The organism is Bacillus sp. EKM202B (genome assembly GCF_011066025.1).
GTDB lineage: Bacteria > Bacillota > Bacilli > Bacillales > Bacillaceae_G > Bacillus_A > Bacillus_A toyonensis.
This window is the reverse complement of the sequence record NZ_JAAMNK010000008.1, coordinates 1-57,671: the sequence shown is the minus strand read 5'-3', so window position 1 is coordinate 57,671 and position 57,671 is coordinate 1. Positions and strand designations below refer to the sequence as shown.

61 protein-coding genes and 4 pseudogenes (1 of these 65 running past the window's edge) are annotated in these 57,671 nt (G+C 31.9%); 34 read left to right on the top strand and 31 right to left on the bottom strand.

Annotation, left to right across the window (positions count from 1 at the left end; genetic code table 11):
- The 8 genes from G9F74_RS12445 to G9F74_RS12410 all read left to right on the top strand — a co-directional run.
- On the top strand, positions 1 to 320 hold the 3' portion of the coding sequence (locus tag G9F74_RS12445; protein ID WP_016108527.1) for a DUF3189 family protein. Its footprint begins 187 nt before the window's first position; the window shows 320 of its 507 coding nt (coding positions 188-507); its start codon lies off the left edge, out of view; the stop codon is at positions 318 to 320.
- Positions 321 to 519: 199 nt separating this feature from the next.
- Complete coding sequence (locus tag G9F74_RS12440) at positions 520 to 1,326, top strand: DegV family protein (RefSeq protein ID WP_016108528.1); 807 nt, start codon at positions 520 to 522, stop codon at positions 1,324 to 1,326.
- A 242-nt stretch (positions 1,327 to 1,568) separates the two neighbouring features.
- Positions 1,569 to 2,042: a helix-turn-helix transcriptional regulator gene (locus G9F74_RS12435; RefSeq protein ID WP_001030625.1), complete on the top strand. Its 474-nt coding sequence runs from the start codon at positions 1,569 to 1,571 to the stop codon at positions 2,040 to 2,042.
- A gap of 38 nt (positions 2,043 to 2,080) precedes the next feature.
- Positions 2,081 to 2,461, top strand: coding sequence for a hypothetical protein (locus G9F74_RS12430; RefSeq protein WP_000584988.1), 381 nt, complete (start codon positions 2,081 to 2,083; stop codon positions 2,459 to 2,461).
- 567 nt (positions 2,462 to 3,028) lie between these two features.
- Complete coding sequence (locus tag G9F74_RS12425; RefSeq protein ID WP_000801762.1) at positions 3,029 to 3,454, top strand: ester cyclase; 426 nt, start codon at positions 3,029 to 3,031, stop codon at positions 3,452 to 3,454.
- A gap of 651 nt (positions 3,455 to 4,105) precedes the next feature.
- Positions 4,106 to 4,531, top strand: coding sequence for a DUF4879 domain-containing protein (locus G9F74_RS12420; protein ID WP_016108529.1), 426 nt, complete (start codon positions 4,106 to 4,108; stop codon positions 4,529 to 4,531).
- Between the two features lie 430 nt (positions 4,532 to 4,961).
- Entirely contained in the window at positions 4,962 to 6,185 is a 1,224-nt protein-coding gene (locus G9F74_RS12415) for a methyltransferase domain-containing protein (RefSeq protein WP_016108530.1), read from the top strand.
- Positions 6,186 to 6,298: 113 nt separating this feature from the next.
- Complete coding sequence (locus G9F74_RS12410) at positions 6,299 to 7,594, top strand: MFS transporter (RefSeq protein ID WP_000533145.1); 1,296 nt, start codon at positions 6,299 to 6,301, stop codon at positions 7,592 to 7,594.
- Positions 7,595 to 7,652: 58 nt separating this feature from the next.
- Here G9F74_RS12410 and G9F74_RS12405 read toward each other — a convergent pair whose 3' ends face one another.
- The gene (locus G9F74_RS12405) at positions 7,653 to 8,363 is read right to left on the bottom strand and encodes a hypothetical protein (protein ID WP_002038924.1); all 711 of its coding nucleotides are present in this window, start codon (positions 8,361 to 8,363) and stop codon (positions 7,653 to 7,655) included.
- 495 nt (positions 8,364 to 8,858) lie between these two features.
- Between G9F74_RS12405 and G9F74_RS12400 the strand changes: the two genes are divergently transcribed.
- Complete coding sequence (locus G9F74_RS12400; protein ID WP_016108531.1) at positions 8,859 to 9,659, top strand: GNAT family N-acetyltransferase; 801 nt, start codon at positions 8,859 to 8,861, stop codon at positions 9,657 to 9,659.
- A gap of 46 nt (positions 9,660 to 9,705) precedes the next feature.
- Positions 9,706 to 10,581: a glycerophosphodiester phosphodiesterase gene (locus tag G9F74_RS12395; RefSeq protein WP_000724034.1), complete on the top strand. Its 876-nt coding sequence runs from the start codon at positions 9,706 to 9,708 to the stop codon at positions 10,579 to 10,581.
- Positions 10,582 to 10,714: 133 nt separating this feature from the next.
- On the opposite strand, the gene G9F74_RS12390 is transcribed toward G9F74_RS12395, so the two are convergent.
- Entirely contained in the window at positions 10,715 to 11,128 is a 414-nt protein-coding gene (locus tag G9F74_RS12390) for a magnetosome magnetite crystal formation protein family (RefSeq protein ID WP_016108532.1), read from the bottom strand.
- A 108-nt stretch (positions 11,129 to 11,236) separates the two neighbouring features.
- The gene (locus tag G9F74_RS12385) at positions 11,237 to 11,698 is read right to left on the bottom strand and encodes a DUF2306 domain-containing protein (RefSeq protein ID WP_000021723.1); all 462 of its coding nucleotides are present in this window, start codon (positions 11,696 to 11,698) and stop codon (positions 11,237 to 11,239) included.
- A gap of 172 nt (positions 11,699 to 11,870) precedes the next feature.
- Here G9F74_RS12385 and G9F74_RS12380 point away from each other — a divergent pair, with 172 nt between their 5' ends.
- Positions 11,871 to 12,401, top strand: a complete 531-nt coding sequence (locus G9F74_RS12380; protein WP_000495195.1) for a DUF4269 domain-containing protein — start codon at positions 11,871 to 11,873, stop codon at positions 12,399 to 12,401.
- A gap of 45 nt (positions 12,402 to 12,446) precedes the next feature.
- Here G9F74_RS12380 and pdxR read toward each other — a convergent pair whose 3' ends face one another.
- Entirely contained in the window at positions 12,447 to 13,880 is a 1,434-nt protein-coding gene (gene pdxR / locus G9F74_RS12375; RefSeq protein ID WP_016108533.1) for a MocR-like pyridoxine biosynthesis transcription factor PdxR, read from the bottom strand.
- Between the two features lie 150 nt (positions 13,881 to 14,030).
- Between pdxR and G9F74_RS12370 the strand changes: the two genes are divergently transcribed.
- From G9F74_RS12370 to G9F74_RS12310, 13 genes and pseudogenes are all read left to right on the top strand, one after another.
- A complete protein-coding gene (locus G9F74_RS12370; protein WP_016108534.1) occupies positions 14,031 to 14,945 on the top strand; it encodes a DMT family transporter in 915 nt (304 codons plus the stop codon).
- Positions 14,946 to 15,083: 138 nt separating this feature from the next.
- The gene (locus G9F74_RS12365; protein WP_016108535.1) at positions 15,084 to 16,445 is read left to right on the top strand and encodes a family 8 glycosyl hydrolase; all 1,362 of its coding nucleotides are present in this window, start codon (positions 15,084 to 15,086) and stop codon (positions 16,443 to 16,445) included.
- Between the two features lie 163 nt (positions 16,446 to 16,608).
- Positions 16,609 to 17,532 (top strand): nucleoside hydrolase, encoded by a 924-nt coding sequence (locus G9F74_RS12360; RefSeq protein WP_000416770.1) that lies wholly within the window; start codon positions 16,609 to 16,611, stop codon positions 17,530 to 17,532.
- A gap of 76 nt (positions 17,533 to 17,608) precedes the next feature.
- The gene (locus tag G9F74_RS12355; protein ID WP_001102693.1) at positions 17,609 to 18,067 is read left to right on the top strand and encodes a GNAT family N-acetyltransferase; all 459 of its coding nucleotides are present in this window, start codon (positions 17,609 to 17,611) and stop codon (positions 18,065 to 18,067) included.
- An 80-nt stretch (positions 18,068 to 18,147) separates the two neighbouring features.
- Positions 18,148 to 18,538, top strand: a pseudogene (locus G9F74_RS12350) (NUDIX domain-containing protein).
- Between the two features lie 197 nt (positions 18,539 to 18,735).
- The gene (locus tag G9F74_RS12345) at positions 18,736 to 19,002 is read left to right on the top strand and encodes a heterocycloanthracin/sonorensin family bacteriocin (protein ID WP_001071376.1); all 267 of its coding nucleotides are present in this window, start codon (positions 18,736 to 18,738) and stop codon (positions 19,000 to 19,002) included.
- Positions 19,003 to 19,100: 98 nt separating this feature from the next.
- A complete protein-coding gene (locus G9F74_RS12340; RefSeq protein WP_000288924.1) occupies positions 19,101 to 20,117 on the top strand; it encodes a serine hydrolase domain-containing protein in 1,017 nt (338 codons plus the stop codon).
- A gap of 31 nt (positions 20,118 to 20,148) precedes the next feature.
- Entirely contained in the window at positions 20,149 to 20,292 is a 144-nt protein-coding gene (locus G9F74_RS12335; protein ID WP_000653682.1) for a hypothetical protein, read from the top strand.
- A 280-nt stretch (positions 20,293 to 20,572) separates the two neighbouring features.
- Entirely contained in the window at positions 20,573 to 21,781 is a 1,209-nt protein-coding gene (locus G9F74_RS12330) for an L-lactate MFS transporter (protein ID WP_000815141.1), read from the top strand.
- 133 nt (positions 21,782 to 21,914) lie between these two features.
- Positions 21,915 to 22,331, top strand: coding sequence for a GNAT family N-acetyltransferase (locus G9F74_RS12325; RefSeq protein ID WP_000706728.1), 417 nt, complete (start codon positions 21,915 to 21,917; stop codon positions 22,329 to 22,331).
- Positions 22,332 to 22,485: 154 nt separating this feature from the next.
- On the top strand, positions 22,486 to 22,929 hold the full coding sequence (locus tag G9F74_RS12320) for an NUDIX hydrolase (protein ID WP_000757645.1): 444 nt from the start codon (positions 22,486 to 22,488) through the stop codon (positions 22,927 to 22,929).
- A 31-nt stretch (positions 22,930 to 22,960) separates the two neighbouring features.
- A complete protein-coding gene (dnaN, locus tag G9F74_RS12315) occupies positions 22,961 to 24,091 on the top strand; it encodes a DNA polymerase III subunit beta (protein ID WP_016108536.1) in 1,131 nt (376 codons plus the stop codon).
- A 22-nt stretch (positions 24,092 to 24,113) separates the two neighbouring features.
- Positions 24,114 to 24,626: an NUDIX hydrolase gene (locus tag G9F74_RS12310; protein ID WP_016108537.1), complete on the top strand. Its 513-nt coding sequence runs from the start codon at positions 24,114 to 24,116 to the stop codon at positions 24,624 to 24,626.
- Between the two features lie 149 nt (positions 24,627 to 24,775).
- On the opposite strand, the gene G9F74_RS12305 is transcribed toward G9F74_RS12310, so the two are convergent.
- On the bottom strand, positions 24,776 to 25,738 hold the full coding sequence (locus tag G9F74_RS12305; protein WP_001037056.1) for an MBL fold metallo-hydrolase: 963 nt from the start codon (positions 25,736 to 25,738) through the stop codon (positions 24,776 to 24,778).
- A gap of 386 nt (positions 25,739 to 26,124) precedes the next feature.
- Here G9F74_RS12305 and G9F74_RS12300 point away from each other — a divergent pair, with 386 nt between their 5' ends.
- The 3 genes and pseudogenes from G9F74_RS12300 to G9F74_RS12285 all read left to right on the top strand — a co-directional run bounded on the left by G9F74_RS12300 (position 26,125) and on the right by G9F74_RS12285 (position 28,695).
- Positions 26,125 to 27,012, top strand: a complete 888-nt coding sequence (locus tag G9F74_RS12300) for an LAGLIDADG family homing endonuclease (RefSeq protein WP_229181212.1) — start codon at positions 26,125 to 26,127, stop codon at positions 27,010 to 27,012.
- 135 nt (positions 27,013 to 27,147) lie between these two features.
- Positions 27,148 to 28,163: pseudogene (locus G9F74_RS30060) on the top strand (hypothetical protein).
- 136 nt (positions 28,164 to 28,299) lie between these two features.
- Positions 28,300 to 28,695, top strand: a complete 396-nt coding sequence (locus G9F74_RS12285; RefSeq protein ID WP_016108540.1) for a RidA family protein — start codon at positions 28,300 to 28,302, stop codon at positions 28,693 to 28,695.
- A 679-nt stretch (positions 28,696 to 29,374) separates the two neighbouring features.
- On the opposite strand, the gene G9F74_RS12280 is transcribed toward G9F74_RS12285, so the two are convergent.
- The 6 genes and pseudogenes from G9F74_RS12280 to G9F74_RS12255 form a co-directional block, all read right to left on the bottom strand.
- Complete coding sequence (locus G9F74_RS12280; RefSeq protein ID WP_016108541.1) at positions 29,375 to 30,190, bottom strand: YwqG family protein; 816 nt, start codon at positions 30,188 to 30,190, stop codon at positions 29,375 to 29,377.
- A gap of 78 nt (positions 30,191 to 30,268) precedes the next feature.
- On the bottom strand, positions 30,269 to 30,676 hold the full coding sequence (locus G9F74_RS12275) for a DnaJ family domain-containing protein (protein WP_016108542.1): 408 nt from the start codon (positions 30,674 to 30,676) through the stop codon (positions 30,269 to 30,271).
- A 45-nt stretch (positions 30,677 to 30,721) separates the two neighbouring features.
- Complete coding sequence (locus tag G9F74_RS12270; RefSeq protein WP_016108543.1) at positions 30,722 to 31,894, bottom strand: alpha/beta hydrolase; 1,173 nt, start codon at positions 31,892 to 31,894, stop codon at positions 30,722 to 30,724.
- A 36-nt stretch (positions 31,895 to 31,930) separates the two neighbouring features.
- Positions 31,931 to 32,290 (bottom strand): hypothetical protein, encoded by a 360-nt coding sequence (locus G9F74_RS12265; protein WP_000432673.1) that lies wholly within the window; start codon positions 32,288 to 32,290, stop codon positions 31,931 to 31,933.
- A 269-nt stretch (positions 32,291 to 32,559) separates the two neighbouring features.
- Positions 32,560 to 32,942 (bottom strand): annotated as a pseudogene (locus G9F74_RS12260) (YxiJ-like family protein).
- Positions 32,943 to 32,954: 12 nt separating this feature from the next.
- Positions 32,955 to 33,806 carry a patatin-like phospholipase family protein gene (locus G9F74_RS12255; protein WP_016108545.1) on the bottom strand — a complete coding sequence of 284 codons (852 nt, stop codon included), beginning with the start codon at positions 33,804 to 33,806 and terminating at the stop codon, positions 32,955 to 32,957.
- A 179-nt stretch (positions 33,807 to 33,985) separates the two neighbouring features.
- Between G9F74_RS12255 and G9F74_RS12250 the strand changes: the two genes are divergently transcribed.
- On the top strand, positions 33,986 to 34,363 hold the full coding sequence (locus tag G9F74_RS12250) for a PH domain-containing protein (RefSeq protein ID WP_000522467.1): 378 nt from the start codon (positions 33,986 to 33,988) through the stop codon (positions 34,361 to 34,363).
- Positions 34,364 to 34,482: 119 nt separating this feature from the next.
- On the opposite strand, the pseudogene G9F74_RS12245 reads toward G9F74_RS12250, so the two are convergent.
- From G9F74_RS12245 to G9F74_RS12225, 5 genes and pseudogenes are all read right to left on the bottom strand, one after another.
- Positions 34,483 to 34,960: pseudogene (locus G9F74_RS12245) on the bottom strand (GNAT family N-acetyltransferase).
- A 1-nt stretch (position 34,961) separates the two neighbouring features.
- A complete protein-coding gene (locus tag G9F74_RS12240; RefSeq protein WP_000999060.1) occupies positions 34,962 to 35,483 on the bottom strand; it encodes a YfiT family bacillithiol transferase in 522 nt (173 codons plus the stop codon).
- Between the two features lie 16 nt (positions 35,484 to 35,499).
- A complete protein-coding gene (locus tag G9F74_RS12235) occupies positions 35,500 to 36,027 on the bottom strand; it encodes a GNAT family N-acetyltransferase (protein WP_000409229.1) in 528 nt (175 codons plus the stop codon).
- A gap of 63 nt (positions 36,028 to 36,090) precedes the next feature.
- Positions 36,091 to 37,413 (bottom strand): NAD(P)/FAD-dependent oxidoreductase, encoded by a 1,323-nt coding sequence (locus tag G9F74_RS12230; RefSeq protein ID WP_000482067.1) that lies wholly within the window; start codon positions 37,411 to 37,413, stop codon positions 36,091 to 36,093.
- 81 nt (positions 37,414 to 37,494) lie between these two features.
- On the bottom strand, positions 37,495 to 38,274 hold the full coding sequence (locus tag G9F74_RS12225) for an undecaprenyl-diphosphate phosphatase (protein WP_001104286.1): 780 nt from the start codon (positions 38,272 to 38,274) through the stop codon (positions 37,495 to 37,497).
- A gap of 132 nt (positions 38,275 to 38,406) precedes the next feature.
- On the opposite strand from G9F74_RS12225, the gene G9F74_RS12220 reads away from it, so the two are divergent.
- A complete protein-coding gene (locus tag G9F74_RS12220; protein WP_000269008.1) occupies positions 38,407 to 38,613 on the top strand; it encodes a hypothetical protein in 207 nt (68 codons plus the stop codon).
- Positions 38,614 to 38,672: 59 nt separating this feature from the next.
- On the opposite strand, the gene G9F74_RS12215 is transcribed toward G9F74_RS12220, so the two are convergent.
- The 4 genes from G9F74_RS12215 to G9F74_RS12200 all read right to left on the bottom strand — a co-directional run bounded on the left by G9F74_RS12215 (position 38,673) and on the right by G9F74_RS12200 (position 42,033).
- On the bottom strand, positions 38,673 to 39,053 hold the full coding sequence (locus G9F74_RS12215; protein ID WP_001048938.1) for a nucleotide excision repair endonuclease: 381 nt from the start codon (positions 39,051 to 39,053) through the stop codon (positions 38,673 to 38,675).
- A gap of 77 nt (positions 39,054 to 39,130) precedes the next feature.
- A complete protein-coding gene (locus G9F74_RS12210) occupies positions 39,131 to 39,694 on the bottom strand; it encodes a GNAT family N-acetyltransferase (protein ID WP_000185952.1) in 564 nt (187 codons plus the stop codon).
- A 153-nt stretch (positions 39,695 to 39,847) separates the two neighbouring features.
- Positions 39,848 to 40,420, bottom strand: coding sequence for a YybS family protein (locus tag G9F74_RS12205; protein WP_001079224.1), 573 nt, complete (start codon positions 40,418 to 40,420; stop codon positions 39,848 to 39,850).
- A gap of 182 nt (positions 40,421 to 40,602) precedes the next feature.
- A complete protein-coding gene (locus G9F74_RS12200) occupies positions 40,603 to 42,033 on the bottom strand; it encodes a PQQ-dependent sugar dehydrogenase (protein ID WP_016108547.1) in 1,431 nt (476 codons plus the stop codon).
- Between the two features lie 136 nt (positions 42,034 to 42,169).
- On the opposite strand from G9F74_RS12200, the gene G9F74_RS12195 reads away from it, so the two are divergent.
- Positions 42,170 to 42,427, top strand: coding sequence for a hypothetical protein (locus tag G9F74_RS12195; RefSeq protein WP_000158007.1), 258 nt, complete (start codon positions 42,170 to 42,172; stop codon positions 42,425 to 42,427).
- A 337-nt stretch (positions 42,428 to 42,764) separates the two neighbouring features.
- Here G9F74_RS12195 and G9F74_RS12190 read toward each other — a convergent pair whose 3' ends face one another.
- From G9F74_RS12190 to G9F74_RS12165, 6 genes are all read right to left on the bottom strand, one after another.
- A complete protein-coding gene (locus tag G9F74_RS12190) occupies positions 42,765 to 43,880 on the bottom strand; it encodes an NAD(P)/FAD-dependent oxidoreductase (RefSeq protein WP_016108549.1) in 1,116 nt (371 codons plus the stop codon).
- A gap of 125 nt (positions 43,881 to 44,005) precedes the next feature.
- Positions 44,006 to 44,659: a YdeI/OmpD-associated family protein gene (locus tag G9F74_RS12185; RefSeq protein WP_016108550.1), complete on the bottom strand. Its 654-nt coding sequence runs from the start codon at positions 44,657 to 44,659 to the stop codon at positions 44,006 to 44,008.
- Between the two features lie 282 nt (positions 44,660 to 44,941).
- Complete coding sequence (locus G9F74_RS12180; protein ID WP_016108551.1) at positions 44,942 to 45,709, bottom strand: arylamine N-acetyltransferase family protein; 768 nt, start codon at positions 45,707 to 45,709, stop codon at positions 44,942 to 44,944.
- Positions 45,710 to 45,895: 186 nt separating this feature from the next.
- A complete protein-coding gene (locus G9F74_RS12175) occupies positions 45,896 to 46,399 on the bottom strand; it encodes a MepB family protein (RefSeq protein WP_001058755.1) in 504 nt (167 codons plus the stop codon).
- A 134-nt stretch (positions 46,400 to 46,533) separates the two neighbouring features.
- Positions 46,534 to 46,902, bottom strand: coding sequence for a DUF4180 domain-containing protein (locus G9F74_RS12170; protein WP_000403457.1), 369 nt, complete (start codon positions 46,900 to 46,902; stop codon positions 46,534 to 46,536).
- A 178-nt stretch (positions 46,903 to 47,080) separates the two neighbouring features.
- Positions 47,081 to 47,773: an HAD family hydrolase gene (locus G9F74_RS12165; protein WP_000540725.1), complete on the bottom strand. Its 693-nt coding sequence runs from the start codon at positions 47,771 to 47,773 to the stop codon at positions 47,081 to 47,083.
- 441 nt (positions 47,774 to 48,214) lie between these two features.
- Here G9F74_RS12165 and G9F74_RS12160 point away from each other — a divergent pair, with 441 nt between their 5' ends.
- Complete coding sequence (locus G9F74_RS12160; protein ID WP_000800727.1) at positions 48,215 to 48,880, top strand: response regulator transcription factor; 666 nt, start codon at positions 48,215 to 48,217, stop codon at positions 48,878 to 48,880.
- Positions 48,873 to 50,345, top strand: a complete 1,473-nt coding sequence (locus tag G9F74_RS12155) for a sensor histidine kinase (protein ID WP_016108553.1) — start codon at positions 48,873 to 48,875, stop codon at positions 50,343 to 50,345. Before G9F74_RS12160 ends, G9F74_RS12155 begins: the two co-directional genes overlap by 8 nt.
- A gap of 329 nt (positions 50,346 to 50,674) precedes the next feature.
- Here G9F74_RS12155 and G9F74_RS12150 read toward each other — a convergent pair whose 3' ends face one another.
- From G9F74_RS12150 to G9F74_RS12135, 3 genes are all read right to left on the bottom strand, one after another.
- Positions 50,675 to 51,124, bottom strand: coding sequence for an NUDIX hydrolase (locus G9F74_RS12150; protein WP_001202617.1), 450 nt, complete (start codon positions 51,122 to 51,124; stop codon positions 50,675 to 50,677).
- Between the two features lie 852 nt (positions 51,125 to 51,976).
- Positions 51,977 to 52,210, bottom strand: a complete 234-nt coding sequence (locus tag G9F74_RS12140; RefSeq protein WP_000979111.1) for a hypothetical protein — start codon at positions 52,208 to 52,210, stop codon at positions 51,977 to 51,979.
- A 32-nt stretch (positions 52,211 to 52,242) separates the two neighbouring features.
- Positions 52,243 to 52,767, bottom strand: a complete 525-nt coding sequence (locus G9F74_RS12135) for a DUF6843 domain-containing protein (protein ID WP_001246652.1) — start codon at positions 52,765 to 52,767, stop codon at positions 52,243 to 52,245.
- Positions 52,768 to 53,384: 617 nt separating this feature from the next.
- Between G9F74_RS12135 and bla the strand changes: the two genes are divergently transcribed.
- A complete protein-coding gene (gene bla, locus G9F74_RS12130; RefSeq protein WP_000636873.1) occupies positions 53,385 to 54,317 on the top strand; it encodes a class A beta-lactamase in 933 nt (310 codons plus the stop codon).
- Between the two features lie 326 nt (positions 54,318 to 54,643).
- Positions 54,644 to 54,826: a hypothetical protein gene (locus G9F74_RS12125; protein WP_000273228.1), complete on the top strand. Its 183-nt coding sequence runs from the start codon at positions 54,644 to 54,646 to the stop codon at positions 54,824 to 54,826.
- Between the two features lie 293 nt (positions 54,827 to 55,119).
- Here the strand turns inward: G9F74_RS12125 and G9F74_RS12120 are convergent, their stop codons facing one another.
- Both G9F74_RS12120 and G9F74_RS12115 read right to left on the bottom strand, forming a co-directional pair.
- Positions 55,120 to 55,797: an ABC transporter ATP-binding protein gene (locus tag G9F74_RS12120; RefSeq protein ID WP_000447845.1), complete on the bottom strand. Its 678-nt coding sequence runs from the start codon at positions 55,795 to 55,797 to the stop codon at positions 55,120 to 55,122.
- An 11-nt stretch (positions 55,798 to 55,808) separates the two neighbouring features.
- Entirely contained in the window at positions 55,809 to 57,239 is a 1,431-nt protein-coding gene (locus G9F74_RS12115; RefSeq protein WP_001010237.1) for an ABC transporter permease, read from the bottom strand.
- Positions 57,240 to 57,671 lie beyond the last annotated feature (432 nt).

Genomic DNA, 57,671 nt, shown 5'->3' with positions numbered 1-57,671 from the left:
ATCCTGTATATACGATTGGATGCGGCGCATCAAAAGTCGTTGTACCTGCGATGAAGCATTTAGGAGAGATTCTACAAAAACATTATGAAAGCCATGAAAAGATTATTTTTTCTAATACATCACCAACAGTGCCTTTACCAATGACTTTTGGTGGTCTGTTTTCTAGGAGGTTTCATATCGATTTTATCGGCGTACCCTTACTCGTATGGGGAGCAAAAATTTGTTGTGATAACATACAAAGGCTTGTCAGTTATACGAAAGAAGCTGGGCGATTGACGAATGATTATGTTGTGATTTTAGATAACGAAACTTTTAAATAATGTATGAGAAAAAGAAAATCGAGCAAATTTCTTGATTTTCTTTTTAATTTGTGAAAAAGACAAGAAATATTCACATTTATCATCTATCTACTATAGCCAAAACAATAAAGTCCTGTTACTATTACAGGGATATTCTCTTTTCATAACATAAATATATAGAAAAATTAGAAAAGAGGAATTGAATTAAGGGAGGAACAACATGAAGCGTGTTGCTTGGATTACTGATAGTACAACTGCGAGTTTTAAAACAGAAGGAGATAACTTTGTTATCCCAATCGAAGTTATTATTGATGGTGTGTCGTACAAAGATTGTGAAGAAGGTGTACGTGAACGTGTTTATAATGCGTTAAACGAAGGTAAGACAGTCACTACATCACAACCTAACATTGGGGAAATGGTAGAGTTATTTACGAAATGCAAAGAAGAATATGAAGAAGGATTTGCAGTTGCTATTAGCGGAAAAGTAAGTGGAACTTATCAAAACATGAAATTAGCTGCAGAAATGGCAGGGTTCCCATTAACGGTATTAGACAGTGAAACGACAAGTTATCCAATGGATGAACTAATTAGAAAAGCGAAATCGTTATACAATGATGGTATGACTTTACAAGATATACACAAAACATTAGTAGATGAAAAAAGAAGACCTTTTCATGTATTTCCAAAGAGCTTAAAAGGTTTGTATGCAAGTGGACGTGTAAAGGGAGTTCAATTTTTACTTGGAAGTTTATTAAGTGTCAACTTAATATTAGAAGTAAAAGGCGGCGAACTTTTACTTGAAAAGAAAGTTCGTAAAATCCAAAAATGTCGAGAATATATTAAAAATGAGCTTGAAAAAGAATTGCCTAAAGTACTTCATATGTTCCATGCTAATGACAAAGATGGAGCTGAAGAATGGATTTCAGATATAAGACAAGCATTCCCTGAAATGGACTTCAAACTATATCCATTACCGATTTCATTTGCTGTTCATGCAGGTGAGGGAACAATAGCAATTAGTTATTAAAGTAAAACCCGTGAATGATTCACGGGTTTTTTATTTAATTAAAATGAAATGGACCCCTGCCAAATCTCCATCGAGCTTAGAAATCGATAATTCCTCAATACCTCATAGAAAACTGTGGAATGCTCTTTTATGGCTTATCCGATTATTTCTTACAAGATTTAGGGAGGATCGAGTTGAAAATGGGATTATTTTAGTGTAAAATTACACTAAATAAAACATTAGTTACTTTTGGAGGAGAGAAAGTGAATAAAGATCATACAATTGAACTCATTTCAACGAAAATAAAGTTAATACGTACTGAAAAAAGATATACGCAAGATAAAATGGCTGAAATTCTCGGGATATCCAAAAAAACGCTTGTTCAAATTGAGAAAGGGAGAACGAATGCAGGCTGGACCAACACCATTGCTATTTGTGCATTGTTTAGAGATAGTGAAGTTTTACAGAATGCTCTTGGGGATGATCCATTAGTAGTAATCGAAACAATGGCCCACAGTAGCACTAGCAATTTCAAAGAAAAAACATTGGGAGGAAAAGTCTGGTGGAAACAGATTCAAGAAAAAGGGAACTTTCGTTTACAACAAAATCTGATTAGTCAGCATTATCGTATTTTAGACAAGCAGGATTACCGTTGGTTTAATTCATTTGATTTAGAAGAAGCGCTAAATCAAATGAATCAATTAGCAACGGATTCAGACAGTCAAATAACCCCTTAAAATTATAGAGAATGCAGAAAAATTGGAGGGAATTACATATGATCATTTTGAGTTTACTTTGGATCTACTATATGCCTTATCTTGTGTTATGCGGATTTTTTGGTGGATTGTATTTAATTATTAATGGGATTAAACATCGTAACTTACTCGTAAGTATACTAGGATTACTTAGCCTTTCCTTTGTCGTACTGCCTTTTATTTTTTGGGGAATGGGGATTTCTGAGAATAAACTTCTTGATATTCCTACAGAATTATACTGGATTCTATTTTCTTTAACTGGGCTTTTAGCTGGAATCATTGGATTACGGTCAAAAATTAAAGGAATACGTAATATGGGATTTATTATTTTTACTAGTGGAATAGTAGGAGACCTTTTTTATGTTTTAATGTCTGTACCTGATTCCATGTATATCAACTAGTTTTTTAAACTTAGCTCATTTTTATTTACTACTACATGGTGACTTAATCCAAAAAAGATAGCACAATAAAGGTAGAGGAAGAATCGCTGTCTTTCTTTATGAATCAGTACATAAAAAGGAGATGCTATAGTACCTATAGCATCTCCTTTTTCACATGAATCATTTCCCTATTAGCTGGATTGCACATAAACGTTTGATTTCATCCAGTACGTAGTAGGTAGCATATCGATAGCTATCTGTAATTTCTACACCCTCTGACTTTAAATGATAAAGGTAATGTTATCACAGTTGTTCCTGCAAGGGAAAAAGAAAAAATAAATAGTGTAGTAAAAACATTCTAGAATAAAGAAGCTTAGGAATATGGGATATAAAATATGGTAAATACGAGTTGTTAGAAATTTTCAAGAATGAACGGAAGAATACAAAGCATAAGCGAGTTTACAATTTTCATGCCAACACTACAAACTTGACATGCTTATTGAGAAAGAGTGAGAATGAGTAATATAACACTTATCTAATACATTCAGGTGATATTAGTATTGGATTTATTTTTAAGGGGGATGTTTAATGAAACCAGAACTAATTGTTAGAAATTTCTTCAAAGAAGTGCGTTCAGGGAATAATCCAGACTTTTCAAATCGATATATGGCAGATAAAGTATTGGCACATCAAGTTATATCTGAAGAGGAACAAACAGTATACAGATCGCCAAAAGATTATGCTGAGCATGTAAGAGAGATGATAGAAGTATATGGAAATTTTTCTTTAGAAATTCAAGAATTATTAGTACAAGATAGTAAAGTATATGTACGCTGGAAGCAAGTAGGTACACACATAGGAGAAATAGATGGATACGAACCTACAGGCCTCCCTATAACTCAAATAGCAAGTGCGGTATATAGAATTGAAAATGGGAAAATTTCAGAGTATTGGATTCAAATTGATAGATCAGGAATTCAAAATCAATTAGAGTACAATAAGAACATTCAATAAATTATCTTTAAGAATAATAGTAAAAAGCACAAAAACAAGATTTTTAAAACGAGTATTTCTATTACATAAAGGATACAAATCAATGCACTTTTTTACTGAAAGATTCATTCAAATTAATAAAAAAAGAGCATGTTTTAATAAAGTGAAACTTTAATCAGTGGGGGTTTTGTTCATCCCCCACTGATTATTAGTTGAACCAATCGGGCTTTTACAGGCAGTTGATCCCCCACCTAACTTCTTTGCTTCCACTGAATTTTGAGGTTGGGGTCTTACTGCCCGTTAATGCGGGATAAATCTTTTAAAATATGCTCTTTTTTATTGTTTCTACGTGTACTGACATCAGCTTAGTGTAACTTTATTATATGGTAACAACAAACATAGACACCTGTTTATGAACCCAAAAAATAGCAATAATTGTTCATGCGCTTTAAATTCGGGATACACTAGCTAACAATGAAAATAATAGAATCAAGTTGTAATGTGTATTTCGTTTTACACTGTAAGTCATTCATATTAAGTAATAGAATTGTAGAAACATATAATAGAATATTCGCACTAATATTTATATAGTTACAATCTATTTACATATAAGATTATTAGGATTATATTGGCAATGAAAGAGAAAACAATAGATGGAAGGGGATGTTTTTTATGTTTAAAAAAGCAGCACTAGGGATTTCATCGTTAGCAATCACAGCGTTCGTCGGTTTAGGAATGGCAACAGAAGCTTCAGCTGGACCTGCAGCACCACTTACTTCACTAAACGTCGTACAAGTAGAGTCTGAGCTGGGCGGAGTAGAAACAATTAACTCAAACAGCTTTAGCACATCACGTAACCACGGGGGAAAATACTTATATATTACAACGAAAGAGATGGGATACGGTCAAAATCCATTTACTAAAATAAATGGTTCTAATGTAAAAAGTATTGGATCCACAATAATCGGCGGAAAACCAATCGTTGGCTGGTATTACAAATGGGATGCTTCTGGACATCAACAAGGAACATTTGAATACCAAAAAACATCTATAAACGCGCCATTTAATACAATGCGTACGTCAATTTATATCCAATAATTTTTGAAAACGTTCGCACATACAGAATAGTCAAAAAAGGTACTCCTAGGAGTACCTTTTTTGACTTGAACCACGTTCATCTATATTTACAATACCGATCCCACAGCAAGAACACTTCCCATAAAATAACATCCTACACGTCTATGAAATTGATAGGAACGGGTAGTACAAGTCCTCTATGGTTAAAGTACGTAACCTTACATATTCCAATTCAATGAAAACAGAAAAAGACTGTATTACTTACGCCAAAATTCAAGATTAAAAAAGAATAGCTAAACTTATATAAGCTTAGCTGGATGAGTATGTGACGGAACCCTAAAATGAATTACATCTTTTTCATACCATAAATAATTTTGTATAGGGAGATGAAAGGATTTTTTAAAATAATAAAGAAGTATGTATAAACAAATATATAAATGGTAGTGATAGTATGAAAATCAGTAAGTTTGCAGAAGTAAATACTGTAAGTGTAGATACGATTAGACATTATATAGACCTCGGTCTCATTATTCCTGAAAAGAAAGGTGGGCACTATTTTTTTGATGAGTATTGTCAAAAAGATATGGAACTTATTTTAGAGTACAAAAGGCTAGGATTTAGCTTAAATGAAATTAAAGATCTTTTTCTTTATAAAAATTTAGGGAAATCTATAGATTACGAAAAAAATACTTTTTATCAATCTTTATTTAAATTGAAATATGAAAAGATTGAACAGGAAATAAAAAATTTAGAGGAACAAAAAGATAAATTAAAGGAAGCGTTAAATAATTTATCTATAAAAACTAAAATTTCGAATTCAATTTTAGGGATAGATTTAAACGTACTTAATGTATTTAAGTGTTTTAAGTGTAACGGAAATTTGATTCTTGAAGATGGCATTATCAATAAGAATCAAATTGTTGAGGGAAAGTTAATTTGTAATTGTGGTGAAGAATACGCGATTATTTCAGGGGTTTTAACAGCTGGAAACTCATATAAAGCATATGAAAAGACATCACTTGAAGATTCTATTTCGGATTATATCCATGAAACTGATACTGCTTTTTTGGAAAATGTTCAAAGAGGAGGAGAATGGGCGAAAAAGAAACTAATGCAACTAGATTTAAATGAAAAAATACTACTTGATTTAGGATCTGGTATTGGGTTCTTTTTACGAAATATTTATGAGGAACTACCAGGAAATTGCCTATATATTGCTGTTGATCGAGATTTGAATAAACTTTTATTTTTAAAAGATGTAATTGAAAGAAGAAACCCGAAAAGAAACATTCTATTTATCTGTGCCGACTTTTTAAACATACCTATTCAGAATTATTCTGCTGATATTGTCATTGATCAGTCTGGTACAAGTAATTATAGTTTTGAGCATAAAAACTTTTTGTTGCATGAATTAAATCCACTTTTTAAGCCAGAGTGTTATATGCTAAGCTCATATATTTTATTTAAAAATTTCAGCATACATAGTCATATATCAATTAGATTACGAGAGAATTTTACCTCTTCAAAAGTTAAGGGAGAAATTCAAAAACTACAGTTTCAAACCATTGATGAAAGAACTTCTAATTATTTGGAAAGAGGCGGGAAATACGAAAATTTCTTCGTTCAAGGAGAAGAAATTTATACATATTCATTTTTCGGAAGAAGATGGGGTTAACCCCATCTTCTTTTATTTTTCTTTTAAAACTTTTTAATAATAGCATATTGATATTGGGTTGACCCGAGAACTTACACTGTATGTAATACAAAGTTAAACGGGAGGAAAGAGTTATGGGACGTTTACGAATACATTCACAAAATGAGCAAAGTACTCAAGAACTAAGAAATATTTATCTCTATTCATTTGGGAAAACAGTATCAATATTTGGTAGCTCTATTTATAGTTTCGCATTAGGATTGTATGTGTTACAAATAACCGGATCAGCATGGAATTTCGCAATTACGCTTATTTTAGGAACGATTCCAATGATTGTTATGAATCCATTTGCAGGTGTAATCGCAGATAAAGTTGATAAAAAGAAACTGGTCGTTTGTATGGATTTACTAAGTGGAGGCTTATTAATTACTGTTTATACATTGAGCAGTAATTATGGATTAAACTTATTCATCATTTATACTACTACTTTTCTTTTAACAGTATTTACAACGTTTTTTGGAATAGGATTAGAATCCGCAAAACCGAATATCGTCTCTAAAGAGAGGTTAATGAGTATTAATTCTATAAGTAAAATTATTGATTCTGTATCTTTAATTCTCGGTCCTATGTTAGGTGGTATCGTTTTTGCTGTTGTAGACATAAAACTTTTTATAATGATAAACGGTATTTCATTTATCCTTTCTGGCATATCCATACTGTTTATTCACTTTAAATTGTTCGGGCACGATATAAAGGAGGAATGTTCAATAAGAGAAATTAATTTTATTAAAGATATAAAAGAGGGATACTTTTACTTAATGGAGAGGGAAAGCTTAAAGAATACGTTTCATATTTTAATTTCGCTTAATTTCTTCTTAGGATTTGCTGTAACTGTTCCATTACCATACATTATTAACACAGTTCTCAATCTTAGTTCGAAGCAATTTGGTATCATTCAAGGAACTTTTCCAGTAGGGATGATAATTGGTGCAATTTTAGTGAAAAAGATAACTAATCGTTTTTCTTACTCTTATCTTTTGAAAAAGCTAAGTTCAATGTTGGCAGTTTTTATGATTATTTCAGGAATTCCAGTTTTATTCAAAAGTTTTGAAGCAAATGATTTTGTATGCGTTATTACGTATTGTGTTGTTATGTTCTCTTTCGGGCTAATAATAGCGTTAATTGATATTCCTTTAATTTATTTCATGCAAAAAGAAGTTCCTGATGAATATAGGGGAAGAGTGCTCAGTATTGGATTAAGTATAGGTAAAATGATGCAGCCGATAGCACTGGCATTATCAGGTCTATTATTAAATTATATTCCAGCCTACACGCTTCCAATTGCAGGAGGAATAGTATTTCTTATTTTGAATAAAGCTTATTCAAATAAGTTCAATTTAGAAATTCATTCCAAAGATTATAGTGTTTAACGTAACTATTTGATATTGTTACAGATAAAAAAGCGCAGGATCATCATCCTGCGCTTTTTTATCGTAATTCAGCTGTCTTTCTAATAACAATCTTATCAATATCATCTTCTTCATCACCAATAAATAATCCACGCTCTTTTAAATACATTTCAAAGTATAAATCTGCTTCTGCACGTTCATCATACGGTTTTACAGAAAGTACGAAACCTAATTTGTTTTGCTCATCTAAATGAGAAGTGGAGATATAAGCCGGTACATTATGGCGTAAAAAGAGTTCTTTAACGGGAATAATCATATCTTTCATTAACTTTGTTAACATACCCATTTCAAACTCAAAATTAAAGCGATCTATACTAGATAAATCGGCGAATACTACACCGATAAAACCTGTATTAAATACTTCTTGGTATTCTACATCTTCGTTACCATAAAAATTCTTTTCGATCAAATAATTTATAAAATAAGACACACCATCACTTTGTTCAAAAGGTTTTGTTGAAAGAACAAAGCCGATTTTCTTTTGGTTATGTAAATATACACATGACATATATGCAGTGATATTATGTTCTTTAAATAATGCGCTCATTGCTCCAGATAGACCATCAAGTACATGATGAACAATTTGAAGTTTTTTACGAGCGAAATAATAGGATTTCTTTTGTAACTCCAATGTATCAATAAAGACAGAGCCGATAAAGCCTGTATTTGAAATAATAGGTGTTTGCTTTTTTCTTCCTCTGCGCTTTGCTTGAGCCATTGTAAAAATCATCCCTTCATGTACAATTAAAGTAAAAGAACATTTGTTCGTATGTGTATATTTTACTATTAAAACACTCTAAAGTAAAGGGTTTTTGATGAAAAAAACAACAAAAAAGACACCTGTAAAAGGTGTCTTAAACGCTGTAGGGAATAGGGTTTATCCCGTATATTTATATTATGATACAGAAACAATCTCTTCTGTATCTTCTACATCTAAATGACAGTCCATAGTACGTACATCTTGATCTTCATGACTTCCGAAATAAATAGTAATTTTCATATGTATCGCTCCTTTATTCTAGGAATACCTAAAATAATTACTAGTAATGTTAATGTTTATTATATACCACTTTTTTCATTCCGACAACGTTATATCATTTTTAATTCTTTTAAGCTATCCCGCATAAATTAAAGAGATATTTTTATAGAAAAAGGTAAATAACTTATGTGTTATATTTAAAATCAAAGAGTTCGGATACTAATTTTTATGAAAGGAGCACAATTTATGAATTATAAACAGTTACTATTAGATAATTTTACATTTAAAATCTCATATATTGCTAGACTTGTGCAAGGAATGAATGTAAAAGAAACGAAGGATTACATTGCTGTCGACTGTGGTTTACCTGCAGATACATTTAATATCATTACTTTACTTAACAATAATGTAACAGATAGAGCTAAGCAATTAAATAAGGAGGTAGAATACTATAATCAAAAGCAGTTTCCAATGTGTGTTTGGCTTTGGGATGAAGAACAAGGGCAGACTATTAAGAGCGAGTTATTAAAATTTGGTTTAAAAGAAGCAGAACATAGTATTGCGATGGTTGCAGACTTAAAAACAATTTCTCCAACAATAGACACGCCAGTAGGCTTTACAATTCAACAAGCATCTTCGCTCGGACAAATACAAAGATTTGGAGAAACGCTAGCTGATCTATTCGGTACATCAGAGGAAGGTATACATGTACAATCATTCTATAATCAAATTTCTTCTTTCGATTTATGGAATAGTGAAAATATGAAGCTATACTTAGGTATGTATAAAGATGAAGTTGTAACTGTTGGTTCGTTGGTCTGTACAAAAGATAGTATTGGTATTTATGACATAGCAACTCAAGAAGAGATGAGAGGACGAGGATTTGGTTCTACTATGTTTAACTTCTTGCTGCAAGAAGCAAAGAAATTAAAAAATACTTATTGCGTTTTACAAGCTTCACCTGATGGAATCAATATTTATAAAAAGTCGGGCTTTCAAGCTGTTGGACGAATGACTGTTTTTGAAAATCGACATTTATTTGAGTAAATCATACAAGTCAAATTGTTTTAAATATAGGAGTTAACATAACGTTATGAAAAAAATATCTCTAATTACAATCATTTGTTTTTTCATAGTAATAAGTATCTTTGTTTTTCGGCAAATAAACGAACATAAATACACTAAAGCTATTAATCAATCAAATCATATAAAGAATATCGCACATAGAGGCGCTTCTGCGTATGCACCAGAACATACAATAGCAGCATATAAATTAGGCCAACAATTGAAGGGGGATTACATAGAAATTGATCTCCAAATGACAAAAGACGGACATTTAGTAGCTATGCATGATGAAACCGTAAACCGTACAACAAACGGTAAAGGGTTAGTAAAAGAACATACATTAGAAGAAATGAAGCAACTAAATGTAGGCTCTTTTTTCAATGAAAAATATCCGAATTTAGCAAAGAAAGAATTTGAAAATGCTAAAGTTCCAAAGTTAAAAGAAATTATAGAAATGTTTGGGCATAATGCTAATTATTATATAGAAACAAAGTCACCAGATGAATATCCGGGTATGGAAGAAAAGCTATTAGAAATTATAAAGTACTACCAAATAAGTGATAAAGTTATTATTCAATCCTTTAGTGAAGAAAGTCTGCAAAAGATTCATAGTTTACATGCTAATATCCCACTAGTACAATTATTATCATATCAAAAGTCAGTTCAATTAAATGAATTAGAGATAGAAAAGTATAAAACATACTGCATAGGTCTTGGTATGAATTACAAATATATTGATTCAGCTTACGTAAAGAAAATAAAGAAACACGGATTAGAAGTTCATCCATTTACAGTAGATAATGAAAAAGATATGAAAAAGTTACTTTCATGGGGAGTCGACGGGATGTTTACTAATTATCCGGATCGTTTACATTCAATATTGGATTTAAAAAATCATAAATAAAAAGAATTACCCGATAGGAAATGATATACGGCTGTTTTCATGATGGTAATATCATTGAATACATTGAGCCGAAGTTTAAATAACTATGCAAAAGAGAAAATAAAAAGAATCCAATAACTTTATTGGATTCTTTTTATTTAGTTCTATGCACCCATCGTGAAACAATAGGATAATGAAACTCTTTATTTTGTAATTCATATAAAATCCCTTTAATTGGTCCTAAAATTACAGCAGCTAAAAGTATTATATATAGTGGAATTGTTCCAAAAATAACAAACAAGGAATTTGTACTCAAGTCAATGTGTAATAAGGAAAACATGAGCGTACGGACTACTACGAAGTTCCAAAGAAATACAGCGAGCCATACTCCAAATTGAAAAAGGGCTGATTCTAGATTCATTTCTTTTATACTTTGTGATTTGAAAACGAAATAAAGTATGAGGGGTATAAAAAAAAGTGTATTACCAAAGAGGAAAAAGACCAAGAAAGATAATAAAGTAATTCCATGTATCGCTAGTTTAATGTTTTTATCTTGTGATAGTATCATCAAAATCCTCCTATATTTAATGTAGATGGTAAAAAACAATACAACCCATTATATCATAGGAAACATGGAATAAAAATGAACTAGAAAGTAATCAAAATGTAACTAATTTTAACTACGCTTTTTATATTTTTTTGATACACTGACTACGAGAGGAATGCCGATTAAAGTAGGTAAAAACCAAAACCAAATTGGCGGAAGTAAATTTATAATAGGAATATGGATGCCTATATTTACTAAAAGTGCGGTGACGGCACCAATATAAGAGCCTAACATACCTCTAATATGGTGGTGAAGCCAATTTTTCCAACGCTTTTTTCTTGCAAGGTAACCATAAATCGCAAATGAATAAGAGAAAATTGCTACATAAAATAAATATGCGATTTTATCCCAATTTATTATGGACAATATGATTGCAGTAAGGGTGATAACAACATAAGATGCATGATATATTTCGCCCCATTCTGTATGTTTGCCTTTCTTCTTTTGAGCAACCATCGCTACAATACCGGTAATTAAGCATATTGTTCCAAATAAAATGTGTATGGATAAAAGAATGTTGAAAATGCTCATAATAATTCCTCCTTTTTTATTTTATAGTATTGCAGTATAGGAGAAAAGTTGAAACATATTGTTTATTCGTCTTAATATATTGAAATAAAGGTACTCTTAGAATAAATTTCAACGGACAAATTTTCTTGAATTTAGTGAGTCACGTATTACGTGAAATGAAGGAGAGACTTCCATGTTTACATCTATTACATATTTACAATCAGGGAATGACAAGCAACAAAAAGTATATGATGTTTTGAATACATTAAACATAATGGAGGATTTAGCTTTGTATAGTCCTGTTCTTTGTGGGACAATACCTATAAGAATTGATACTCTTCAATCTGACTTAGATATTGTAATGGAAGTACATAACTTTGATGTTTTTGAACAGGAAATGAGATCTTTATATGGTTCTTATGAAGGATTCAAAATAAAAAAGAAAAAAATTAAAAATACTGAATCAATAAAGGTGAATTTTAAATTTGAAGGTTTTGAATTTGAATTATTTGCCCAACCTAAGCCAGTGCGTAGCCAAAATGCATATAAACATATGATTGTTGAGCACATGATATTAATGCAGAATCCACATATAAGGGAAGAAATTATTCGCTTAAAAGAACAAGGGATAAAAACAGAACTAGCTTTTGCTCAAGTATTAAAAATTGACGGAGATCCTTATGAAGAACTTATTTTATTGGGACAGGAAATGCGTTTGTGGTAAATAAGGTACACAAAAAATCCTCTTATAAATAAAAGAGGATTTTTGTTATATCATTAACTTACGGATTAATCCACTTAACAATTTTATCCCGGTAATTATTTGTTCTGGAGAAGCATATCCATACGATAAACGTATACATTGATCTGATTCTTCTTCATAAATACGTCCTGGGTTTAAAAGAATCCCTTTTGATAGTGCCTCTAAAAATAGTCTCTTCATCGGAATGTTAGGTACAACCTTTAGCCATATAAAAAATCCACCACTAGGAATATCCCAAGTTGCTATGTCTGCACAATACATATGTAAAGCTTGTACCATCATTTTTCTTCGTTCTTTTAAATGCGTTCTTACGTTCGCTACATGGTCTTCATAAAAACCTTTATTTATCCATTCAGCAGCAACTCTTTGAGATAAAGAACTAGACCCATAGTCTGTTTGCATTTTTATATCTGATAATCTATCAATAACAGGTTCTGGTCCGATAATCCATCCAATTCTAAGTCCTGGAGTTAGTGTTTTAGAGAGGCTACCAACATATAATACATGTCCATGTTTATCTATCGATTTTAAAGGAGCTGGAGGAGGTTCATCAATCCATAACTCACGGTAAATATCGTCTTCGATGATAGGTAACTGTTCCTTTTCACATACTTTTAATATTTCTTTCCGGCGCTTTTCAGACATTAATATCCCTGTTGGATTTTGAAAACAAGGAATAGAATATAAAATATTTTTCTTTTGACTATATTTAATACGTGTTAATAAATCGCTAGGTAAAATCCCGTAATGATCCATCGCTATACCAGATAGGTGTATATTTGCTGATTGAAAAACATGAAGTGAATATAAGTAAGAAGGTTGTTCGAGTAAAACGGTTGATTTTCTATGTAAAAGACCAATTGATATTAATTGTAATGCTTGTAATGCACCGGAGACGATTAATATAGAGTTAGGCGATACGTGTATTCCAAACGATTTTACGTAATTACTTATTGCTTCACGTAACGGAAAAAAACCTTTTTGTTCCTCATATCCGAAATAATCTAATTCTTCACTAACGTTTTTAATAATGGATTGCATCGTTTCTAGTGGGAAAAGATGCGGGGCAAGTTCGCCTTTACTAAGATGGATAAGTGTTTTATTTGATTCTGCTTCATTTATTTCACGTACCATTACCTTACTTGGTTTATGAATACCAGCCTTTACATATTCACTCCAATTAGGCGGGGGATTCGTTGCTAATAAGGACCACGTATTATTCATAACAATTGTTCCTGCCCCGATTTGCCCTTGAATTAAGCCGTCAGCCATAAGCTCTTCTAGCGCAGTTATTACAGTACTCCGATTTACATGAAATAACTTTGCTAACTGCCGCTGGCTAGGAATCTTACTTCCGATTGGCCATTCTCCGTTTTCAATTTTTTCTTTCATATAGTCTATTATCTGCCGATATTTGGGCACCTTTTTATCGATTGTCATATAAAAACTCCCTCGTTTATTTAAAAATGAAAAGTGGTTGGTTTTTTCGATAAATAACTGGTTGAAGACATTGTATCAACTATTAAATATGATGAAAAGAAATAATTGGCAATTTGAAAATGGTTGGTTTATTGGAGAGGAAGAGAAAACATGCTTAATAAAAAATGGGATTTACAAATCATATGTGCTCACGCTTTTACGATTCTAATATGGGGAACTGCATTTCCGACAATTCGTATGGGGCTTGAATCATACACACCTGAACATCTTACTTTACTACGCTTGTTAATCGCTTCATTCATACTTCTTGTGTTTTCCTTTATATACAAACTACGATTACCTGATTTGAAAGACATTCCAGCGATTTTTATATTCGGTGCTTTAGGGTTTACTATTTATCACATTGCATTAAACTACGGTGAAAAAACTGTAAATGCTGGATCGGCAAGTTTAATTGTTTCAGTTACTCCTATTGTAACAGCAATTCTTGCTTCTGTTTTTTTGAATGAAAAAATGAAATTAAATGGTTGGATCGGTGGTGTAATTAGTTTTATTGGAATTGCTCTCATATCATTTAGTCAAGGAGGTTCTATTCAATTTAATAGTGGAGGATTATTTATATTATTAGCAGCCGTTTCAGAAAGCCTATTTTTCGTTTTCCAAACTTCTTACTTGAAAAAGTACGGCTTTTTGCCATTTACCATATATACAATTTTATCTAGCACTGTATGTATGCTTATTTTCTTACCGAGAATTTATACAGAAATACTAGCAGCTCCTCTTGAAGTGAATGTGAGTGTTATATATTTAGGTTTATTTCCAACAGTACTCCCGTATCTTGCCTTAGAGTATATTATATCTCGTGCTGGTGCTTCCGAGGCAACAAGTTCTCTATATTTAACGCCAGTCACTGCGTGCTTTATAGCTTGGGTATGGTTAGGTGAAGTACCGAATTTTATTTCTGTAATTGGAGGTGGGATTACTATACTTGGGATATTGATTGCTCATATACGAGTAGTAAGAAAAGAAAAACATAGGAATCTAGTAAACAGTAAATCGATATAACTTAATTAAATAATGATTTTATGATACTTTTTGATATAGTTTCTTTCTTATGTTGATAAATATAATATTTTGTATTTCAGTTAAATATTGTATGTTACATTTTATGTAGTAAGCATTTTAAAAGGAGCTGACAACATAATGAATGGAAAAAGAAAAATTTTCATATGTATTTCTATTGTAGGAATCGGACTAGCTAGTTTTTCTAATTCTAGTTTCGCAGCAAGTGTAACGGACAATTCAATACAAAATTCTATTCCCGTAGTTAATCAACAAGTAGCTGCTGCAAAGGAAATGAAACCATTTCCCCAGCAAGTTAATTATGCAGGTGTTATAAAACCGAATCATGTTACACAGGAAAGTTTAAATGCTTCTGTAAGAAGTTACTACGATAATTGGAAAAAGAAATATTTGAAAAATGATTTATCTTCTTTACCTGGTGGTTATTACGTAAAAGGAGAGATTACAGGTGATGCGGATGGGTTTAAGCCACTTGGAACTTCAGAAGGTCAAGGGTATGGGATGATAATTACAGTATTAATGGCTGGTTATGATTCGAATGCTCAAAAAATCTATGACGGTTTATTTAAAACAGCAAGAACTTTTAAAAGCTCTCAAAATCCTAATTTAATGGGATGGGTTGTCGCAGATAGTAAAAAAGCACAAGGTCATTTTGATTCTGCTACTGATGGGGATTTAGATATTGCGTATTCTCTTCTTCTTGCTCATAAGCAGTGGGGATCTAATGGAACAGTTAATTATTTGAAAGAAGCACAAGACATGATTACAAAAGGTATTAAAGCTAGTAATGTTACGAATAATAACCGACTAAATTTAGGAGATTGGGATTCTAAAAGTTCACTTGATACGAGACCATCTGATTGGATAATGTCACATCTTAGAGCTTTTTATGAATTTACAGGTGATAAAACTTGGCTTACTGTTATTAATAATTTGTACGATGTATATACGCAATTTAGTAATAAGTACTCTCCAAATACAGGGCTTATTTCAGATTTTGTTGTAAAAACCCCACCACAACCCGCACCTAAAGATTTCTTAGATGAGTCAGAATATACAAATGCATATTATTACAATGCTAGTCGGGTACCATTAAGAATTGTAATGGACTATGCGATGTACGGCGAGAAAAGAAGTAAAGTCATTTCTGATAAAGTCTCTTCATGGATTCAAAATAAAACGAATGGAAATCCTTCAAAAATTGTGGATGGTTATCAATTAAACGGATCAAATATTGGTAGTTATCCAACTGCTGTATTTGTTTCACCGTTTATTGCTGCAAGTATAACGAGTAGCAATAATCAAAAGTGGGTAAATAGTGGTTGGGATTGGATGAAGAATAAGCGAGAAAGCTATTTTAGTGATAGTTATAATTTATTAACGATGCTATTTATTACGGGAAATTGGTGGAAGCCTGTACCTGATGATAAAGAAACACAAAATCTAATAAATGATGAAATGTATGAAGGATATGATAAATAATAGAATTTGATAATGGTTAGCTGGGAGAAGGAATTAGCATGCGCTAGTTCCTTTTTAATATCCCGTAACACATTATCCATTCTAAAATTTGCATAGATATACTTGCATTTTTCATATACATAACTATTGTTTGCTTTATTTTTTTATGGAAGGAGAGTATTTCTTGGAAAAAGTATTATTTTTTGGAGATCCAGGAATTGATGACTCATTTGCCATTATGTATGGTTTACTGCATCCCGAAATTGAAATTGTCGGTATTGTAACTGGATATGGAAATGTTGAGCATATACATGCTGCACATAATGCGGCGTATATTTTACAGTTAGCAAATAGGCAAGACATTCCTGTCATTAGCGGCGCAACAAAACCACTTACTGAAGAAATTTCAACGTACTATCCTGAAATTCATGGATTAGAAGGATTAGGGCCCATACATGTTCCAGAAAGCGTATTATCTATTCCGATATATAATTTTGGTAGTATTGCTGCAATTCTTGTAAAGTATGGAAAAGATTTAACAATTGTTGATGTAGGAAGATCTACTTCATTAGCGATTGCTTTTAATTTATGGAATGACTTAATACTAAATGTAAAAGGAATATATTTCATGGGTGGTGTCTTTTTAGAAGTAGGAAACGTTACTCCATTAGCAGAGGCAAATGTGTATGGAGATCCTATAGCAAGTAAAATTGTTTTTCAGCAAGCAAAGAATTTATTCATATTCCCTTTAAATGTAACAAATAAAGCTGTGTTAACTCCAAATGTATTTAATTATATCCAAGCTAATTCAAAGAATCCATTTCATACGATAATGAAACCGATGTATGATTACTATTTATCTGCATACCAAAAACTTAATCCATCTATCGAAGGGCCTTTGCTACATGATGTGGTTGCTATAAGTGGATTAGTTAACCCAAGTTTTTTTGAATTTGCGCATCGTACAGTGAATGTAGATACATACGGAGATACGAAAGGACAAACATTTGCTGATTTTCGCCCTAGCTCAATATCTAAAGGGGCCCGTATAGCATTAGAAATAGATGAACAAAAATTTATTCAAGATTTTATAAAAATCATGTTATAAGCTGTTGTCGAAAAAGGGAATTATTTCACTACGTTGAATATAAAAATATATCCTCTTTATAAAGGAGCTTACAATATTGAATGTCCAGTTAAAGGTTGTTACGAGAGAGAATTGGGAAGAGGCATTACAGTTACAAGTTAAAGAAGATCAAAGGAAATTTGTCCCCGCCGTAGCAGTTTCACTTGCTAAAGTATATATAAAGCCAGATGGTGACAATGTAGAGTACATACCATTTGCTATATACGTTAGTAATCTTATGGTTGGTTTTATTATGCATGCGGTTGTAAGAGAGACATCAAATATGTATTGGATAAACGGGTTTATTATTGATCAAAAGCAGCAAGGCAATGGTTATGGAAAATCAGCATTACAAGAAAGCATTTATTTAATAAAAAATAAATTTAAGGCGTGTAAAGAAATTAGATTAACAGTACATAAAGAGAATATCTCTGCAAAGAAACTATATGAACATTACGGTTTTCAACCATTAGGGCAAGATTATGACGGTGAGCAAGTATATCGTTTATTTGTTTAACTTTTATTAAGTATTAGCGTGAAATGAAAATAACTACTTTAATCAAGGTAATAGTGAATGACTAGAAAGATGAAAAATTATTGATTGCTGAATATATTGGGCATCACTATTTTTTACCTGGCGGCCATGTTGAAATTGGGGAATCAGCAGAGAATGCATTAATAAGAGAACTAAGAGAAGGAGCTTGAAGTAAACTGCAGTATAAAACGATTTTTAGGAGTTATAGAAAACCAATGGCAAGATAAAGAAATACTTCATCATGAAATCAACCACATTTTTGAAGTATCTTCAAAAGAGTTACAAATTGATTTACCACCAAATTCTAGAGAATCTCATTTAGCATTTCATTGGATAGATTATAGTAAAGAATCTTTAAAAACTTATAAAATCATGCCAATGCCCTCCGTTAAAGAATTACTAGAAAGAAAATTAAATGATGAACTACTAAATTGTTGGATAAGTAATTTTTAAATCACTCTATGTATAGTAAATACGTCCTTCGAAAGGATATAAAGAAAATAGGCTAAAAAACAAGGTACATCACCTAGTGTAAGTTCATATTTTGTTGATGTACGTATTTAGTCTGTAGCTTTGTTTCTATTTGGTTTACAAAAATATATAAACTTTTTACATTTGGGTGGAATTACTTATAAATGGAGGGGTTCGTAATGAATCAGTTTCAACAAGAACTACAATCATTAAACCTTAATGATTATCAATCTGGTAATGTAGTTTACTGGGATCAACAACAAAATCAATATCCATACTATTATATTCAAGACGATGCACGTCGTTGCGGTGGATGCGGAGGTTGTGGTGGACGCTGTGGTGGATGTGGCGGCAGATGCGGTGGTTGTGCAGGACGTTGCGGCGGATGTGTAGGTTGCGCAGGATGTTTCAGTTGCTTTAATTGCTGGAACTGGTGGATCATTTAAGTATAGAAAATCAATAATATTTCACATGAAAGAAAGGTGTTTATAGTAATACTTTTCTTTCATGTTGTGATTTTTTATGAGTATTAAGGGGGATTTATTTGTATACATACGAAAAGTTGATTTCTTGGGTAGAGAATATAAAAGAAAAAAATCATAGTTCTGCTACAGCACTATGTATTATAAAGGATAACAAAATTGTACTAGAGCATTATAGTGGATATCATTCAAATACATCTACTAGTAAAAAAGTAACAGCATCTTCACAGTTCAACGTCGCTTCTGCGAGAAAAAGTTATTTAGGATTCATGGTAGCGTATGCGCTTTATGATGGGAAAATAAACTCTATTGATGATGAAGCGATAAAGTATTTTAAAGACTTCGATCCTGCATTACTTGATAAAACAACGATTAGGCATTTAGTAACTCATTCACACGGTCTAGGAGAAACGGATGACGGGACAATTTTCCGTGAATTTGAAGCTGGACAAGATTGGGCATATAGAGATATTAATGTAAGAATGATGACGCATCTCATTTATCGGCTTTATAATAAAAGTTTTCCTGAATTGTTAAAGGAGCGTGTATTTACTCCTGCTAATTTCCAAGAAACAGGATGGAGAATACAGCAAAATGAAAATTTAGTTAACGTTGTTAATAATCCAAATGAAGACGCGATCAGTGAGGTCGGTACAGTAGATGACGGTACCGAAAAAAATCTGTTTGTCTCAGCTAGAGAGTTTGCTTATTGGGGCAACCTTCATTTAAATCAAGGCATGATAAATGGTAAACAAGTTGTTCCAAAAGAAGTTATAAAAATTGCTACTAGCTTGCAGAGTCCAGCTTATAAAAATAATGAACTACCACAAAACGGGTTGTTTTGGTTCGTTCAAAATGAACCAAAACAATTAAGTGAACTTGGTGAACGTGTTCCAAAAGGTTCGTATCAAATATTAGGAATTACTGGACCAACCATTTTAGTAATACCTGAGTATAATGTAGTTGTTGCGAAAATGTACAATAAAAGATATAACTACGGCGGTGATAATTACTTATATTATTTACGTGAATTTAGCAATTTAGTCGCCGATACATTTACTAGCTGTAATAGGGCATAATTACTCCTATAACAAAAAGGAGTGAAAGAATTTGAAAGATAAAGTGAGCAAAGATAAAAAGCAAAATATAAAAGATGTAAATACAGAGCAAAATGCGATTTTTAGCGATCCGAAAGATGCAGCTAACATGCAAACTGTACCGCAGCCGAAAGATTTTGATGAAATCGAATATTAATTTCTCATCCGACTATATGACGAATAAAAAATACGTCTTAAGTCCCATCACATGTAAGAAAATATTTGATAACATATATACATAAGCACTTGAAAATGGCTTATCTTAACAAAGCTTTCTTTAAATGTATCTGATATAACCTGCGAAAAGACACTTCATGATGAAGTGTCTTTTTGTGTACATAAACTTAATTTCCATTTTTCGTACAGTATCTTGCAATTTATGATGGATATACTAACTGTGAAAATTCATGTCAAGATAAAAGAAGGGGACAGTTAGTATGAAACAAACTTCTATAAATCCGCTATTAATTGTTCTAGGTACAATCATTGTTCAAATTGGCCTTGGAACAATTTATACATGGAGTTTATTTAATCAACCCCTTGTAAGTAAGTTCGGATGGAATCTCAATTCAGTTGCGATAACTTTCTCCATAACAAGCTTTTCTTTATCATTTTCAACCTTGTTTGCAGCAAAGTTGCAGCGAAAATTAGGACTTCGTAAACTTATCGCTACTGCAGGAATTGTTCTAGGACTCGGTTTAATACTTAGTTCACAAGTTTCTTCCTTACCATTACTATATTTATTAGCTGGTGTTGTTGTTGGGTATGCGGATGGAACAGCTTATATTACGTCACTATCTAATTTAATTAAATGGTTTCCAAATCGAAAAGGACTTATTTCTGGAATATCTGTTTCAGCATATGGAATGGGCAGTTTAATTTTTAGATATATAAACGGAAATCTTATCGATAGCCTAGGTGTATCACAAGCATTTTTATATTGGGGCATTATCGTCTTACTTTTAGTATTAATCGGATCGCTCTTCTTACGTGAAGCGATTGTAAGTAATACGGTAACAGAAACATTACACAATGATTATACGCCACGTGAAATGATGAGAACGAAACAAGTATATCTATTGTTTTTCATGTTATTCACATCGTGTATGGGTGGTCTGTACTTAATCGGTATGGTAAAAGATATCGGCGTACAACTCGTTGGACTTAGCGCAGCAACCGCCGCTAACGCCGTCGCAATGATTGCAGTCTTTAATACAGTAGGTAGAATCATTCTTGGAACGTTATCAGATAAAATTGGTAGAATGAAAATTGTCTCTGCAACATTTATTATTATTGGAGTATCCGTCTTTACTCTTAGTTTCATTCCATTAAATTACGGGATTTATTTTGCTTGTGTAGCAAGTGTCGCCTTTTGCTTCGGCGGTAATATTACAATATTCCCAGCCATTGTCGGAGATTTCTTCGGTTTAAAAAATCATAGTACAAATTACGGGATTGTATATCAAGGTTTCGGATTTGGTGCACTTGCAGGTTCATTCATTGGAGCATTACTTGGTGGATTTCAACCAACTTTTATTACAATAGGTGTTTTATGTGCGATTTCTTTCATTATTTCTATATTAATTCGTCCGCCAAATGTCGAGAAGAAAAAGGAAATCAAGCAGTTACATCGAAAAATAGCTTAGTTTTAAAAAGAGGCCTTATCGTAGGGCTCTTTTTCATTACAACGTTAACTATGCTCCTTTCATTGATTAGTAAAGACAGGACAATACAATTATGAAATGGAATAGATAAAATAAAAGGAGTGTGATATGTAAAATGAAGATAGTAAAGCAATGGGTTCAAGAAGATAGTGATTACATACGAGAGAAAGTAATTGAATATAATCAAAAACATCTTTCAAATGAAGAGAAAACACCTTCGGAAAAGGTTAGTTTTATAGTGAAAAATGAAAAAGAGGAAATAGTAGGTGGGATAACAGCTATAACATTTTGGCACCATGTACATGTTGATTTCCTATGGGTTTCTGAAGAATGCAGACACGAAGGATACGGAAGTAAATTAATAAAACTTATCGAAGAATTTGCAATTGAAAAAGGATGTAGGCTAATCAACTTAGATACGTTTAGCTTTCAAGCTCCGGATTTTTATAAAAAACATGGATTTATAGTCATTGGAGTGAGTGAAGATCATCCAAAAGGACATAATCATTATTATTTAGAGAAAAGGTTATAAAGTGTATAGAATTAATTAATCTCAATATATAAAATTCAATAAATTAAAAAGAACGTATTTTGAATCATCTATATCAAAATACGTTCTTTTTAATTTGTATGTATCTGGTAAAATGAAATAGAGGCAGAAAATTCTTATTAATAAAGGGGTAAATATGAAAAAGGTTAATGTTACATACGCGCTTTTGTACGATAAAACGAACGAAAAAATCTTAATGGTAAAAAACAAAGGAAAAAATGGGTCTTATTACACATTACCAGGTGGCTCAGTTAAATTTGGGGAAACGTTAGAAGAGGCAGTCATTCGGGAAGTAAAAGAAGAAACAGGGCTACATATAACTGTAAAGGGGATTTGTTCCATAAGCGAAGCCTTTTTCGAGGAGAGAGGCCATCATGCCATTTTCTTTAATTTTTTAGGTGAAATAATCGGCGGAGAGACATATATATCCCGTCCAAAAGAAATCGAAGAGATTACTTGGATGGAATTACATATAGCAGCACCGTATTTACGTATACCTGAACAGTTACTAGATTTTTTACAAAGGAAAGAAACAGTACCTTACTTTTTTAACGGAACAATCGTTCATCAATCTTTATAAATAAATTATTTCATTTAAGGCGGGGAAAAACATGGAGTTTATCGTTAATCACAAACATATCACTCAAGCACTTTCAGAAGTAAGTAAAGCTATATCTACAAAAGTTTTAATTCCTATATTATCTGGTATCAAAATAACAGCCGATCAATCTGGAATTACTTTAATCGCAAGTAACTCGAATGTTTTTATTAAAAAATTTATACCTAATTCAATCGAAGACGAACAGATCGCAACTATATTACAAGCAGGAACTATTGTTGTACCTGCAAAATATTTCATTGAAATTATAAAGAAAATGCCAAGTGATATAGTAATAAAAAGTAAGAATGAACAAATCATTACGATACAATCAGAAGAAATCACATTAAACTTAAATGGACTTCCAGCAAATGAGTTTCCGAATGTACCACTTATAGAGGATCATGCAGAAATACAAGTAGAAACAGAACAATTGATTGAAGTGTTTAAACAAACTGTCTTTGCAGTAGCTAAAAACGAATCCAGACCTGTTCTCACCGGAGTACATATAGAGTTAGATCACAATAAATTAGTTTGCGCTGCTACTGACTCGCATAGACTAGCTATACGTGAAACGCTAATTTCTTCAGATGCGAAAGCAAATTGTATCGTACCAAGCGCTACCATTAGTGAACTTCTAAAATTAATGAACAGTCATACGGAATTCGTATACATATACCTTTCAGACAGTCACGTTATTTTTACATTCGGAACAACTACGTTATATTCAAGACTCATTGAAGGGAAATATCCTAATATATCTAATCTCATTCCAAATGAATTTCAAACGGTTATTAACGTAGAAAGAAAAAAGATTTTACAAGGTGTAGATCGATCGAGCTTATTAGCAAGTGAATGGGCAAATAACAACGTCAACTTAGAAATCATCAATGAATCCACAATTAAAATTTCTTCTAACGCTTCTCAGATTGGTAAAATAGCTGAAACACAACAAGTAGATGCGATTCAAGGTGAAAAACAATTAAATATATCTTTCGACGGACGATTTATGGTAGATGCTTTAAGGGCAATAAAAGAAGAAATGGTTACTTTAAGTTTTGGTGGTTCAATGAGACCGATATTAATCGAAGCAGGAGAGCAATCTGCCGCAGTACATCTTATATCGCCAGTAAGAGCTTATTAGGAACAAAGGAAGGACTTACATTATGCACAAGCACACTTTATGCTTTATAAAAAGAAATGAAGAAATACTGATGCTAAATAGAGAATATGACCCTGTAAAAGGATTATGGAACGGGGTAGGAGGGAAGATAGAACCGGGAGAAACACCTTTAGCAAGTGCAATTCGTGAAATAAAAGAAGAGACTGATATAGATGTTAAGCAAAATCAAATTCAATTTAAAGGAATTGTTAAGTGGGAAGACTCTTCATACTCTGGTGGCATGTATGTTTATGTGGTAGAACTACAAAATGAAGTTACATATGATACACCTAAAAAAGTATCCGAAGGGATTTTAGATTGGAAAAGTGTGTCTTGGATATTAAGCGACTATAATTACGGTGTAGGAGAGATGTTACCTAAATCATTACCTGAAGTACTTCATAATGAATTCATATTAGAGCACAATTTTGTATTATCTAATCATAAATTAATAGATTATAGGAATGAAGAATTGGTTATGTTGGACAGCAAATTTAATAGGAAGAAGCAGATGTAATTATTTAAGAAATATTTTTAAAGAAGTAAATCTTTTAACATAAAAGAGCGGATAATTTTTAACTAATAGGTGCGCTTAAATGCAAAGAAACCTAATTACAAAAAGAGCGAATCCCTTATAAAAAGGTTCGCTCTTTTTTACATATACAATTAAACTTCGCGCCACCAAGCTGATGAAAGATAGTTTGTAGGTTTTAATGTAATTGATTCACCAATTTGCGGCGTTGCAACTGTAACTCCTAAACGTTTTGCTTCTTTCGTAACACGTTCAATTGGATCGCTCCATTCATGCAACGCTAATGTAAAAGCACCCCAATGAATCGGAAGTAGTAATTCTCCTTTAACGTCAATATGAGCTTGTACCGTCTCTTCTGGCAACATATGAATAGCAGACCAACGTGTATCATATTGCCCGCATTCCATTAAAGTAAGATCAAATGGACCGTATTTATCACCAATCTCTTTAAAGTGAGGAGCATATCCGCTATCACCACTAAAAAAGACTTTAGTTTCTTGACCAAGAATAAGCCATGAACACCATAACGAACGATCTCTATCTGTCATACTTCGTCCAGAGAAATGCCTTGCAGGAGCGCATACTAACTTAATAGTATCAAACGTAATTTCATCCCACCATTTATGCTCACTAATCTTACTAGGTGAAACACCCCATTTAATAAGATATTGTGCAACTCCCGTCGGAACGTAAAAATGCTTCGTACGATCTTTTAACTCCATAATACTTTTATAATTTAAGTGGTCATAGTGATTATGTGAAATGATAATCGCATCAATTTCTTGAAGGTCTTCACGTTCTAAAGAAAACGCACCACTATACCGCTTACTATTAAAAATAGGAAATGGGGAAGAGGCATCACCAAGCATAGGATCTAATAACAGCTTTTTACCTTCTACTTTTAAAAGAGACGCAGAATGGCCAAACCATGTAACACTCTCTAAAGATTCATCGTCTTTATTTGATAAAACGATAGGTAAATCCTTTATAGGACGTAGCTTTGATTTCATTTTAAAATAATCCGTCATTAAACCTATAATATCTTTCGGTTTAAAACTCATATCAGTATGAATTTGATTTGTATATTTCTTATTCATTGGTTCTCCTTTTTACGTTTAACAATATACGTATGTTGTTATTGTAGCTATTTGTAGTTTAAACTATATCATTTTACCTTTCATCTTACATGCAGTACATTTCATAAATTCGTCAAATTCGTTATTCGTATATATAAAATGAAATTTATTCAGCAGCAGATAAAACTAATATGAAGTAAATGTAAATTATTTTAATTTAGTAAAATTCCTCTTATAAGAATCGAAGAACATACGTTTCGTTGTATGTTATAGAAGAGAATATGTCTCTAATGAACAATAGAAAGGAGAGGATGTAGATGCAAATAGAGAGAAAAAAGAAGTCAAAATGCAAACTATCAAAATCTGAAATCATCCAGCTGTATGCAGAAGGGAAGAGTACCTGAGAAATTGCTATACTTGCTAATGTGTCTGCAAGGTATATTCGTATGGTTTTAAAAGACAATAACGTACCAAGACGAGCTATAGGTAGTTGGAAGAGGAAGTATGACCTAAAAGAAGATTATTTTAAAACTTGGTCAAATAACATGTCTTATATTTTAGGGTTTATAGCAGCAGATGGTGTAATACAAAAAGAAAACCAATGTGTCAGTATCTCACAAAAAGAAAGTGACATTTTAGAAGATATTAAAAAAGAATTAAACACAAACCAGCCACTTTACCAAAATAAAAAAACAGGCGTATATATGCTAAACATTAATAGTAAAACAATAAAAGACGACCTTATGAACATACACGGAATCATGCCGTGTAAATCATTTAACATCGAATTTCCTTTTGTACCAGAAGAATATTTACATCATTTTGTTCGTGGATATTTTGATGGGGATGGTTACGTCAAGTATGAAACTTATACAGTAAGCTTTGTAGGAGGATCATATAGCTTTATGAATTCTTTAAATCAGGTACTACAAAATCACAATTTACTAGCCGATTTACTAAATCAAAATAAACATTATCGTGTCATATTAACAGGGAGAAAATCAATACAACTATTTTCAAATTGGATTTATAAAGACAAAGATATTTATTTGCATAGAAAATATGAAGAATTTCGAAAAGAAAGTCTAAGTCTAGATCAATTACAAGATCGAAAACTAAAACAAACTCAAACTGCCGTTAAACAAAGAAAACAAAATTTCCTTAATGAATATATGAAAAATAAATGTAATGATACAGCTTGCTCTAATTTAAAAATAAGCGAATCAACTTTTAAGCGTTGGTTAAAAAATGATAATCAATTTAAAAAAGACTATGAAAGAATTCAGTCACTATAAAAATGCAAAAAACCTTAGTATATCTATGCTAAGGTTTTTAATTTGAGATTATTAGAGGATACTTATTTTCGTTTATAGAACTTAATAAATACATAGATTTTACAATGAATTTACTAGTAAGGGAGGGAATATGAAATGCCCACTAATAATAGTCCGGAGAATATATTACATACATCTTATGAAACTAAAATGATTTCATCTTGGTTTTGAGTCAAATGCTATAAAAATGATGCTAAATTGGACAAATGATGAATTTGAAAAGCGCGTTAATTCATTAGAAGTAGAGGGGCTATTGAAACAAACAGGAGGGAGGTACTATCCAACGTGTATGGTGATAACAGCTTGTGAAGGAAAAAAACTTTATAATCTTTGTGAACCTCTAATTAAACCAACACTTAAGATCATTGAAAATCATTCAAATCAAATTGAATTTATCTCAAAAAGAATCGACACGTTTAATCATTTACCTAAAGAATCGTATAGTCTTTTACTGTATAGTGGTGTGCTATTAGATTTTGGACAAATAAATTACATTGAAGAAAACTATTTAAAAAAAGAAACGACCTTTAAGAAATAAGAAAAGATATTATTATACTATTCAAGAACAAGAACTAGCAGATATAGGGGCTTTCGGGATGTATAGTAATGCGTATTTAGATTTAGGAGAAGTTCAAATTGGTCTTTATGGAAATTCTCGATATTCAACATTAAATTTAATAACAGCAAATAACGAAATATTTGAAGAATATTTTCAAAACACTAATACTGATATTAATTATAAGAAAAAGCAATTTGTAAAAGGTTTCGTAGCAGCAGATAGACAAATAGATTTAAATTTATTTGTAGTTTATGAAAAATTAGGCTTATATCAAAATTCACAACCTATTATCCCGGTGTTTAAAAGAAAAGACTTATCTACGCTTCACGAAATTGCAAACATAATCAGTGAAGATTTAATCTCATTATTTAAAGAATACGATAAACCTTTAAAACAATACTTTGCCAGCAGCAGATACTCAAATGAAATAACTTATGAAGAGTTTTTTATCTGGTGGTATCACTTTTTCTATACAAAAGTAACTGAAGAATTAATAAAACAAGGTGTAATTATAACAAGCGCACAAGAAAATCAAACGTACATGATCCATTAATAACTTTAAATTAAAGTGCTAATATACTTTTACATATGTAGCAGCTGAATGGATAAATAATTATTAGTAAATAGGGGATAATCTGAAATTAAAATCTAATATAAAGAAAATAAGATATTCAAAGGGGAGAAGAGCCATGCAAAAGAAATTTATCAATCCAGAAACGATGCCACCAACTTTTGGATACTCACATGTAGTCGAAGTTACTAACGTTAAACGAACAATTTACATATCTAGACAAGTAGCGATTAACACTGATGGTCAAATAGTCGGCATTGGTGATTTAGCTACACAAACACGACAAGTTTTCGAAAATATTAAATGTGCATTAGAAACTTCAAATTTAAACTTTAATGATGTAGTAAAATTAACATTTTTCTTAACAGATATTTCTCAAATGGCCATTGTTAGAGATATTCGAGATCAATACATTGATACTAAGAATCCACCAGCAAGTTCTGCTGTGGAAGTTAGAAAATTAATTAACGATAACTTATTAATTGAAATTGAAGCAATTGCTGTAGCAAACTAAATTTAAAAGCTTATTCGGAATTAATATCAATACAATTCGTTTAATGTGTTTATTTCAAACGAATTGTATTTTTTATTGTCTTAAATATAATTACCACACAATACGTCACACAGTATTAATTCAAAGAGAAAGGGGAAGCATAACGAATAGAACTAACGTATAATAAGTTTATTATTTTTAATTAGTTAACATAATATATATTATAGGCAGTTATAGAAACAAAGTGTTTACAGGTATCAAAAACCAAGTAAACTATACTTAATGAGACGAAACGGAGATTTTCAGTGAGATTCCCATAAAATCTAATCTATATGAATTTCTACAGTTTTATCGTTTATTTTGCTTTAAATGAATCATAGCAAATCCTAATCAATAATTGCTTAAGATTTAACGAATCCAAATCATTTTTAATCGACAAGAAATTTTTCTGCATAAAAATTATTTCTATACAAAATATAAATTAATAATTTTATTTTATGTTTTACTTATTCAATTTATTGCTATTTACACACGTTTTACAGCTTTACTTTATTTGTTGTTATTTCTATCATTTACGCTTGACTTTTAATGCGCTTATTGTTCTATACGCTAGTTAACATAACGTTTATTTGTAACATAAAAAAATCCTCCTCGCCTTCAGGAAGATTTTTTAACTTGCTATTAGATTATATATATCTTTTTAGTAGCAATCCCAATTGTAAATAACATTGGAAAAATCTAGATTTAACAAATCATCTTTCTTTATAAAGAAATTAGCAACACCAGAATCTCCCCACATAATATTTAATGAATCGTCTGTATCAATTTGCAGCAATAATATATCATGTTGCTGGTATTTCTCTTCCCATTCTCTTGGATCTGTCTGTGTAAAAAATGGATAACCGCCGATTTTATGTCCTTGTTCTTCGCATAAATCATCATACAGTTCGCCTAATTCTGTATTATTTTCTTCATCAACGATTTGTTCCCAATCAATGTTATCGTTAAAAATCATTTCAAATCGATAATCTCTAGATGTTACTGGTTGATAATTCAATTCAAACTTTAGTTTTGCTGCTTCAGGTATGATAAAATCCTCTGAATCTAAAGTGTTTAAATAACTGAAATCAGTAATAACCTTAGTTAAATCTTCTGTAATTGTAGAATGATACATAATTCGAAAATCTTTTTGGTCAGTTGGATGATCAAAATCTGCTCCAAAAAGCTCATCATCAGCACTTACGAAAAACTGTAACATACCATTTTGAGGCATATATTCAATATGAGGCATTTCTTCAAAGTTTAATTGAGCAAGTAGCATCATCGGTTGCCCATTTGAGTCTTTAGGATGCTCTTGATCTATAGGTAAATACTGATGACCACCAAACTTACTCTCAAAAAGAGTTGTCTCTGCTAATGTTCCAGAAACTTTAACATACGGTTTCACACTTTCTTCTAAAATACTACGATACTGTTCTAGTTCTTTCGGAATTTGAAGTTGATACGTATTCTTCATCACATTTGCCTCCCTTTAATAATGAATTGAAAATGCCTTACTTAATTATATAGTAAGAGATAGCTTCATTGAAAATTGTTAAAAGTCCGTTTTCATCCTCGTTTTTTGCGCACTTGGTGGACAAAGTAGATTATGTTCTAAAACCTTTTTATTAATAGTTCGAATTAAATCCGCTGCTTCTGCAGTATTTGTAGTTTCTTTTAGCCTTTCTTTTAAATCATCAATTTCCTTTGAAAGCTCAATCCACCTAGGTAAAACATGATTATTTTTCAAAGTTCTATACAGTTGTTTTTCAGGATTATACGAAAGATCTTTATCTAGATTTAGAGGTTTCCCTTTACCTGGCAAATTATCAAAAGACCCTTTCTTTTCTGCTTCTTTAACGATAGAACTAATATGATCCTCATACGTATAGGACCAAATTTTCTCATCTTTTACTAAAATCTCTTGCTTTTTTAGTTTTTTATCTAGTTCTTCTTGATTCATAAAATCTCTCTCCTTTATATTTTATAGTAGCGTTTTTGCAGGTTTTTACGCTTTCAATCCATCAAATAACTTTTCTCGCCACCAAACACCGTCATGACCGCCTTGAAATTCTTCATAAGTAATTTGGTATCCTTTTTCTTTTAAAGCTTTATACAGGCGTCTATTGGCTGTTAAAAGAGGTTTGTTTTCAAGTTCTCCTGCTGCTATATAAAAATGAGGTTGCATCGCATTTGAATCTATAGATGAAATTTGATTTTCAATCCAAGGAATTATATTTTCATAACCATCCTTTTTCCAATGTACGGATCCAGACATTGACAACACGTTCCCGAAAACATGTGGATTTTGAAGCGCTGCATAAAAAGCTGCTAAGCCACCAAGACTGAAACCGGCAATTGTTGTATGTTTCGCGTCTTTATGCACACGATACTTAGCATGAATCCACGGCAGTAATTCCTCTGTTAAAAATATATTCATTTTATCGTTATAAGTTAGCTCTTCTAGCCGATCAACTGGTTCTATAGCAACAGCAATACAAGATGGGATTTCTTTTGTGTGAATTAAATAATTGAGTGTTCTTGCGATTGAAAGGTTATTAATGAATGAATTCCCATCAAATACAATGAGAAGTTCTTGAAGATGTGAAGTGTGAGAATAATCATGAGGCGTATAAATATGAATTTTACGTGTGTTATTTAAAATCGTACTATGAAAAGAATATGTTTCAATTTTTCCGGATGGATAATGTTTTGAAGGAAAACGACTGCTATACTGCACTTCCATTCCTGTGTTTAACATAGACGCTTTATTGGCACCTTCTCCAAATGTATTTCCATTAAATTGGTCTAGTTGGTACTGTCCACTACGCTTTATCCAATCATTTTTGAAAAAATCGTTTACTGAAAAATAGTACGTTGAAATAAAACTCTTATCCGTCCTAAACGTTTCATACCAAATATCTGTCTGTAACAATCGTTTTAATTGATTTACAGACAGATCCCAACCAGGAAAACTGCCGAATACATAAACATTTTCAGTTTTTCGGTCCCTTAACCAAATATACGTTATAAGCTTATACTGATTAGCTACAGGACATTGTTCTATTAGTGGCGTATTATTCGACTTTATTTCATGCAAAAAAGTATAAAAAGCTTTCTCGTTTCCATTTTTTAATTGATTATTCAGTTCCTCTAACTTAGGACTAATTATTGAAGTCACCCCCACTTCCTCCTTCGTTGTAGTTCTTTCTTTTTATTAGGAAAGTTTATCAATTGCCTGAACAGATAGTTCCAACGCTTTTATTCTTCTTGTTAAAAGAGTTCTTTGCGGACTACCTACTTTAGACTTATCATAAGCCCTCTCCATTGATGGAAGCAAACCAACAAGGACATTACGAGCTTCTATTAACTCTTCTTGACTATACTGATGACTTTGTTGATTCCAAGCGTTTTCTAGCGCTGCTAACCCTATGCAAACAGCTTTAAATCGTTTTTTCACTAATGTAGTATTTGCACCTTTTTGAGTCATTTGTGACAGTGCATTTTCAAGTTTACGAATTGTTGATTGTAAAGATTTTATTGATTCCGATTTGTCTAGATTTGATACGTTTTCCATTTTACTGTTGTTCCTCCTGGCTTAACTTATTTAATACTGGATATAATAAGTACTTAATTTCACTCGAAATATTTTATCATAAAGAACTAACTATATTCGAGGTGGATAATGGATTAAAGGAAAACGGTATCTAAGCGCCTCTCCCTCCCTTACATCATTCTATATGTACTTCTTTCTTCGTATTAGAATCCCTATATAAACAAGGTATTAAAATTGTATTTTTTATGAAAAAAAAACGCACAAGCAGCATAACTTGTACGTTTTAATTTTTATTCAGTAAGATAATATAGTAATAGTTTTCGCGCTTTCTCATAATTCATGAAATCTCTATACAAAACGGGATACTTCACAGATACTTCACAATTTCTGTTTCTATAGAACGATATTGCGGAAACCATTCGAAAAATGATTTTCTCAGCCACTTTATTTGCTCAAACGAAATCTCCTTTTCGTTTTCATTAAGTACGTAACTCAAAGTCCCTGCTGTATGCATCCAATAATAATTTAAATCAGCGCTTATACAATCATCTTCTGTGAACATATTTTTATAATCTTTCCGTATTTTTTGAATGTCACAATTCGGAAATAGTTTATATAGAGGACTATGCATTTTTTGCAATTCATTAAACATAACTTGTTTTCCTAACTTCAAATACCCACCCCTTTATTTCTCCATCCAATTTAATAAGTTTTCATAGTGATATTGAGCATCGATATACCCAAGATTATATAGATTAACAAGCTTTTCCTTATTTCTTTCTATTCCGCTTATAGGAAGTTGTACGCTAGGCTGAATAACATAAAAATTATCTTTTTGTTCTTTTTGATTCATATAAGATATCGTCTCATTATAAAAACAATAATGCTCTACTAAAGTCTCTGCGATTTTCGGATATTTTCTATATAAAATTTTAGCCAGGCCAGAAAATTTATTTCGCTGCTTCTCATATCCTTCTGGTTTTGTCATAATTACAACGTTCTTTTCATAACCATCAGTTTGAGCTTTTAAAACCGGTATAGGATCTATAATTCCTCCATCTAGCAATTTTCGATTATCATATTCTACAGCAGGTGCTATAAACGGGACAGAGCTTGATGCACGAATGATTTTTAAAATATCATTTCCATGTTCCTGTTTATTATAATAAACAGCCTGTCCTGAATCGCAATCGGTCGTTCCAATTACAAACTGTTCATTTGAATGTAGGAAAGTTTGAAAATCAAACGGTACAATTTTGTTTGGTACTTCATCAAATAGAAAATCCATACCAAATAATTCACGTTTTCTGATTAAATTTCGATAAGATATATATCTGTGATCTGCTACTAGCTCTGTATTCACTTTCTTATTCCTTCCTTTTTGACGTGACAAATAGGTTGCTCCCATACACGCTCCAGCAGATACACCGACTACATACGGAAAGAATAAGTTTTGTTCCATGAAATATTCGAGTACTCCTGCAGTATATAAACCTTTCATTCCTCCGCCCTCTAATACTAAACCAATATTCTTCATGCTATATCCCTCTACTCCTTTTTTCTTACTTACATATTAGCACAAGATTTTAAGATGAGGTTATATAATCGAATTGCAACAATAACCAGAAACTACTAAAGTAATGTCATAATTTCTTAGTAAGTAGCATGGTACAATATAAGTAACACATCCCACATATATTAAAGGAGGAATTTCATATGGGTTTATTTAGCGGTATTTTAGGAAATGCATCGAATGCGAGTACAGAAAGTGTAGAACGTGATTTAGAGAAGATTATGCTAGACGATGAGAAAGTTGAGCATGCTTATAAATTAATTCGCGATTTAATCGTATTTACAAATCGTCGTCTTATTTTAGTAGATAAACAAGGAATATCAGGTAAAAAAACAGAGTATCATTCTATTCCTTATAAAAGTATTACACAATTTAGCATTGAAACAGCTGGGCATTTTGATTTAGATGCAGAGCTTAAAATTTGGGTGTCTAGTATGGATGATCCAATTGCAAAAGAATTTAAAGGTGACGATAGTATTTTAAGCATTCAAAAAGCGTTAGTAACATATACGACAAAATAGTTATTTTGTATTTTTATTCATTTATGAAATTACTAACCCGAATATTTTGGAAGTATATACAAAGTATTTGTATATTTAATCTCTATTAACATAAAAAGGTAAAGCGTATTTCTAATGCTTTACCTTTCTTTTTTGTAATAAATAAGTGTAGCTTTATCATTTAATTTCTTTATAAATTCTGTTCTTTTATAACCTATCTTTTCATATAAAAAACAATTTCTCTCTTCTTCTAAAATAGTAGCAAGTTCCCAACTCATCGCTTCAGGAAACATCTCCTCAATTAATAATAATACTTTTTGAGCAATTCCTTTTCCTTGAAACTCTGGATGTATGAACATAGGACTTATCCAAAATTGATTTGTTTTTTCTTTGTAATATATACACATTGCCCCAACAAACTGACCATCTACTATAATTTTATAAAATCCACCATTTGGGTATTTTATTCTTGTCATCGTTCGTTGATTGAATCGGCTCATTTGCTGGACTCGTCTCATAGTCTTGATACTTCTCTAATAACGGATAAAATGATGTAATTTGCATTGTAAATATGTCCAGTGCATCTTTCTCATTTGCTCGTTTTAGTATAATATTCATCTTACCAATCTAGACGCTTTCTTAATGAAGTAATATGAGCTGTATGATGACGACCGTGCCATGCGTATAGTCCAATTGCAACAGCCAGTTTTGTTTCACCAGATTCAGGATGATTAAATGTCTTTTCTAAATCAGTAGGTTCTAATGAATATAAAAGGTTAACCCATCTTTTATGTAATGAATCTAGCATTACTAGTGAAACATCTACAGGTAGTTTCGAATCTGGCAATTCTGCCCATTTTTCTTCTTTATACGGTTTAATAGTTGGATTCTTTTCTGTTAGTGCTAATTTAAAGCGTATGTAACTATTCATATGGCTATCAACAACGTGATGAACAACTTGACGAACTGTCCATCCACCAACGCGATACGGTGTGTCTAACTGCTTCTGATCTAAATCTTTAATTGCCTTTGCTAAATCAGTAGGTACATCCTCAATTTCTTGAATCCATTTATCAATCATTTCCTCAGTAATAGGACGCTTGTATGTAAATTGGCCAATTGGATATCGTAAATCATTCATGAATAAGTCCCCCCTATTATTTTGAACACGAAGTAGTTCTGCAAATATAATGTACAAAATTTACACGTTCTCCGTTTAATTCTACAGAAGTTGTATCTGCTTCATTTTTAAAAGAAAATCCGCTTTTTTCTAGTACAATTTGTGATGCAAGATTATTAGTCGTTGTTTTAGCATGAACCTCATTAATTTCATTATTTTTCGCTACGTCTAAAATTAATTTTACAGCTGCTGTTGCAACTCCTTTTTTAGTGAATTTTTCTCCGACTCGATAACCTAACGAACTGATTCGAGTTTCGGTATCTATATTTACTAAGTTAATTCGTCCTATAATTTCTTTTTCTTCATTACGAATTAAATAAAAATAAGAACTTCCATCTGCCTGTTCTATTAATAAATCGTCTAATAGTTTTTGAAAATATTCAAAATCGAAATATTGCGAACCACGATTTGGTACCATCGTTTCAAAAAAAGATTTATTCGTAAGTTCAAATGTAAATAAATCCGCAGCATCTTGTTTTTTTAGTTGCTCTATGTATATTTCCATCCCGTATTCTCCTTCTTGATTTACTAACTGTTATACATTCTTTTTTAATCAATTATATTCCTGCTATTTCTTTCGATTAAGTAATACAGCTAGTAGCACTTTCGGATGAAAAAGGTGAAATGGACTACGAATTAAATTCATCACTCGTACTAACCGAATATAAACATCAGAATCACTTGCGGAAAGTCGATATATTTGTTTCGTATACCATAGCTGAAATTTTTGTTTCGTAGTTAATTCTCTCTTTAGCTGCGGGTGACGTGATATTTCCGTTGTTGTCATATCCCAAGGGATTTCTATTATGTCAGCTGTCTTTTTATAAAATTGTTGTGTAAATGTTTTATCGAGCTGTTTTCTACTTTGCAAAAGTAATTGCAATTGGTGAGCTTCCATAGCAGCAACTGAAACACCTTGACCGAAAACAGGATCAAAACGACATTGTGCATCTCCAACTACTAACAACCCTTCTGGTACATTGTTAACTAAATCAAATCGCCGGCGTACTTGATAGGGAATTTTGTATGTCTTTATATCAGTAATTCCCTCAGCCTTGTTTAGGAAGTCTGTAACATTAGAAATTGATAGGTTTTCAGCAAAATCATAAAACTCATCATCTGTTTGTGGTGCTTTCTCATTTGCGTATCCACTGAAAGTAACAAAATAACGATTATCTTCAATCGTTTGAATAAGAACGCCATAAGGGTTTTCAGGGAAACTCGGAGACATTAGCATATTACAACAGTCTAACTCCTCATTTTCTTTAAGTTGGAACATTTTTGTTGCGTAAAATAAATCGATACGAACTTTCTCTTCTTGTACTTCAATTTCGTATTCTCGTAGCCACTCCATACTTTTTGAGCCAAATCCACTTGCATCAATTACAATATCTGCATGAACTTCTTCTTGCATGCCTGTCTCTAAATATTTAACTTTTACTCCACACACTTTGTTAAGCTTCCCATCTACTAATAACCCATTAACCAATGTTTTATATGTAATAGTAATATTTGAAATTTGATCAATTCGTTTTTGAATATGCCATTCTAATAAAGGACGACTTTGTTGAATCATATGAACTTCCCCTATGAATGGTTGTTTCCATAGACCAAATTGATGCCATTTCAAATCACGCGTAAAGTTATTTATAATACTGCCCGCTTTTATTAATTCATTCGTAATAGTAGGAAACAATTCTTCAATTGCTTTTTCTCCACCTTTTAATAACACGTGAGGATGATCGCTTTGTGGAACTCTTTTTCTTGAAGCTTTTCCATCCCATTTGTCACCGACTTCTAAAATGATTACTTCTTTAAAAGAAGTTGATAATGCCTTTGCTGCAAACTTTCCCGCCATACTTCCACCAATAACAATAGCCTTATTAAACATATTCTCCCCCTTAATAAAAAGAGATCCTGTCGTGTATAAATGAAACAGGACCTTAATTACATTGCTTCTTTATCATTATAATTAAAATACATGAGTAAATTGCAACGTTAAAATTAAAATACCTAATCCCCATACGTAATACGCGAATACTTTTAAGGAATGACGTTTTAAATATTGAATCATCCATGAAACTGCTATGTAACCAAAGAAAGCTGCTGATAACGTTCCGACAATTAATGATGTACTAGAAATAGATTCTGCTTTCCCTTGAAAAACATCTATAAATTGCAAGATGATTGCTCCGACTATTGCTGGCGTAGATAATAAAAAAGAAAAGTATGCTGCTGTTTCACGGTCTAGTTTTCTCCATAAAGCAGCGACAATCGTCATTCCAGAGCGAGAAATTGCCGGGAAAATAGCAGCCGCTTGAAATGAACCAATGATAAATGCATCTTTATATGTAATGTCGTCCATTTTTTTACGACCATCCTTTTGTTTATCGGCCATATATAGAAAGAAACCTGTCACTAAAAACTCCCAACCGATGGTAATGCCTGTTTTTGAAATATCTTCAAAGAAGTCTTTAAATAATAAACCGATTACAACCGCAGGTATCGTCCCAACGATAAGTAATAACATAAGCTTTGAAAATGGATTTTTCATTAAATATATAAATTCTTTTTTGTAATAAATAAACACGGCAAGCAAAGTCCCAATATGCAGCGTCGTATCTAAAAACAATCCCGCTTCATCTAATTGAAACAAATGCCGTCCTAAATAAAGGTGCCCTGTACTACTAATCGGTAAAAACTCTGTTAACCCTTGAATTATACCTAAAATAAATGCTTCTAACCAATTCATGATGGTCTCCTTTCTCGTTTGCTTGTACCAATATATGAAGGTTAAATTTTCGATATGAAAAAAACTATATTTCTCTATGAATTTACTTTTAAATTATGGATATATATGTAAAGAGAGTCGAGGTGGGTTAATATGTGGAGGCACACAAAATTCGGTAATGTATTACTTTGGGTGGGACCTATCCTTGTGTTTTTAGGATTATGTATGACTAATGTTATTTCAGACATTCCTTTCTTTGAAGGAAAACATAAAACGCTCGGAATAATAATTTTATTTATAGGGGTTTTCTGTTTAATTGCTGCTAATTATTTTAAAAAAGGAGAAAGAAATGAAGAATAAAGCTAAATAAAAAAAACAATCCCAGTATAAATGCTAGGATTGTTTTTCGTTTATGTTGCTTATTTATAGAATACTTTATCAACGTTATATTTTGCTTTGTATTCATTAATGATATATGTTTCGTAAATTTCTCTTTCTGTTGGATCTTCTACGATACATGCATCAATACGGTATACTTCGTCACGATGATTTTTAATTGGTGAAACATTGTCTTCAAAGTGTTTTTTAATACGTTGTCTAATTTTACGAGCTTTACCTACGAAAAGCAGTTCGTCATTAATATTGTAAAACATAAAAATGCCGCCTTTATCTCTAGGGAACAAGTGGAAATCGATAAAACCATTAATTGGAGTAATGATTGCCTCGTCTCCTTTAATAACTTGTTTACGTTCAGTAATTGAAACATCAGCTTCAGGAATATTAATTTTAATCAAGTTCATTCACGTCCTCTTTTATTATAAAGATAAATAATAGCATACATACGTAAGAAAAGCTATGTCCAGAGGCATATTTCATTTTATAATTCAAATATTATAGGTGTATCATGTAAACTCTTCTTCCAAATCATATGATCACTTGATTTTCCCCAATAACCCTTCAGTACATAACTAGGTTCTCCAAACTTCTTCGTCCATATACTTTGTGCTTTTTTGTATCCACTATCTAAACAGTATTCTGTTATTCCTCTGCTAAGTAATGTAAGATACATTGCATGTAATAGTAGACTCCCTATACCTTTTCTTTGATACTCAGGAAGTATAAATACAGTTCCTATTTCATACAAATCCTTAAGTACACCGCCTGTACAACTAGTAATCAATGTACTTGCTGGACCAATTTCAATTGTTCCAATCATTTTATCGTTATTTGTATCTATCGCTAATAAAAAGTAACGATTTTCTCCATTACTATCAAAATCATCTTTTAAATATTGCTTTTTCGAGTTAATTTCATTTTCTATGTCATCCAATAATTGTGATAATCCTTCATTTTTATATGTATCCGTAATAACTATACGGAAAAACAAGTGAAGTTCCTCTAAATCATCCAAATTCGGCCTTCTAATCGCAACGTTAGTCATGAATGAATTCTCCAATCTATGAAAATATACGAGAACAGCTTATATTGTAAATGTATTTTGGTGTTAAACAATAACCTTATCATGTGAATTGCTTCTTTTTGAATTTATATATCATCACAACGTATATTCGTCTAAAACTATTATATGACATGATTAATACAATACTTTATATACTCTATTCAATATTATTCTACAAAAACCCGCATAGATCCAGCAGTAAAGAAAGCTCAGTACAAAGATTGATAAAATAATTTTTATGTCTAAAGTTGTATGAACAGTAGGGCCAAGTACTGGAAAACGGAAAATATCGAGAATGATCATAATACCTATAAGTAGGCATATCGCAGAAAAGGAAACAACCCATATTCTCCTCCTTAATTTTGAAAAGGATACTCCTAACGCTATACCTAATAAGCCAGTAGTAAAAGGGAAAACAAATAGTTCGCTTGGTTGAATAATAAATAATAGAAAAATAGTTAGAACATAAGAAAGTATTCCCTCACGAATAGAATAACAAATAGCAAAGAAAATAGGTAACGTCGCAAATGGACTAATGAGTAATCCTATACCAGGAATTAAGTTCCCAGCTGCTTGAAACATGGTGGCCAATGCGCTCATTAAAGCTGTCATTGCTAACTTATTTACAAGGGACAACTTTCTTTTATGAACAAAGTTCGCGTCATGCTCTATCATCAGTTGATACCAATAACGTACAAACCGATTCATCAAAATACCCCCTAAAGATACCTCATTCATCACTTTCTATATTATTCATACACTTTTTGTTTATGTGTTACTTTCTGCCTGGTTATCAATCACTATCCCGTAGTCATTTATTCATAGCAGTATGTTTAGGGAGACGACAGGTCGTGCATTTTGAAAAATGTAAACTGAGAGTTTATATCATATCAAGGAACAATCTCATAAATAGTACCTTTGTTAAAATCAGATACTTTCATAGAACCGTAAACACCTAAATATAATTTAGTTTGATCCAAATTTGTTCCTAAACTCATATAATAAGCTGCTTGCATACCAAAATCATAATTGGTTTCAATAACATGAAAGTCATTATGTTTACCGTCTGTACCGGCTCTAGTATATGCTAAAACACCTTTAACTGGAGGACGAGAATCTTCTTTCTTAGCGAGGTCAGTAAATACGACACTACCTGTTAAATTTGGAATTGCAGTCCCCATATATGGCTGAACTCCTGTAAGTGAAGTTCCTCCAAATTTATCCGGTCTAGAGTCTTTATGGAAATAACTAATAAGAGGCTGAATACGCTTCACTGATGTTTGGATTGTTTCATCATAATAAGCCATTATCCTCTCATCCAAAGTAGGATTCTCAGAACAGTGTCTTATAAAAGAGGTTGGTAAATCTCCTTCCCATCCTCGCCAACCAAAATTAAGAAGTCCTTCTTGATTAGGAGTAGAACTCATTAAATACGTTTGAACAAGTTCTGTAACCGGAATTGATTTATAATGAACAAACGAGAAAATCGACTCTACGATATCCTGTCCGACATTTCCAGCGTATTTGATATATTGATTATAAAACCTTTGGAATGTAATACCGGTTATATTTCGAACACCTTTCGCAATTACTGTAAGGGTTTCTTGTATAGATAAAGGAAGTTCATTAAAGCGCGTTACTACTGGAGGATTATGTATGATTGTATTTTTACTTACATCGATTTCAATGATTTTACCTGCTATTTCTAAATCATCTTGGCTTAAATTAAATGGGTCATAACCTGATCCACCATCTCCATTTGTAAAAACAAGTTTTCCAGTCTCCGGTGAAAAATTTAAACTATTAACGCCGTTATGATTGAAAAATGGCCTTCTTATATTAAGTAATGTTCTTCGTTTTTCAGGTTGACCGTTTGATTGTAAAATCCATTCCTCAATTGCATCAATATGGTCATATTGAGCATCTCTATTTACCCACTTTAAGTTTAAAGATTTAGGGTCACAAGGATTCGGTTTAAATTGTTCTGAAAGCGCACCAGCCCCTTGAGTTCCAGCTACTGAATAATGAAGGTAAAATAAACCGTTATGATTAAATTGTGGATGAAACGCTAGTCCTAGTAACCCTCGCTCATCATAGCCACTACTAGAAACGCCTTCCTCAGATGTGCCTAATTTAATAATCCGATTACGAATATTTAAAAATGTCTTTATCGCTCCGTCTCCTATGTAAAAAATCTCTCCTAATTGAGTTGCGACAAATAGTCTTTCAGTTGAATCACCCGGAAGTATAGTGGTTTTCATCACAGTCGGTAAATTTATATTATGAACAATTGGCCGTAAACTAACTTGAATTTTTGTCAATTAACTTTACACCCCTTTTGCTTCTTTTTATAGAAGAATATGATAAGAGTAGTTCTATTAGTATTAAACAAACGATATTCCTTTTTATTACAATTTTGTATATAATATAAGTATATACAATCTAGGGGGACCAACGATGACAATCGTACTACAAATCATCTTACCACTAATTTTCGCAGTGTATTTATTTATCCTCTATCGTAATGAGAAGTTTGGATCAGCTTCATTCCTTTTAGCGGTCATAATTGGGATTTTCGGTTTAGAGAATATTTTTCAATATGCTAGTTTAACAGATCATGCTGTTTATCCATATTGGGGCAGTTTGAAAGCTGTTGTTATCATTTTATCAGTCGTATTTCTATTTAAAAAAGGAGGTCTGACAGGAAAATACTAATTTGTAACGCTGTACATATTTTCTTATCCTATTGCTTTTATTTTACAAAAGAAGAAATGTCCATGTAAAAACAAGAAGGAGTGTGTTACATATGTCTATAAATATTATTTCTATAGTTTCTATAATAATATGGATTGTGTTGATTACAGAACTTTTAAAACCTTCAAAAGAACAGAATGGACGAAAAATAGTAACTTTATTAACGGTCGGTTCCGCATCAACAATTATTTTGACGGTTTGATTTATTCAAAATATCCCGTTTTGGAATTGATAGTGATATAATTACAAAAAATATTTATAAATAAAAAAGATTAGGATTCGCTCCTAATCTTTTTTATTATTCAATTGCACCAGCAACGTCATAATCATTTAAATCTAATTCAATTGGTTGTCCTAGCGCTAGTTTAGCTAATTCAGATCCTAAATATGGACCAGCCGTTAAACCTGAAGCTCCTAATCCATTCGCAACGAGAATACCTTCAAAGTTAGGTAGTGGGCCAATAACAGGTAAGAATCCAGGCGTGAATGGTCTGAATCCAATTCTTGTTTCAAGCATTGTAGCATTTTCTAAACCAGGTGCAACTGTTAATGCTTTATGGAATACTTCATGTAAACCACCTGCTGTTACACGATGATCAAAACCAGTCTCGTTTTCATGTGTCGCACCAATTACGACATGACCATTATCAAATGTTAAAATATATTGATCGTTTGGTGGCATAACAACTGGCATATTTTCTGTTGCTGTATTTTCCATTTGCAGGTGAACAATTTGTCCTTTTTGGAACGTAACTAAGAAATTAATTCCTAATGGGTTTAATATTTCGTTCGCCCATGCGCCAGCAGTTACAATAACCTTTTCTGCTAAAATTGTCTCGTCATTTACTTTAACTCCAGTAATATGATTCCCTTCACGAACTAATACTGCATCTCCTTTTATGAAAGTTGCACCATGTTTTTTCGCAGCGCTTATTAATGCGTTGCGTAATAATCTTCCATTTACTCGTGCAGCACCACTAATATGAACAGAACTATATTCTTCTGATAATGCCGGGAATAATTTTTTCGTTTCTTCAGCTGATAAACGCGTAATTTCACCAATCTCTGGTGCATCTTCACGTCGTTTATAAGCTCGCTCTTCCATTTGATCTAGTTTTTTCTCGTCAGTATGTAAACTAATTGCACCTACACGGTTGTAACCTGTATCCGTTTCACCGTCTTCTTCTAATTGTTGAATTAACGAAGAATAGTAACGTGCACCGCTTTTAACGATTTTATACCACGCTTTATTACGACGTTGTGAAAGCCATGGACATACTATACCTGCTGCTGCATCAGTTGCTTGCCCTAATTGTTGGCGATCCACGATAGTAACATTCGCACCAGCCTTAGCCAGATGATAAGCAGTAGACGCTCCTAAAATTCCAGATCCAACTACAATATACGATTTCATTTCAAACACCTTTTCTCTTTACTAATTATATAAATATAAGAACATTCTTAAGTATAATAGAAGGAATCCTTTTTTCAATGTACTCATCGCAATTAATTGTTTCATCATTGTGACTTTCCTAATCGTTATTTTTTCTTCTTACGGAATAATTCAATTGTTTTATAGCCTTGTGAAAGGATTTCAATCATTTTCTCAAAACGTTTTTCACGTGTTTTTTCTTGTTTCACAGAAAATAAATTACGTGCCCAATCTTTTTGATATCCAGGAGTTAAACTTTGATAAAATTTAAGTTCATTGGGATGATTAGCTAATAAAGCTTCAACATCTTTAATTCGATCTGCATAATCGGCAACACATTGACTCATAGCAGGCGTTTTCGTCGCTTTTTTCTTTTCACGCTTTAAGCCTACAACAGTAAAGACGTTATCCATACTTACCATTCGAGCAAATTTAATTTCGCTTTCTCCTACATATCCATCTTCACCAACGCTTAATGCTGGAAACATCTCATCACGGTGAATAAACGTACTGTAACGAGCATTACCTTTTTTCGGATATGCGAAAAACACATAACCTTTTTCAAGTAATAATGCTTCATTACTAATAATAAAATTCGTTTGTTTCACCATTTCATCAAGCGTTTCAACAAAAATAAAAATAGCATCGTGTTCTTTTGAAAATGCAGTTTCTTTACCTGTGAAAATGTCATAATCACTTGGTTCGTTAATAACAACCATATTCGTATACTTATCAAGTTTCAATTTATCGATAACTGACATAATAATCTTCCTTTACATTCGAAATTCATTGTACATACTTTTTTATACTGTTCTAGTGTATTATATCTAGTTAGAAAATCAAACTTTAAATAGTATTATTCTGTTTCAAAAGAACAAAAATCTTTATTTGAAGAGCTGGTTTTACAAGAGGATGATGGAAAAGAACCAGTTTTTAATTCATATGAAGAGGCTGCAGAAACATTAAAAACATTAGAAGAAAACCTTTTAAACCAAAAATTATACAAATAGCCGATTCCGAATAAGAACAGGCTATTTGTATAATCACAACTCAATAGCAAATAAAGTATATAAAAGCTCTCTATATTGATCTTCTGTAATTTCACGCTTAGTTTTTGCTCCATACATCATTTTAGTTAAACTAGAATTCGTTAAAGTGATATGGCCAGCGTTCGTCAACTTTACTGCAATTGGTCCTTTATTGAAAATGGACTTTTCATCTTCTAACACTCTTCTTTGAACATCGTTTACTACTGTCTCGTCAATAATATGAGTATAAAAAGCATGACAAACTTTCCATTCTCCAGCAACATCTATTCTTTCTAGAACATAATTGCCTTTACTCGTATCTTTTCGTCTTACCCGGTACGAACCGTTTTTTGAAGAAACAGACTCACCAGTAAAAGGTACAGGAACGAGGGGTACTAACGAAGCTATACCTACATCAATTAAATACTGTACGTTATCTTTATTTAAAATAATTGTTATATGTCCGTCCTCAAGTGCCCAAGCGTTTATATCATTTTTATATACAGTACCTAGTGCGAGTTGTACATCATAACCACTATCTTTTAAAAAATAATAAAAAAGAGTATTTAATTCATAACAAAGCCCACCGCGGGAACTAGTTAAAATTTTCTCTTGTAAGTTTTTCATAGAAATTGCATTTATATTACCTGCTATAACATCTAAATTCTCAAACGGTATTGTGTGAGCAAATGCAAAGAGTATTGTACTTAATTCTTCAAACTTTATTTCAGTACGTTTTTCAAGGTTTAATCTTGTAAAGAGTTGGTCTTGTAAATCTGTCATATTCAGCACTCCTTAATAAGTTATAAGTTAAAATAATATATGCTGATTGTATATGTGATGAGGTACTGTAACAATGTACATTTCGATTAACTGTACCGGTACAAAAATTCTAATTCACAAGATAACCTAATATAAGAAATTAAAATAAGAGGCATCATTAAAATGCCTCTTATTTACTCTGGGATGCTACGAATATAAATGTAATAGTTTGTCTATGGATACACTATTAATATTACTTAAATCAATAAAATATTGAAGTTGCCACATTTGGCTCTTTTTAGCTTGATTACTAACAGGGTTATCCCATATAGGATAAACTCTCATAGCCATCTTTCCTTTTTGACTTTGAGTTTTTAATATTTTTTCTTCAAGAAGAATCTCTTTCGGGAAAATAAATTGTCCTAGTTTATGATCATTAATACATGTGATAACTAATAAGTCAGGAGCAGCGTCATAAGAAAACGCTTGATTTTGCATGTTTTCATTTTTCTCCCAAAAAGAAACAAATTGACCAATTTTGTTAGGAGTAATTTTTGATACTCTAAAACGTATCGTTTTGTTATTTAAGTGAAATAACGCCCCAGCATACTCTGAGTTTTGTCTTTCTTCTTTTAGATTAGTGATTATTAAGTTATTAGGTTTATATACTATGTCATTTAAATTTTGAATGATATCATTAAAGTTGTTCAAGTAAACTCCCCCTTTATCCACCTTTTAGTTTATCACAAACATTAGTTCTTATATATCGTGTAGATAATATATAGTAATAACGACGTGAAAAAGAGGGTTATTTTAGTGGAATATGATTATGCAGGTTGACTAGATTATTTCAATGTACCCAATTTTTCAATTGCTTGTTGTTCAGTTGCTAAATAAAAAATATTATTACCTTTATTACATTCATAAATGAAGTCTTTTAAGCTTTTACTAGTGTACATAGAAAAATCTCCAACGATAGCAATCTTTACCTTGTAGTTTATAAACTTTTGAAGGATATCGCCCGCAAGCCGTGTTTTTAGATCAAAGAAATCTTCACTTATTAAAGATTTATGGATAATAATATGTTTCGCATCTACATCATATTGAACTGTTGCCATAGTATCTAATGCAGACTGAACATCCGATATTAATACCTTATCGTTTCTAATGACCGCAATATTGATTCCATCGATTACTACTTTCTTTATTTCCATAGTCCCACCCATTTATAATTTACACAGTATGAGTAAAATTGTTTTACAAAACTTCGTATTAATCATAGATTAAATTAGCCGCAGCTATTAAAATCGCCTCTATTTTTTATTACTAATACGGTCAATGAAATTAATGATAGTTTCTTTTTTGTATTTTTGAATATATATATAATTGCTTTTACTTGTTATAAAAATATTGTGGAGTAACATAACTTAACAAACTATCCAAAGTGTTAATCTCGGCATATGGTTGTATTTTGGTAGTATTCTTGATTTTCTGAGGGTTAAACCACACACCTTTTATATTTGCATTTTGAGGACCAGCAATATCCTTTTCTAAGTCATCCCCAACAAATAAAGTATTTTCCGGTTGTAAATTTAGCTCATTTAATGCTAGTTCGAATATACGTTTATCAGGTTTACTAAATCCCACTTCTTCAGAAATAATGATTGTTTCAAAATACCTATTTAAATTCGTGTTAAATATTTTAGCTTTTTGCCTCTGAGTTGATCCATTTGTTATAATTCCAACTTTAAAGTGCTTCTTTATTTGATTTAAGAAATGAATAGTATTTTGGTCTATTGAAAAACATCTAGGGAAATTATTATTCCAAAAATCTTGGATGTAATTGCGTGGCAATCTATACCTTGGTGTGAATTCATCAAACAATGATTCTAAAACTGTCGTTTTATTACTTATGCCATATTCTCTTTTATCGTATTCTTTGAATTTCTGTAACATGTTGCTTTTAGCCGCACCATCTACATTTTCATAACACTTTTCTAAAACAATTAAAAATAATACCTCTACTGCTTTATCCCTATCAAGTAATGTATCATCTAAATCAAACAGCATCGCTTTATAACCCATCAAATAATTTCACAACCTTTCTCGCATGATTTAAATAATCCTTAGTTCACACCTTAAGCGTTTACTAAATTAGCAAAAAAACTCTAAAGTTTGTGACGTACACTCTATAATTTCACTAGCTTTTTTTTATTGAAATTCATTTCCGTTTCCCCTTCTAGTAAGTAGCGAAAGTATATGTTCACACAGTTTAAGAAATCACATGTAGTTCCCAATATTATACATTAGTTTTTTAGAAATATAAATCGTTCAGCTTTTCATACGATAAGTTTTTTCAAGCATACAATTATTTTTTCATAAAACGGAATATGGCTAATAATATTTTTTTGGAGAATACACATTCTTGAAAATGAAGCTAATACGTTAAACGTCCTATGAAGTTCCTATTGTATCTCCACATAAACTCCAGATAGTACGGCTATAATGACTACCAGAGGTGATATTATGAAAAACTATCATATTCTCGTGGTAGAGGACGATCAAGAAATTCAGGAATTAATTAAACAATTTTTAATGACACAGCATTATACAGTGGTAGTCGCTTCAGATGGACTAGAGGGTATGACACAATTTAATAAGCAATCATTTGATTTAATTCTTCTAGATGTCATGATGCCCAATCTTAATGGGTTTGAAGTTTCTAAAATGATTCGAAGTCAGTCAAACGTACCAATTATTATGCTAACTGCGTTGGAAGAAGAGGAAGATCAAATGAAAGGATTCGACCTTGGGATCGATGATTATATAACAAAGCCCTTTTCATTTCATGTTTTGATTAGACGAGTCGAAGCTGTACTTAGAAGAAGTTATGATAAAAATGTAAATAATCATTTAATATTTAAAGAAGTGCGTATTGATGTGGATGCATATAGAGTATATGTAAATGACGTTGAAATTATATTAACGACAAAAGAGTTTGAAATTCTACAACTACTATTTCAAAATGAGAGAAAAGTACTTACAAGAGAAAATATCGTAGAAAAAGTTTGGGGTTACGATTATTTTGGAGAAACACGAATAATCGATACACATATTAAAAACCTACGCAAAAAATTAGCTATCCCTTATATTAAAACAATAAAGGGTATTGGATATAAAATTGATGAATAGTATTGTGAAACTCATGAAAATGAAGCAAATTACTTATAAACTCTTTATGACTACATCTCTCATTTTATTATCCTTTGCAATATTGATTTATTTAACTTTATACTTCTTTCTTCCGACGTTTTATGAGCAATATAAAACAGATCAACTTCAAACAGGGATAAACGAAATCATTGATAAATCTAAAAATCTTACGTTTCAAGATGCGATACCACTTTTTGATGAATACGCAAAAAAAAATAATGCGATGCTTTATCTTCAAAATAAAGAAGGAATAATTATTTACTCTCCTTCATTTTCTTTTATTCAAAGTGGTACGCAAAAAACAGTAGTTACTAAAGCAACACGATTCGAGAATGCAAGTACCCTTAGCAATTCATATAACGTTACGAAACCAATTCAATTTCAAGATGGTAGTTTAACGCTTGTAGTGTTTGCTACATTTCAACCAATTGATGAAGCTTCACAGGTTTTAGTACGCTTTCTCCCCTATATTAGTATCATTGTGCTCGTTATTGGTATAGGGAGTGCTTATTTTTATTCTAGGTTTATTACAAAGCCACTTATTTATATTAATGAAGGTGCACAAAAGATGGTAAATTTAGATTTCTCCGAAAAAATTGAGGTTCGCTCTACAGATGAGTTAGGAGAATTATCTAATAGTTTGAATGACATGTCTATTAACTTGCAACAAGCTATGTTTGATTTAAAAAAAGCAAATGAACAATTAAAAAATGATATTGAAAAAGAAAGAGAAATAGAAACAAAACGCAGAGAGTTTTTTGCGATTGTAGCACATGAATTAAAGTCCCCTCTTACTGTAATGAAAGGATACTTAGAAGGAATGATATACAATATTGGCCCTTATCAAAATCGCGATCAATATTTAAAGAAGAATCATCAAATTATTGAAAGTATGGAACAATTAGTTCGTGAAATTTTAAGCGTATCGAAATTAGAACAACATACCTTTAAACTAAAAGTAGAAAAAGTTAATCTTTCAAAGTTAATAAATACAATTACAAAAGATCTCGAATTTTTCGCTTCACAAAAAAACATCCAAATAATAAAAGAAATTGATTCTGATCTTTCCGTTTATACAGATTATGTTCTTTTAGAAAAAGCATGTAAAAATATTATCCATAATGCGGTTATGTATTCACCACATAATGAAAAAGTTTATATACAGTTAAGTAAGGATTCTAAACAAGGTCAAATTAAAATGCAAATTATGAATACAGGTGTCAATATTAAAGAAGAAGATATACAACAAATTTTCAAACCGTTTTATCGAATTGAAAAATCAAGGAATCGAAATACTGGAGGAAGCGGTTTAGGACTGTATATTGTGAAACAAATTCTTGAAACGCTAGATATAAAGTATTCTATAAAAAATATGGAACATAGTGTGCAATTTTGTATGAACATTCCATTATCTAAACAAAAAACAAATAAACTCCCCTCTTAGTAGGACGAGTTTATTTGTTTTTGTAGTAAGTATAAACTTATGATGAAATCATTATAGTGGAAATAGATTATGAAATTGATTCAAGTTTAGGATAGTTCATTTTATAATTTGATTTTGGAGTTAGCATAACAATTATATATATAAAATCCTTAAATGGATTTGATCACTAGTTGGTTTTAGAAAACCTATAGTTATTACCATTGATGTTGAGGTACAGACCGCAAATCAGAAAAAAACCACACTAAGAAAAATAAAAGCCTTGCTGCATTTGAAGTGTGGCAAAGCTTTTTTAAATTGCTCAATTCTTGTTCCACTAACGTCTTTGTTAGCTAGCACTTTAATTGTTTTAATAGCCTTTTGTTTAATTCCCACAATGCTGTTTTGTTGCTATCCCATTTCAAAAGGGTTACTGCTTCCTCAAAGCATAACCATTTATAATTGAAGTGTTCCTTAGATAATGAAATATTTTTTGTAGGAACTTTAACTCCAAAAGAAAATTCTTTTATTACATAAACTTCTTCTCCCCAAAGGAATCCTCCAACTACATCCTCTACTGGTAATGACGACACAGAATCTAATGTTATATATGGGCATTCTCTTATAATACCAGCCTCTTCAAACGCTTCCCGTTTTGCTGATTCAATAGGAGTCTCACCATCTTCTCCACCACCAGCTATTCCTTGCCAATAACCATAATCACTTCGGTTAAAAATGGCATATCGAATGGAATCATCAGTTTTTATATAAGGAAAAATCAATACTTGATATGGTGCTCTCATTGTTTAAGCTCCTCCCGAAAATAAGCTTTAAATACATATGAACAATTTATTCACTAACTTGCCATTTTAGTGAATAAAGAGCCGACATCACAATTCTACATTAATAATGCAGGTTTATGGTCGCGGCTCTCCATTTTTAAAGAATTTTATTTTTCATAAACGGGGGTCACCATACATTTCCATCAACTCAAGAGGTTTTAATACCCTCAAAAGCTTCATCCTTTCTAAGCAAGATAAATTAGAAAGGATGACGTTTTCTTATGAATCCCTCGATTCAATATGAACTACTACCATTTGCAGAAGAATTACAACGATATCACACGTACGGTTTCCGAATCCATCATATCCATACGCATTGATCGTTCCATCTGCTAATGTTTCTTTCTTTAATTGATTAATAGAATCGTATTCATAGGAAACAGTTCGTAAAGATTCGCCCTATATTTCTAACGCATTAAGATTTATAAAAGTTTTTTACAATTTTATATTTGATTTTTTTAGTAACTCAACATATTATATCGTTAGAACTGAGTTACATATTTAAAAATCATAATCTGGAAAATCTGCAGATGTGCGGGTTCTTTTTTGTAACATAACATCAGAAAGTAGAGGTGAAACGAATAGGAACTTTAAAGTCTTTAAAACGTGATGCATATCTTTTTATTGCGATGTTAATTTATTTTTATGGCATCTTCATCTCAATACTTATTATGGACAGTACATTTAACTGGTTAAGCTTTATACTTGCATTGCTATCCCTATGTGCCTTAGTCTTCACCATACAAGACATTAAAAATAAGAATTACAGAATAAAATAAAAAAGCATCTGATTCAGATGCTTAACTCTCAATTTTATAAAATATTGACGCCCATGACCATACAGCTACCAAATACAATACATAGTAAACCTAACAGGATTAAAAACTCTGGTAGATCAAAGTGGTCTAGTAGCGCACCTATTAATAATCCAAAGGGATAGAATACAATTTCGATCCAGGTTACGCCCCCTGCTTTTTTTATTTCTCGGTAAGATACAATGCTAACAATTAAAATGCCTAACACAATCAATCCTATCCCTAACATCATTCATCAATTCACCCTTTTTAAAATTTAAAAATCTAGCTTTTCACTTTCATATACTGCTCTTTTACACGTGCCAGTAAGTCCCGCAGCTTATTTTCTACAGGATGTTCTTGATTTTCTGGTACTTCTCTTCCATTTGATGAAAAGCTTTGTGAGCATGAACTTTGTGTAACTTCAAATTTTGCATATGGGAAAGTGTGCTCATTTTCTTCACCAACGTTTTCAGTAGTGCTTCCATTTGAACCAGCGCGTATGCAGTTCTCGTCAAGTTTTGTGCGCTTCCCTTCCTTGTTTACCGTGTAATAGGTATCGTTGACCGTACCATATTTCATATCGGCTGTAGATGTTACTGCGGTTCCGTCTGCGGTGAATGTAACTACACGAAAACCATCTTCTTCTGGCAACAATTCCGCTCCAGGTACATTGTATAGTACCACTAAATCTCCTTCGTACGCTTCAGGAATGAGATAAATCGTATTTGTGGTGTCTTTTCCAAATCGGATACAACCGCTTAATACAATCATAAAAAAGATTCCGAAATAAATTATTACGTTTCTCATAGAGTCTCTCCCGTTATTTGTAAGAATGGTATAGTATTTATTATATAATGCAATATATTTCCTTGGATAGAATAAGTTTCTGGTTTAAAGACAGCTTTCCTTAGCTTGATGGTGATGTGGTATTCCCTAAAAAGAAAGACTAAGGAAGGTCCCATAAACTAAAGCTCTCCTTTAGTTGAAAAAAAGGAATCCTCTCATTGTTTCTCACTTTGTAAATCTTATTGTTTACTAAAGATAAAGTGGTCTTCAGGCTTCCAAACGTGCAGATGGTCAGCAATGTATCTGCGTAGCCACAACATGACATTAATTCGTCTAGGATAAAAGCCATTTGAAAAATCATCGTCTTTAGATAATATTTCCGATGATATTGTGATGGAGCTTGTTGTTTTTGTGATTTTTATAAATAAAATTAATGGATATATTAAAAACCGTACTCATAAATGGAACAAATGTGTTACTTAGATTGTCTATTACGTATAAAAAGGTGTTCTTGGTAGTTCTCTCCTTTTGTAATGCAAGAAATACAAGATGAGTCCTATCCTGTACATTTGTTAATTGTATTGGTATGTAAAATACCAATACAAAATCCATAAATTCTTGAAAGAGGTTGAAAATGTATGATCGTTCCAAAGAAGTTTTTTCACATTTCGCATTATAAAAAGATGCTACCTGTAGTATTACTTTCATGCGTAACGCTTATAGGCTGTTCCAATAGTAATATTCAATCCGAACCTCCGAAACAAACAAAACAAGAAAATACAAGTAATCACTCTTTTGTTAAACTTGAAAAAGAATATGATGCTAAACTTGGTATTTATGCATTGGACACAAGTACGAATCAAACTGTTACTTATCGTTCAGATGAACGTTTTGCATACGCATCTACCCACAAAGCACTTGCTGTTGGAGCACTGTTACAAAAGAAATCAATAGAAGATTTAGAACAAAGAATTAAGTATACTAGCAAAGATCTTGTGAATTACAATCCAATTACTGAAAAATATGTAGATACAGGTATGACTTTGAAAGAACTTGCGGATGCTTCCATTCGATATAGCGATAATACTGCACAAAATCTTATTCTTAAGCAATTAGGTGGGCCAAGTGAATTCAAAAAATCATTGAGAGAAATAGGAGATACTGTCACAAATCCTGAACGTTTTGAACCAGAATTAAACGAAGTGCAGCCAGGAGACACTCGTGACACTAGTACCCCAAAGGCATTAGCTACTAGTCTTCAAGACTACGCGCTAGGCGATATACTTTCAATTGAGAAACGAAACTTTTTAATAGATTTGATGAAAAGAAATACTACGGGGGACAACTTAATTCGTGCTGGAGTTCCAGGAGAATGGGAAGTAGCCGATAAGACTGGCTCTGGATCTTATGGAACAAGGAATGATATCGCAATCATTTGGCCACCAAATAAGAAGCCAATTATTCTTGCGATACTTTCTAATCATGCGAAAGAGGATGCGAAGTACGATGATAAGCTTATTGCAGATGCAACGAAAATAGTGTTAGATGTTTTAAAAGTAACGAATAAATAATAATAGTCATGAATGTAAGCTGCTCCTACTTTACGGTACATATCGTTTGAAAGACATTTACGTATATAAACGCTAAGAAGTATCATTGAATGTATTTAAATTATTCAATACCAAATAATAAGTATCTCTTGTTAAAAGGGTGATTATGTTTTAAATGAGCAAATACTTTATATATAGCTTTTGAGTAATCCAATTTTAGTTTTTTGAAATTTAGTATGCAGCACTGGAATACACGTTTATTCACTATAGTTGTCGAATATTCTGTGCTTAATTATCTCCAGACTGATATACTATAAACACAATTGTTCTTGAAGGGTGATGATATTATGTATGAACAACAAAATAATAGGGATAGAGATCAAAAAATGATGTTTTCTATGCAAGGAATTCCCACAAATAAAGTTAACATGAATCAATTACCTAAATGGATTAGAATTTTCGGCTATTGTGCGTTTGGTTGGATGATAGTATTTAGTTTCATTATGATTGTAGGTTTAATTCTTCAATAACTATACAGATAAACAATTAAACAGGACGGTATTTAGATCATATATCTAGGTAATGTCCTGTTTTTCATATATAATTCCTCATTGATATAGTTAACCGGTCATAACAAAAAGAACCTGTAGAATATTCTACAAGTTCTTTTTTTAATATTGTTAAAAAAGGAACAACAAACTATCTTAACATTCAATACAGGGAGACCATTTTGATTATGGCTTGGTTTTATTGTATATCAATTATTAATATTTGAAGAAATATTTTTTAATATTATGTGAATTAAAAACCTAGAGTGTTTATTTTAAATTTCATTTACTACTAACTTCTTCTTACTTAAATAAACTGCACGATCAGATTTTTTAGCAACTTCCTGTGAGTGCGTCACAACAATAATACATTTATTTTCTTTATGTGCAAGTTCTTGAAACAGTTCTATTATATCCATTGCCGTTTCTTCGTCGAGGTTTCCTGTTGGCTCATCCGCAATCAGTAAATCAACATTACAAGATAATGCTCGAGCAATTGCTACACGCTGTTGTTGCCCGCCACTTAGTTGCAGAACGTTACGTTTCGCTTCTACTTCTGTGAGTCCTACCTTTTCTAATAATTCTAATGCCCTTGCAGTTTTATTTTGCACTTTAACACCTGTAATTTCCATTGCTGTTAGGACATTTTGAAGAGCAGTCATATAGGTAATCAAATTATAAGATTGGAAAATTACAGATACATGTTGATTGCGGTATCGATCCAAACCAATTTTTCGAATATCTTTTCCATTATACAGGACATAACCATTTTTAGGGACATCCAGTCCGCAACCTAAGCTCAGAGTTGTGGTTTTACCAGATCCAGATGGTCCTAAAATTGTGTAGAAATGCCCTTTTTGAAAAGAAAAATTAACATTATCTAGTATCGCTACATTTTTCCCATTACTTTCATAATAATAATCCAAATTTTTAAATTGTAAAATCGTTTCCATATCGATCCTCCTTATTCATCTTTTAAAAGAATTTGTTTTGGATTTAAACGTAGAATTGATAATGCTGGAAGAAGCGTTGCTAATATAGCAATAGCTAGTCCTATCCCTCCCATTTTGCCTACATCTTCTCCTGTTACACTTACATCAATTTTATCAATCGGATCCTCTTTTTGATTTTGTACAGTTCCACCAGGTCCAGACATCATTACAGTCCCATTTTGCGGGTTGTTTGTTTCTTCGCTTGCTGTAGCAACTTCACTTGAAAGTAAATTATCCCCTATATATTGAGAAACTTTAGCTCCTGTTGTTATGGATAATCCAAAAGCTAAAATAGCGATACATACTACTTCTACTACGAACTGCGCCATCAGCTTCCACTTTTTTTCTCCAATGGACAATAGAATCCCCATTTCTTTACGACGTCCTTTAATCGATAACATAATGATTAATCCTAATATAATCGCACCTGCAATTGATACAATATAAATAATCATTTGAGAAGTAGATGAGATATTTTCGATAGGCCCAATCATTTGTTTGTACAATGAATCATGTGCATCTAATTTATAATAATTAAAATTAATCTTAGATTTTTTTGCTTCTTTTTTAAATGCTTCAATGTTTTGTGGGTCTTTCAAGAAATACACGACTTGAATGCTACTTATACCTTGATCTACTTCAAATTTTTTCATAGTTGAATGCGGCATATATAGTTTATTAGCTGGATCCATTATAGGAGGGGCCTGTTGACCCATTGCTTGCTCATTCGTTTCGTAAATACCGATAATTTCAACCTCGAGGGTTTCCTTCTTATCCCCTGATTGCACTTTAACTTTGTCTCCTACTTTCAAATTGTTTAATTCCGCTAATCGTTTTTCCATTAAAGCTACATTCTGATCTTTCATCTGTTCTGTAATTGGTTTCCCATCAATGATTTTACTTTTTCCGTTCTTAAAGCTTTCTTGTAATGCAGTCTTGCGAACTCCCTCAATCATAAAGGAAGCATTCATATCTATTTCTGTACCGGAGCTTGAACCGCCTCGTACAGCCGCCATTCCCGCTTTACCCTTTCCTTCTTCTTCTCCTTCTGAAGCTCCTACTAGTTTAAGTCCATCCGAGATTCCGAATGTATTGCTTATGTAATTATAGTCTTTTACATACTTTGACTTCGCTAACTGATCTGCTTCTTTCGTGTTGAGCTTCGGTGGATTAGGCATCTCTCCAGTTTCCTGAGCCTGTTGACCTAATTTGTCAAAATCAAGACTTAAAGTAACATCTGCACCTAGTTTTTTTCTTGCTGCATCCGCAGCTTTTTTTGATGCATTTTGGATTGTAAATCCTGCCAACACTAAATTTGTAACGATTAGGAAGACTGCCATCAAAATTAATGATGTTCCTACTCTTTTTTTCATACTGAGAATTGCTCTTTTCATAAAGTTCATTTTTTTCTTACCTCCTTGATAACTTATATTCTATATAGGTTATCTAGAGTCTATATGGAGCTAATCGGTAGTTTATCTAGAGATATAAGGAGTTTATGTGTAGTTATTCAATGACTTTGGTGAAGAATATTGGTAAGGAGCTAGTCCATATATATTAAGATTCATTGAATGAGAGCTTACAAATCTATGCTTATTATGTAATTTCTATAGAGCTAATTAAAAGCACCCTATTTGAATGGTTATATGTGGTTTGTTAAATATGAAAATCCATTAATGAATATGGCGTTTTATTGAAGTTGGTCGGATTTTTTAATAATAATATTGTGTTAAAAAGCCTAATATATCATTTTATAAGTGATATTATCCCCTTTAGGTAGACAGTGTGAAAAAGACCATGTATACACATGGATGTTACACTATTACTTGGAGGGG

Bases quoted from the DNA above. Each gene is read 5' to 3' on its own strand.
- G9F74_RS12240 (WP_000999060.1), bottom strand. From the start codon at position 35,483: ATGAATGATTTACGATATCCAATTGGCCAATTTACATACAAGCGTCCT.
- G9F74_RS12220 (WP_000269008.1), top strand. From the start codon at position 38,407: ATGTGGAGGCACACAAAATTCGGTAATGTATTACTTTGGGTGGGACCT.
- G9F74_RS12440 (WP_016108528.1), top strand. From the start codon at position 520: ATGAAGCGTGTTGCTTGGATTACTGATAGTACAACTGCGAGTTTTAAA.
- G9F74_RS12320 (WP_000757645.1), top strand. From the start codon at position 22,486: ATGAAAAAGGTTAATGTTACATACGCGCTTTTGTACGATAAAACGAAC.
- G9F74_RS12310 (WP_016108537.1), top strand. From the start codon at position 24,114: ATGCACAAGCACACTTTATGCTTTATAAAAAGAAATGAAGAAATACTG.
- G9F74_RS12370 (WP_016108534.1), top strand. From the start codon at position 14,031: ATGCTTAATAAAAAATGGGATTTACAAATCATATGTGCTCACGCTTTT.
- G9F74_RS12275 (WP_016108542.1), bottom strand. From the start codon at position 30,676: ATGAATCAAGAAGAACTAGATAAAAAACTAAAAAAGCAAGAGATTTTA.
- G9F74_RS12125 (WP_000273228.1), top strand. From the start codon at position 54,644: ATGTATGAACAACAAAATAATAGGGATAGAGATCAAAAAATGATGTTT.
- G9F74_RS12190 (WP_016108549.1), bottom strand. From the start codon at position 43,880: ATGAAATCGTATATTGTAGTTGGATCTGGAATTTTAGGAGCGTCTACT.
- G9F74_RS12395 (WP_000724034.1), top strand. From the start codon at position 9,706: ATGAAAAAAATATCTCTAATTACAATCATTTGTTTTTTCATAGTAATA.
- G9F74_RS12205 (WP_001079224.1), bottom strand. From the start codon at position 40,420: ATGAATCGGTTTGTACGTTATTGGTATCAACTGATGATAGAGCATGAC.
- G9F74_RS12380 (WP_000495195.1), top strand. From the start codon at position 11,871: ATGTTTACATCTATTACATATTTACAATCAGGGAATGACAAGCAACAA.
- G9F74_RS12235 (WP_000409229.1), bottom strand. From the start codon at position 36,027: ATGGAAATATACATAGAGCAACTAAAAAAACAAGATGCTGCGGATTTA.
- G9F74_RS12140 (WP_000979111.1), bottom strand. From the start codon at position 52,210: ATGATGTTAGGGATAGGATTGATTGTGTTAGGCATTTTAATTGTTAGC.
- G9F74_RS12250 (WP_000522467.1), top strand. From the start codon at position 33,986: ATGGGTTTATTTAGCGGTATTTTAGGAAATGCATCGAATGCGAGTACA.
- G9F74_RS12330 (WP_000815141.1), top strand. From the start codon at position 20,573: ATGAAACAAACTTCTATAAATCCGCTATTAATTGTTCTAGGTACAATC.
- G9F74_RS12430 (WP_000584988.1), top strand. From the start codon at position 2,081: ATGATCATTTTGAGTTTACTTTGGATCTACTATATGCCTTATCTTGTG.
- G9F74_RS12400 (WP_016108531.1), top strand. From the start codon at position 8,859: ATGAATTATAAACAGTTACTATTAGATAATTTTACATTTAAAATCTCA.
- G9F74_RS12170 (WP_000403457.1), bottom strand. From the start codon at position 46,902: ATGGAAATAAAGAAAGTAGTAATCGATGGAATCAATATTGCGGTCATT.
- G9F74_RS12165 (WP_000540725.1), bottom strand. From the start codon at position 47,773: ATGGGTTATAAAGCGATGCTGTTTGATTTAGATGATACATTACTTGAT.
- G9F74_RS12255 (WP_016108545.1), bottom strand. From the start codon at position 33,806: ATGAAGAATATTGGTTTAGTATTAGAGGGCGGAGGAATGAAAGGTTTA.
- G9F74_RS12365 (WP_016108535.1), top strand. From the start codon at position 15,084: ATGAATGGAAAAAGAAAAATTTTCATATGTATTTCTATTGTAGGAATC.
- G9F74_RS12385 (WP_000021723.1), bottom strand. From the start codon at position 11,698: ATGAGCATTTTCAACATTCTTTTATCCATACACATTTTATTTGGAACA.
- G9F74_RS12180 (WP_016108551.1), bottom strand. From the start codon at position 45,709: ATGACAGATTTACAAGACCAACTCTTTACAAGATTAAACCTTGAAAAA.
- dnaN (WP_016108536.1), top strand. From the start codon at position 22,961: ATGGAGTTTATCGTTAATCACAAACATATCACTCAAGCACTTTCAGAA.
- G9F74_RS12405 (WP_002038924.1), bottom strand. From the start codon at position 8,363: ATGATTTTTACAATGGCTCAAGCAAAGCGCAGAGGAAGAAAAAAGCAA.
- G9F74_RS12415 (WP_016108530.1), top strand. From the start codon at position 4,962: ATGAAAATCAGTAAGTTTGCAGAAGTAAATACTGTAAGTGTAGATACG.
- G9F74_RS12120 (WP_000447845.1), bottom strand. From the start codon at position 55,797: ATGGAAACGATTTTACAATTTAAAAATTTGGATTATTATTATGAAAGT.
- G9F74_RS12215 (WP_001048938.1), bottom strand. From the start codon at position 39,053: ATGAACTTGATTAAAATTAATATTCCTGAAGCTGATGTTTCAATTACT.
- G9F74_RS12225 (WP_001104286.1), bottom strand. From the start codon at position 38,274: ATGAATTGGTTAGAAGCATTTATTTTAGGTATAATTCAAGGGTTAACA.
- G9F74_RS12345 (WP_001071376.1), top strand. From the start codon at position 18,736: ATGAATCAGTTTCAACAAGAACTACAATCATTAAACCTTAATGATTAT.
- G9F74_RS12420 (WP_016108529.1), top strand. From the start codon at position 4,106: ATGTTTAAAAAAGCAGCACTAGGGATTTCATCGTTAGCAATCACAGCG.
- G9F74_RS12115 (WP_001010237.1), bottom strand. From the start codon at position 57,239: ATGAACTTTATGAAAAGAGCAATTCTCAGTATGAAAAAAAGAGTAGGA.
- G9F74_RS12280 (WP_016108541.1), bottom strand. From the start codon at position 30,190: ATGAAGAATACGTATCAACTTCAAATTCCGAAAGAACTAGAACAGTAT.
- G9F74_RS12135 (WP_001246652.1), bottom strand. From the start codon at position 52,767: ATGAGAAACGTAATAATTTATTTCGGAATCTTTTTTATGATTGTATTA.
- G9F74_RS12265 (WP_000432673.1), bottom strand. From the start codon at position 32,290: ATGGAAAACGTATCAAATCTAGACAAATCGGAATCAATAAAATCTTTA.
- G9F74_RS12185 (WP_016108550.1), bottom strand. From the start codon at position 44,659: ATGTCAGTTATCGATAAATTGAAACTTGATAAGTATACGAATATGGTT.
- G9F74_RS12155 (WP_016108553.1), top strand. From the start codon at position 48,873: ATGAATAGTATTGTGAAACTCATGAAAATGAAGCAAATTACTTATAAA.
- pdxR (WP_016108533.1), bottom strand. From the start codon at position 13,880: ATGACAATCGATAAAAAGGTGCCCAAATATCGGCAGATAATAGACTAT.
- G9F74_RS12195 (WP_000158007.1), top strand. From the start codon at position 42,170: ATGACAATCGTACTACAAATCATCTTACCACTAATTTTCGCAGTGTAT.
- G9F74_RS12410 (WP_000533145.1), top strand. From the start codon at position 6,299: ATGGGACGTTTACGAATACATTCACAAAATGAGCAAAGTACTCAAGAA.
- G9F74_RS12425 (WP_000801762.1), top strand. From the start codon at position 3,029: ATGAAACCAGAACTAATTGTTAGAAATTTCTTCAAAGAAGTGCGTTCA.
- G9F74_RS12390 (WP_016108532.1), bottom strand. From the start codon at position 11,128: ATGATACTATCACAAGATAAAAACATTAAACTAGCGATACATGGAATT.
- G9F74_RS12150 (WP_001202617.1), bottom strand. From the start codon at position 51,124: ATGAGAGCACCATATCAAGTATTGATTTTTCCTTATATAAAAACTGAT.
- G9F74_RS12160 (WP_000800727.1), top strand. From the start codon at position 48,215: ATGAAAAACTATCATATTCTCGTGGTAGAGGACGATCAAGAAATTCAG.
- G9F74_RS12230 (WP_000482067.1), bottom strand. From the start codon at position 37,413: ATGTTTAATAAGGCTATTGTTATTGGTGGAAGTATGGCGGGAAAGTTT.
- G9F74_RS12305 (WP_001037056.1), bottom strand. From the start codon at position 25,738: ATGAATAAGAAATATACAAATCAAATTCATACTGATATGAGTTTTAAA.
- G9F74_RS12210 (WP_000185952.1), bottom strand. From the start codon at position 39,694: ATGACTAACGTTGCGATTAGAAGGCCGAATTTGGATGATTTAGAGGAA.
- bla (WP_000636873.1), top strand. From the start codon at position 53,385: ATGATCGTTCCAAAGAAGTTTTTTCACATTTCGCATTATAAAAAGATG.
- G9F74_RS12285 (WP_016108540.1), top strand. From the start codon at position 28,300: ATGCAAAAGAAATTTATCAATCCAGAAACGATGCCACCAACTTTTGGA.
- G9F74_RS12325 (WP_000706728.1), top strand. From the start codon at position 21,915: ATGAAGATAGTAAAGCAATGGGTTCAAGAAGATAGTGATTACATACGA.